Origin of the sequence: Rhizobium sp. ZX09 (genome assembly GCF_017357485.1) — a bacterium.
Classification (GTDB): domain Bacteria; phylum Pseudomonadota; class Alphaproteobacteria; order Rhizobiales; family Rhizobiaceae; genus Agrobacterium; species Agrobacterium pusense.
Genome location: NZ_CP031363.1, coordinates 1078098 through 1135768, shown reverse-complemented (window position 1 = coordinate 1135768; position 57671 = coordinate 1078098). Strand labels below are relative to the sequence as shown.

Sequence of the window (57671 nt, the reverse complement as noted above, 5' to 3'; positions counted from 1 at the left end):
TCGCAGGACATGTCAGGACGTTTCGAGCCGATTTATACCAGACTTATAGAAGGTGAGCCGACGCCCCTGAAGCACGGACTGCTGCTCCATCGGCTGCGCGCTGATTCCGGTTATGGCAAGGAAGTCATATTGACCGGCCGACGCGACGGCGAAAGCGTCTATGTGGTGCGCTGCCTGCTGCCGCAGACGCCTCAGGAAACAACGGGTAGCGATTGTCAGAGAGATATCCACGTCGGGCAGGACCTGAGCCTGTTCTACCGATTCTCGGCCAACCTGCTGCCGCAATGGCAGGCGCTAGACGCGGCCGTGACACGCTATGTCGAGAAACGCCTCGTAAAAGACGAAAACCCGTGACACGGCACGAGACAGATCGCGTGTGAAAAGTCGCATTTTATGGAAGGCGGATACCTTTCATAAACCACTTGGTAACGCCATCCCGATAAAGTTTCTACCCGGAGCATTCGGGCGGGGCGTGTCCGAGCGGAACATAAATATGCGATTGAAGAGTTCAGCAGTGTTGAAAAGTCTATCTTGGGCACATTCGCGCAAAGCGGGTACAGGGTCTTTTGTAAGGTTTGTGGCGTTGACACTTGCGGCGGCGTTCATAACCGCAACATCCGTCCAGACCGCAAAGGCCGATCCGAAATATGCGGGCATCGTCATCGATGCGAAGACCGGCAAGGTGCTTTACGGCGAGGATCCCGACGGGCTGCGTTACCCGGCTTCGCTCACAAAGATGATGACGCTTTATCTGACGTTCGAAGCCCTCAGTGCCGGACGTATCTCTCTTGATTCCAAGGTGCCGGTTTCGGCGAATGCAGCCAAGGAGCCGCCGTCCAAACTCGGTGTGCGCGCTGGCGGCAGCATTACGGTCGAGCAGGCGATCCTTGCTCTCGTTACCCGGTCGGCCAACGACATGGCGACGGCGCTCGGTGAATATCTCGGCGGCTCAGAAGACCGTTTCGCCAGAATGATGACCGCAAAGGCCCGTGCCCTCGGCATGACGCGCACGACCTACCGCAATGCCAACGGGTTGCCCAATACAGCCCAGATGACCACGGCGCGCGACCAAGCCCGCCTCGGCATCGCGCTTCGCCAGCATTTTCCGCAATATTACGGTTACTTCTCCACCCGCACTTTTAATTTCGGCAAGCAGGTAATCGGCAATCACAATCGCCTCGTCGGAACCGTGAAGGGCGTCGACGGTATCAAAACGGGTTACACGCGTGCAGCCGGCAGCAATCTTGCCACCTCCGCGCAGCTCGACGGGCGCTCCATTGTCGCCGTCGTTCTCGGCGGTCGCTCCAGCGCTGCCCGTGACGCCACCATGCGCAAACTGGTTGCAACCTATCTGCCGCAGGCGTCGCGTGGCGGCAACAGCAACCTGATTGCACAGACGCGTTCCGCCCCGGTCGAAGAGCCGGTCGCTGTGGCCGCCGCCGTTCCCTCTGTCGCCGTCGCCGCGACGGATGCCGGCCTGCCCAATGCCGGACCCGTTCCGCAGACGCGTTACGAGGAAGCGCCGGTTACCGCCTTTGCTGGCTCCTCTTCCAATGCAGCCGTCAAGGCAATGGAAGCGGCTACCTGGCAGAAGGGTAAAGACCCCATCCGTCAGGCGCCCTCCGCGCCCGATCGCAAGCTGATAACCAATTCCACCAAGGTCGATAATATCGTCACGGCTTCCACCTCGGCTTCCGCAGCCTCCGCACCTTCCGTTGCGGCAAGGTCTGACGCGCCGCAGGGCGGCTGGGTCATCCAGATTGGCGCATCGCCGGACGAAAATTCCGCGCGCGGCCTGCTGCAGAGCGCCCAGGAAAAAGGCGGTGCGGCACTGCGTTCCGCCAAGCCCTTCACGGTGGCCTACAGCAAGGACGGCTCCCAGATATACCGCGCCCGTTTCGGCGGCTTCGATGGCCAGAACGCCGCGGTGAATGCATGCAATGCATTGAAAAAGAAAGGCGTCAGCTGCTGGGCATCCCTTCAGTGAAGACGTTCCCGCAGGCGGTGCTCTCTGTTTCGAACATCGCCTGTCTCCTCGAATTGTGTAATGAGTAGCGAGGCTTTCCAAGATGGCAGTCAACGAGAATTATTCGGACATTGCGTCTGGCAACGGGCATGGCAGCCTGTCGGTTCTGCATCCCATTCATGAGGCGGCGATGCGTATCGCCGATCTCGGTCTCAACCGTTCCAAGGCAAAAACGCGTGATCTCGTGGCGTTGCTGCTCTCGCATGGCGCCCGTGCCTGGCGCGCCAACCAGCCGGAAGCCAGCATTCACCTGCACGTCGCCCGTCGGTCGGGGCGCTCACCGGTTCATATACGTATTCGCTGACAGACCGCACCAGACGGAAACCCAAAGAAAAACCCCGCGGCGCACAGGCACCGCGGGGTTTTTGTTGATCCTGATGTGAAAAACGAGGCGGCTTACGCCTCGCTTTCCGGTGCCTCCGGCGTGGTCGGCAGATTGTCATCTGCCTCCTCGCCATTGCCATTTTCAGCCTCGTCGTCGCCTTCAGGCTCGTTGATGCGCTCCACGGAAACCACCTTCTCATCCTTCGCGGTCGAGAAGATTGTCACACCCTTGGTCGCGCGGCTGGCGATGCGGATGCCGTTGACAGGCACGCGGATGAGCTGTCCGCCATCGGATACCAGCATGATCTGGTCGCCTTCTTCCACCGGGAAGGCAGCGACAAGTTCACCGATCTCCGACGTCTTCGCGGTATCGGTGGCGCGGATGCCCTTGCCGCCGCGGCCTGAAGTGCGGAAATCGTAAGACGATGAACGCTTGCCGAAGCCCTTCACGGAAACCGTCAGCACGAATTCTTCGCGCGCCTTCAGTTCCTGGTAGCGCTCCTCACTGAGTTCGCCCTCTTCCGTTACTTCCTCACCGACGAGCGCGATATCGTCCTCATCCACGCCTGCGGCACGCCGTTCGGCAGCCGAGCGCTTGAGGTAAGCCGCACGCTCCCACGGCTCCGCTTCCACATGGCCCACAATGGTCATGGAGATGATGCGGTCGCCTTCGGCCAGGTTGATGCCGCGTACGCCGACGGAATTGCGGCCGGCAAAGACGCGTACATCGTCCACGGGGAAGCGGATGCACTGGCCGAGCGCGGTCGTCAGCAGCACATCGTCGCGGTCCGTACAGGTTTCGACGGAGAGGATTTCATCGCCCTCCTCGTCCAGCTTCATGGCGATCTTGCCGTTGCGGTTGACCTGTACGAAATCGCCGAGCTTGTTGCGGCGAACCGTGCCGCGCGTCGTCGAGAACATCACGTCAAGCGTTTCCCAGGTCGTTTCGTCCTCGGGCAACGGCATGATGGTGGTGATGCGCTCGCCGGGTTCCAGCGGCAACATGTTGATAAGGGCCTTGCCCTTGGACTGCGGCGTGCCGATCGGCAGACGCCAGACCTTTTCCTTGTAGACGATGCCACGCGAGGAGAAGAACAGGACTGGCGTGTGGGTGTTGGCGACGAACAGACGGTTGACGAAATCTTCATCGCGCGTTGCCATGCCGGAGCGACCCTTGCCGCCGCGACGCTGTGCACGATACGTCGTCAGCGGCACGCGCTTGATGTAACCGAGATGCGAAACGGTCACGACCATGTCTTCGCGGGCGATGAGGTCTTCATCGTCCATATCGGGACCGCCCTCGACGATCTCGGATCGGCGTGGCGTGCCGAATTCGTCGCGGACGGCGGAAAGCTCGTCCTTGACGATCTGCATGATGCGCAGGCGCGATGACAGGATTTCCAGATACTCGCTGATCTCAGCGCCGATCTTGTTCAGCTCGTCGCCAATTTCATCGCGGCCGAGCGCTGTAAGACGTGCGAGGCGCAATTCGAGAATGGCGCGGGCCTGTTCCTCGGAAAGGTTGTAAGTCCCGTCTTCGTTGATGCGGTGGCGCGGATCATCGATGAGGCGGATCAGGCTTTCCACATCCTGTGCAGGCCAGCGACGCGTCATCAATTCTTCTCGGGCCGAAGCCGGATCGGGAGCATGCCGGATGACGCGGATGACCTCATCGATATTGGCGACGGAAATCGCCAGACCGACCAACACATGCGCCCGCTCGCGCGCCTTGCGCAGCAGGTATTTCGTGCGACGGCTGACGACATCTTCGCGGAAGGACACGAAAGCACGCAACATGTCGAGCAGCGTCATCTGCTCGGGCTTGCCGCCGTTCAGCGCCACCATGTTGCAGCCAAACGAGGTCTGCAACGGTGTGTAGCGGTAAAGCTGGTTCAGGATGACGTCTGCATTGGCGTCGCGCTTCAATTCGATGACGACGCGATAACCCTGGCGGTCGGATTCGTCGCGCAGGTCGGAAATGCCCTCGATGCGCTTTTCCTTGACCAGCTCAGCCATTTTTTCGATCATAGACGCCTTGTTCACCTGATAGGGAACTTCGGTGATGATGATCTGCTCGCGGTCGCCACGCATCGGCTCGATAGTGGCGCGGCCACGCATGATGACCGATCCGCGGCCCGTTTCGTAAGCCGAGCGGATGCCGGAACGGCCCATGATCAGCGCACCGGTCGGGAAATCAGGGCCCGGAATGATCTGCATCAGTTCCGGCAGCTCGATCGCCGGATTGTCGATCAGGGCGATACAGCCATCGATAACCTCTGACAGGTTATGCGGCGGGATGTTCGTGGCCATGCCGACCGCGATGCCGCCTGCCCCGTTGACCAGCAGGTTCGGGAACTTGGCCGGAATGACGACCGGCTCCTGCAAGGTGCCGTCATAGTTGTCACGGAAATCGACCGTTTCCTTGTCGAGATCGTCAAGCAGCGAATGCGCGGCCTTATCCAGACGGCATTCGGTATAACGTTCAGCGGCCGGCGGATCACCGTCGATGGAGCCGAAGTTGCCCTGGCCGTCGATCAGCGGCAGGCGGAGCGACCAGTCCTGCGCCATACGCGCCAGCGCATCATAGATTGCCAAGTTGCCGTGCGGATGGAATTTACCCATCACGTCCCCGGTTACGCGGGCGCATTTAACGTATTTCTTGTTCCAGTCGATGCCGAGTTCGGACATGCCGTACAGAATACGGCGATGAACCGGCTTCAGGCCGTCTCGCACATCGGGAAGCGCGCGGGACACGATAACGCTCATGGCGTAATCGAGATACGACCGCTGCATTTCCTCCATGATGGAAATCGGTTCAATGCCTGGCGGAAGCTTTCCGCCGCCGGGGGGCTCTGGTCAGTCAAAACGGATCACATTCTCTGTTAAGAATCGGATGGATTTTTATAGCGGAAACAGCCACGTTAAGCCAATTTCCCGGCGAGTTTTGAACAGGCTTTTGCGTCATTTGCAAGACGAACGCCGCTTTTCACGATTTAGCCGCCCAAATGCGTGGCGCTCTCTTTCAAAGTGCCCGCGACTTGCGTAGGCTCCGGCCTAAAAACAAAACCAACGGGGAAAGAATGGCCAGCAGCGAAACGCTCATCAATGCGCTTACCACACTTCTGGTCACACTCGATCCGCCTGGGCTTGCGCCCGTCTTTCTGGCGCTGACTGCCGGAATGACCCGTGACCAGCGCAGCCAGGTGGCGTTGCGCGGCTCCATCATCGCTTTCGGTATCCTTGCCGTCTTTGCCCTCTTCGGCCTCGCAATCCTCAATCTGCTCGGTATTTCGCTGGGCGCCTTCCGCATCGCCGGCGGCCTTCTGCTGTTCTGGATCGCCTTTGAAATGATTTTCGAAAAGCGCCAGGAGCGCAAGGAAAAGACCTCGGAAATCGCCATTACCAAGGACCATCTCCACAATCTCGCGGTCTTCCCGCTGGCCCTGCCGTTGATTGCCGGGCCGGGTGCTATTTCCGCCACCGTTCTGCTTGCCGGCTCAATGAAGACCACGGTCGAGATGGTGGTGCTCATCCTTATCCTCGCTTTCGCGATGGCCCTCGTTTACGCGGCCTTGATCGTCTCGGAACGGATGGATCGCTTTCTCGGCAATACCGGCCGCGCCATCCTTACCCGGCTTCTCGGCGTCCTGCTGGCCGCGCTTTCCGTGCAGTTCGTGGTCGACGGGATCAAATCCGCATTCGCGTTCTGAGTTGTTGCTGCCTGGGATGGGCGCACCATAATTCCCATCGATATCAGGGACGGGAAAAATCCTGTCTTTAAATCCGGCCGTCGCTTCGTTTAAAGACAGGCATCGTTCCCGGATTCGAAAGTTCTTCTCATGCGTTCAATGCTGCGCCGCCTCATCCCGGATGCCGCACCTGTCAGCAACAGGGAAAGGCTGCGCTCTGCAATCGGCGCCCTTGTCGGCATTCTGCTAACCGGCCTTCTGGGCAGTCTGGCTCTGCGTTTCGATCCCACCCTGCCCGCCATGATTGCACCGATGGGTGCTTCGGCCGTGCTCCTGTTCGCCGTACCTTCCAGCCCTCTGGCGCAACCCTGGTCGATCCTGTGCGGCAATCTGGTCTCGGCTTTCGTCGGCGTAACCGTGGCGCTGCTGGTGCCTGATCCATTCTTCGCCAGCGCGCTCGCCATCGGCCTTGCGATTGCGGCGATGATGGCGCTGCGCTGCCTGCATCCACCTAGCGGTGCTGTCGCGTTGACGGCTGTACTCGGTGGCCCCGCCGTCCACAGCCTCGGCTATGGATTCCTGCTCTGGCCGGTTGCTGGAAACTCGCTGATCCTCCTCGCCATGGCACTCGTCTACAACAATGCCACCAGCCGTGCCTATCCGCACGGTCTCAAGCTTGGAAAGGCCGCGCACAGCACCACGGACCCCGCTCCCGTCCAGAAGATCGGCTTTTCCTCGACCGATCTCGATGAGGTCCTGAAGGAATATGACGAGTTCATCGATATCGACCGCGATGCGCTGGAAACCATCCTGCGGAAGACAGAGTTGCGCTCCTACCGGCGTCGCGCGCTGCATCTCGATTGCGAAAGTGTCATGTCGCGGGACGTGGTCGGTGTCGCCCCTGATGACAGCCTGCGCCACGCGCATGCCCTGATGCAAAGCCATCATTTCAAGGCGTTGCCCGTCACCAATGACAGCGCCGAAATCGTCGGCATCGTCACCCAGACGGACTTTCTGGAAAAGGCGAGCTGGAGAAACGGTCGTCCCTCGATCGGTTTCCTGCAGCGGCTTCGCCTCATCCTGTCAGGCGCAAGTGCCCCCAACGATACGGTCAAGGACATCATGACATCGCCCGTTAAAATCGTGCAGCCGGAAACCCCAATCGAGGAAGCAATCATCCGCTTTGCGGAGGAAGGATTGCATTATCTGCCTGTCATCGACGCAAGGGGTAAGATGGTCGGCATCGTGTCGCAATCCGATGTCATGGTGGCGATGCTGGCCGACAAGGTCGCGGCATAGACTGCCCCGGGCGTCGAAGTGTTCTTCTCTTAAAAAAAACGGCAAAGCCCGATGTCAGCGTCTCGCCTTCAAAAGGCGCTGCCACAGTGTGCCACCGAAGAACCGCCCGAGCACGACAAAATAGGCAATGATCAGCGCAAAGGCGATAAAGGCGGGCGCACCGTTGAGGGCAAAACCTTCGGGCGTTCGCCCTCCCGCTACCGTCGCGACCAGAAATCCGGCGGCGAAAAACGCCGTCCAGAAGTCGAGAAAAAAAGCGAGGATGATGCGCCAGGTGGCGGGCTGTTTTGGCTGCAGGGTTTCGTCAGTCAAGCTCACCTCCTGTCACACGTTTCTTCGTCCCCGGTCCGATCAGAACGGGATATCGTCATCCATGTCGTTGGAGAATCCGCCCGAAGGCTGGTTGCCGCCACGGGAAGAACCGCCGCGCGAGGAGGACTGCTGGTCGTAACCGCCGCCATAGCTGGAGCCGCCGCTGCCATAATCATTACCGCCGCCGAAGTCGCCGCCGCCGCTACGGCCGCCGCCCTCACCGCGACCATCGAGCATGGTCAGCGTGGAGTTGAAGCCCTGCAGCACGATTTCGGTGGAGTAACGGTCGTTACCGGTCTGGTCCTGCCATTTGCGGGTCTGCAACTGGCCTTCGATATAGAGCTTGGCGCCCTTCTTCACATATTGCTCGACGACCTTGCACAGGCCTTCGTTAAACACGACGACCGTGTGCCACTCGGTCTTTTCCTTGCGCTCGCCGCTGTTGCGGTCCCGCCAGGTCTCCGAGGTGGCGATGCGCAGGTTGGCAATGGGTCGGCCATCCTGCGTCCGGCGGATTTCGGGATCAGCGCCCACGTTTCCGATCAGAATTACCTTGTTTACGCTACCAGCCATCTCGTCATCCTGTCCGCCGGCCATCATGACCGGCAATTGCATTTCAAAAAATTCGGCACACAATAGCTGCCGCCGCCCGCAAAGGGCACCGCAAGCATGGAACTATCCACAAAGAATAATCTTAAGCTGTGGGGGCAGACATTCGCGCTTGCAATTCGTTCCTTTTTTGTTCTATTGAACTGCAGATTTCGAGTCAAGCATCGTGAAAAGCTGCGACCGATAGGGAATAGACCTCGACACGTCCGGCTGCGTCACTACATAAGGACGCGCCGCCATCCAGCCTGTTATTTTTGTCCGAGCCTTGTCATGAGTGAACTGAAGACGATTTCCATCCGTGGTGCCCGTGAACACAATCTCAAGGGTATCGATCTCGATCTGCCACGCAACAAGCTGATCGTCATGACCGGGCTTTCCGGCTCAGGCAAGTCGTCGCTCGCCTTCGATACGATCTACGCCGAAGGCCAGCGCCGTTATGTCGAAAGCCTCTCGGCCTATGCGCGCCAGTTCCTGGAAATGATGCAGAAGCCGGATGTCGACCAGATCGAGGGCCTGTCGCCGGCAATCTCTATCGAACAGAAGACCACCTCGCGCAACCCGCGCTCCACGGTCGGCACGGTCACCGAGATCTACGACTATATGCGCCTTCTCTTCGCGCGTGTCGGTGTCCCCTATTCGCCGGCCACGGGCCTGCCGATTGAAAGCCAGACGGTCAGCCAGATGGTCGACCGCATCCTCGCTTTCGAGGAGGGCACGCGTCTTTACATCCTCGCGCCGATCGTGCGTGGCCGCAAAGGCGAGTACAAGAAAGAACTTGCCGAGCTGATGAAGAAGGGCTTCCAGCGTGTAAAAGTGGACGGCCAGTTCTACGAGATCGCCGACGTTCCTGCTCTCGACAAGAAGTACAAACACGACATTGACGTGGTGGTTGACCGCGCCGTCGTGCGCCCGGATATGGCCGCGCGTCTTGCCGACAGTCTTGAGACCTGCCTCAAGCTTGCCGACGGGCTGGCAATTGCCGAATTTGCCGACAGGCCCCTGCCGCCCGAAGAGACAGCCGCCGGTGGTTCCGCCAACAAGTCTCTCAACGAGACCCATGAGCGGGTGCTGTTTTCGGAAAAATTCGCCTGCCCCGTTTCCGGTTTCACCATTCCGGAAATCGAACCGCGTCTCTTCTCCTTCAACAACCCCTTCGGCGCCTGCCCCAGCTGCGATGGCCTTGGCTCGCAGCAGAAGGTGGATGAGAACCTGATCGTACCGGAGCCGGCCCGCACCCTGCGTGACGGGGCCATTGCTCCCTGGGCAAAATCATCGTCGCCCTATTACAACCAGACGCTCGAAGCGCTCGGCAAAGCCTTCGGATTCAAGCTTTCGAGCAAGTGGTCCGATCTTTCGAAGGAGGCGCAGCACGCCATTCTTCAGGGCACTGACGACAAGATCGAGTTCAACTACCAGGACGGTGCCCGCTCCTACAAGACGGTCAAGAACTTCGAAGGCATCGTGCCCAATCTGGAGCGGCGCTGGAAAGAGACAGACAGCGCCTGGGCGCGCGAGGAAATCGAGCGCTATATGTCGGCAGCCCCCTGCCCGGCCTGCGCCGGTTACCGCCTGAAGCCGGAGGCGCTGGCGGTCAAGATCAACAAGCTGCATATCGGTGAAGTCACCGAAATGTCGATCCGCACGGCGCGCGACTGGTTCGAGGTGCTGCCGGAAAGCCTGAACACGAAGCAGAATGAAATTGCCGTCCGTATTCTCAAGGAAATCCGCGAACGCCTGCGATTCCTCAACGACGTAGGGCTGGATTATCTCAGCCTGTCGCGCAATTCGGGCACGCTGTCGGGCGGGGAGAGCCAGCGTATCCGTCTGGCCTCGCAGATCGGCTCTGGCCTCACCGGCGTTCTCTACGTTCTCGATGAGCCCTCGATCGGCCTGCACCAGCGCGACAATGCGCGCCTGCTGGATACGCTCAAACATCTGCGCGATATCGGCAACACCGTCATCGTGGTCGAACATGATGAGGACGCCATTCTGACGGCGGATTATGTGGTCGATATCGGCCCGGCGGCCGGTATTCACGGCGGCCAGGTGATTGCCGAAGGATCCCCGCAGGAAGTGATGGCCAATCCGAAATCGCTGACCGGCAAATATCTCTCCGGTGAACTCGGTGTTGCCGTGCCGGCTGAGCGCCGCAAACCCAAGAAGGGCCGCGAGATCAAGGTTTTTGGCGCACGCGGCAACAACCTGAAGAATGTCACGGCCGCTGTGCCGCTCGGTGTTTTCACGGCCGTAACCGGGGTTTCGGGTGGCGGCAAATCCACCTTCCTGATCGAGACGCTCTATAAATCGGCGGCGCGCAGGGTCATGGGCGCGCGTGAAATCCCGGCCGAACACGACCGCATCGATGGTTTCGAATTCATCGACAAGGTGATCGATATCGACCAGTCGCCGATCGGACGCACGCCGCGTTCCAACCCGGCCACCTATACCGGCGCCTTTACGCCGATCCGTGACTGGTTCGCCGGCCTGCCGGAAGCCAAGGCTCGTGGTTACGCGCCCGGCCGCTTCTCCTTCAACGTCAAGGGTGGCCGCTGCGAGGCCTGCCAGGGCGACGGGGTGATCAAGATCGAGATGCACTTCCTGCCTGACGTCTACGTCACCTGCGACGTCTGCCACGGCAAGCGTTATAACCGCGAGACGCTGGACGTCACCTTTAAGGGCAAATCCATCGCCGACGTGCTGGATATGACGGTTGAGGAAGGCGTCGAATTTTTCGCCGCCGTTCCCGCCGTGCGCGACAAGCTGCAATCGCTCTTCGATGTCGGCCTCGGTTACATCAAGGTCGGACAGCAGGCCAATACGCTTTCAGGCGGCGAGGCGCAGCGCGTCAAGCTCGCCAAGGAACTGTCGAAGCGCTCGACGGGCCGCACGCTCTATATTCTCGACGAGCCGACGACGGGCCTGCATTTCCACGACGTCAACAAGCTGCTCGAAATGCTGCATGCGCTGGTGGAACAGGGCAATTCCGTGGTGGTGATCGAGCATAATCTCGAAGTCATCAAGACGGCGGACTGGATCATCGATATCGGGCCTGAAGGCGGCACGGGCGGCGGCGAAGTGGTGGCCACGGGCACGCCGGAAGACATCGTCAAGGTGGAGCGTTCCTATACCGGCCACTTCCTGAAGGAGCTTCTGGAGCGCCGGCCGGCCGGAAAACGGGAGGCTGCGGAGTAAGCCGCAGTTTTCGTCGCAAAGGTTCGAAAGGCCGAAGGCCGGAGGAGGAACTAGATATGTCGACATCAGGCACGATCCGCACCGGTATCGGCGGCTGGACCTTCGAGCCCTGGGAAGGCACTTTTTATCCCGAAAAACTGCCGAAAAAACGCCAGCTGGAACACGCCAGCCGGCAGCTCACGGCAATCGAGGTGAACGGCACCTATTACAGCAGCCAGAAACCGGAGACCTTTGCGAAATGGGCATCCGAAGTGCCCGAGGATTTCGTGTTTTCGCTAAAGGCAAGCCGCTTTGTCACCAACCGCAGGGTTCTGGCCGAGGCAGGTGAGTCGATGACGAAGTTCCTGACGCAGGGGTTGACGGAACTCGGGTCCCATCTCGGTCCCATCCTTTGGCAGTTTGCGCCCACGAAAAAATTCGACGCGGAGGATTTCGGTGCATTTCTGGCGCTGCTGCCCGAAAAGCAGGACGGGCTCACTCTTCGCCATGTCGTGGAGGTGCGCAACCCGACATTTCAGGTTCCGGAATTCATCGAACTTCTTGCCAGGCACAAGGTCGCCGTCGTCTGCGCTGACCATCACGATTATCCGATGCTGCCTGACGTAACGGCCGATTTCGTTTATTGCCGCCTGCAGAAGGGCGAGGACGACATCGAGACCTGTTACCCGAAAAAAGAGATCGCGCACTGGGCTGAGCGGGTAAAGACCTATGCTAGGGGTGGTGTTCCGGACGATCTGCCGCTGATCGCGCCGGATCGGAAGGTTGAGAAGACCCCGCGCGATGTTTTCGCTTTCTTCATTACCGGCGGCAAGGTCAATGCGCCTAATGGTGCACAGGAACTGCAAAAGGCGGTCTGAGCGCTGTCAGCCCGCCATGTCTTTCGTGGTGCTAAAATCAATGCTGGCGAAAGCGGCCTCGATGACCTCCGGCCCTGCCCCGGGCCTCGTGGCATCGCTGGAGAGGATTTGCCGGAAACGGCGCGCGCCGGGCATGCCCTGAAACAGTCCGACCATATGGCGGGTGACGTGATTGAGACGTCCGCCCGCGGCGATGTAATCGGCGGCATAGGCCATCATCGCGTCACGCAGCGCCATCCAGTCCGGGTGGCGGGCCTCCTCGCCATAGATGCGATGGTCGACGTCGGCAAGGATGGAGGTGTTGTGATAGGCGGCGCGGCCGAGCATCACGCCATCCATATGCTGGAGATGTCCGCTCGCCTGATCGAGATCGGCGATGCCGCCGTTGATGCCGATAAAGACGTCAGGATTTTCCCGCTTCATGCGATAGACGAGGTCATAATCGAGCGGCGGCACTTCGCGGTTTTCCTTTGGCGAAAGCCCCTGCAGCCAGGCTTTGCGCGCGTGAACCCAGACCGCGTCCGCACCCGCCGCAACAACCCTCTTCAGAAAATCAGGAAGAACCGCTTCCGGCTCCTGCTCGTCCACCCCGATCCGGCATTTCACGGTAACCGGCCCACTGGCGGCAGCCTTCATTGCGGCCACACATTGCGCCACCACATCAGGCTCGCGCATCAGGCAAGCGCCGAAGGTGCCGGATTGCACCCGATCCGAGGGACAGCCAACATTCAGATTGATCTCATCATAACCGTAGTCCCCGGCGATCCGCACCGCTTCGGCAAGCTTGGCCGGATCAGACCCGCCGAGCTGCAACGCGACGGGATGTTCCTGAGGGTGATAACCGAGCAGCCTGTCACGCTGGCCGTGGATGATGGCGTCGGCAACGATCATTTCGGTGTAAAGCAGCGCACGCTTCGACAATTGCCGGTGCAGAAACCTGCACCTCGTATCGGTCCAGTCGATCATGGGGGCCACGGCGAAGATTTTTTCGCCGCTTGCAAGCGCTTGTCTGTACATGGATTAACCTCTTTGCGCCGGCTTCTACAGCAAAGGACCGTAAAAAGCCAGTTTTGCAGGCGAGGCAATTTTGAACTGGAAATCGCGCCGGAATCGCGGGACAAGAATTGCACCCTAAAAGACGACAGGAAATCCACATGGCCGCTACCGTCATCCCTGCCCCGAAGCCCGTTCTCCTGCCCGTCGAAGGCACGAGCGATCTGTTCCCTGTACGGCGGGTCTATTGTGTCGGCCGCAATTATGCCGATCACGCCATTGAGATGGGCCACGACCCCTCGCGCGAGCCGCCCTTCTATTTTCAGAAGAACCCGGACAACCTGCTGCCCGCAGGACAGGATTTTCCCTATCCGTCGCTCTCATCGAATGTGCATTACGAAGTTGAGTGCGTCGTGGTGCTGAAAAGCGGCGGAGCGGATATTCCGGCGTCGGAAGCGCTGAACCATGTCTGGGGTTACGCCGTCGGTATCGACATGACACGCCGCGACCTGCAGGACGGGCTGAAGAAGATGGGACGTTCCTGGGAGGGCGCGAAGGCCTTCGAATATTCCGCGCCGGTGTCCCCCATCGTCCCAGCGGACAGGATCGGGCATCCCGCAACCGGCGCGATCTGGCTCGACGTCAATGGCGAACGCAAGCAGACGGGCGATCTCGCCCAGATGATCTGGAAGGTGCCGGAAGTGATTGCCGAGCTTTCCAAGCTGTTCACCCTTGCCGCTGGCGACGTCATCATGACCGGCACGCCGGCTGGCGTTGGTCCAATCGTTCGCGGTGACCGCATAGAATGCGGCGTCGAGGGTGTCGGCACACTGTCGGTGACGGTCGTCTGACGCACGAACATAAGGGAGGACATCGACATGCCGCTTTACCGCCTTGCCGACCGTGTGCCGCAAACGCCTGCAGCGGATCGCTACTGGATCGCTCCCGACGCCAATGTCATTGGCTCAGTCACGCTCGGCGAAGACGTCGGCATTTGGTTCGGTGCAACGCTGCGTGGAGACAATGAGCCGATCACCGTCGGGCGCGGCACCAATATCCAGGAAGGCGTGATGGTTCACAGCGATCCCGGCTTTGCCGCAACGATCGGCGAAATGTGCACCATTGGCCACCACGCTATCGTGCATGGCTGTACCATCGGCGATAATTCGTTGATCGGCATGGGCGCGACGATCCTGAACGGCGCAAAGATCGGCCGAAACTGCCTCGTCGGCGCCAATGCTCTGGTGACGGAGGGGAAGGAATTTCCGGATAATTCCCTGATCGTCGGCTCGCCCGCGCGCGCTATCCGCACGCTTGATGACGACGCCGTCGCGGGGATTCTCCGCTCAGCGGAAAAATACGTCGAAAACTGGAAGCGTTTCTCAAAGGATCTGGCGATCATCGAAAGGTGATCGGGAGCGGGCAACAATACCCGTTCCATCTATCGTCCGTCAGGCCGAGCAGGCGGCGCAAAGACCGCGGATTTCGATGGTGGTCTTTTCCGCTTTGAACTTGCTGTCCTTCACCCAGCGCTCCAGCCGGTGATCGATCTCGTGATCGTGGAATTCCGTGACCTGCCCGCAGGACTCGCAGATGGCGAAGGCGACGGTGCCATGGTGACTGGAGCAGCACTCCGCCTGGGTATGGGTGCAGGCGACGAAGGCGTTAAGGCTCTCCAGCCGGTGCACAAGGCCATATTCCACCAGTTTTTCCAGCGCCCGATAGACCTGCAGCGGCGCGCGGAAACCATCATCGCGCAACTTGTCGAGGATCATATAGGCGCTGAGCGGCTGATGCGCGTTTGAAAGGGCGTTCATGACCAGCGACTGGTTCTTGGTGAGGTTCTGCTGGGTCTGCGCATTCATGACTTGCCTCCTTCATCCGCGGAGCGGGACAAACCCGGCGCCGGCAACAGGCTTATAACGAAGAGGATCACCGCGGCAACCACGATGGATGGACCGGACGGTGTATCATAGGTGAGCGATCCGAAGAGGCCGCCAACAACGGCAACCGCACCGATCAGCGAAGCCACCACCGCCATTACCTCCGGTGTAGCGGAGAAACGTCTGGCGGTCGCAGCCGGTATGATGAGCAGCGATGTGATGAGCATGATACCGACCACCTTCATCGCGATGGCGATCACCAGCGCCATCAGCAACGTGAAGATCAATTTCGCCCGTTCCGGTTTCAGCCCCTCGGCTTCGGCCAGCTCCGTATTGACGGTGGAGGCAAGCAGCGATCGCCACAGGAACACCATGGAGACGATGACAACCAGTCCGCCGCCCCAGATCAGTGCAATATCGCTGCGGGTGACGGCGAGAATGTCGCCGAACAGGAACGAGACGAGATCGATGCGGACCCAGCTCATGAAGGCAACGATGACAAGGCCGATCGCCAATGCGGAGTGGGACAGGATGCCCAGCAGCGCATCGGCGGACAGCGCCTGCCGCCGTTGCAGGAAAATCAAGAGGAGCGACACGGCCGACGCGACCAGAAACACGCTGACAATGAGGTTCAGCTGCAGCAGCAGAGACAGGGCAACACCCAGAAGCGCCGAATGGGCCATGGTATCGCCAAAATAGGCCATGCGCCGCCAGACGACAAAGCAGCCAAGCGGACCGGCGGTCAATGCAACACCAATGCCGGCGACCATGGCGCGGACGAAGAAATCGTCAAACATGGCGTTCTCCCTGCCGCTGGTTAAGGTGGGCGTCGTCGTCATGTTCATGGCCGCAGCCGCATTCTCCATGATCATCGTGGCGGTGGCCGTGGTCATGATGGTCATGCCCGTGGTCATGATGAAGATCATGCCCGTGATGGTGACCATCCTCGGGGTGGCAATGGTCCGTCACCGTGCCATCCGCATGTTGCACCCGGCCGTCGGGCAAATGGGTGTGATCATGATGGTGACTGTAGACGGCCAGCCCCTTCGCCGCCGCGCCGCCGAACAGGCGCATATATTCTGGACTCTGGCTCACCGCCTGCGGTGTGCCGCGGCAGCAGACATGGCCGTTGAGGCATATCACCGTATCGGTTTCCGCCATCACTACATGCAGATCATGCGAGATTAACAAAATTCCGCAATTATTTGAATTCCTGATATTTTTTATCAGATCATAAAGCGCGATCTCGCCGGAGAAGTCCACCCCCTGCACGGGTTCGTCAAGAACCAGAAGGTCGGGCTTGCGGGCAATGGCGCGGGCAAGAAGCGCGCGTTGGAACTCGCCACCGGACAGATGCTGCACCTCGGCATTGGCAAGATGCGCGATACCGGTCGCATTCAGCGCGGCGTCTATTTCGCGGGCGGCGAGCGGTCCTGTCAGTGTCATCAGTCGGCGCACCGAAAGCGGCATTGTCCAGTCGACCGAAAGCTTCTGCGGCACATAACCCACTTTCAGACCAGCCTTGCGGGTAACCACCCCCTCGGTTGGTTTGACGACACCAATCGCCATTTTCGCGCTCGTGGACTTGCCTGATCCGTTCGGCCCGATCAGTGTGACGATCTCGCCCTTGCTGACGGAAAACTCCACGCCGCGCACCAGCCAGCGGCCGTTGCGCTGGACGCCGGCATTGGCAAGGGAGACCAGTATCTCGTTACCCGGATGGGCGGAATGAAGCATGGGATTGTCCGTTTGGCGATGTTGCTTACCGCTATCGCATACGTTATAGAGTTACGCAATAAATGTAATAACATAACTAACGTTCTTCAAGTGGAGTGCATTTCATGAAATCGATCCTGATCCCGCTCGCGGCCTCCATGGCAATCGCGGTCGCCGCTTCGGACGCCACCGCTGCACCCGAGGTCGTGGTGTCGATCAAGCCCGTGCACTCCCTCGTTGCAGCCATCATGCAAGGTGTCGGGGAACCGCAGCTCATCGTCGACGGCGCGGCCTCGCCGCATACCTATAATCTCCGTCCGTCGAATGCACGCAAGCTCGAAACGGTGGATGTGGTTTTCTGGGTGGGTCCCGGACTGGAAGCATTTCTGGAGAAGCCGCTGGAAGCGCTGGCCGCCAAGGCGACTGTTGTGGAACTGGAAGATGCCAAGGGGCTGGAAAAGCTGCCCTTCCGTGAAGGGGGGCCCTTTGAAGCGCATGATCATGGCGAAGAAGGCCATGAGGCGAATGACGGTCATGCCGAAAAGCCGGACGCGCACGAGCATGGTCACGAGCATGACGGAGGCGGTCACGCCGGTCACGACGGTGAGAGCCACGATGACCATGAGCATGGCACCTATGACACACATCTCTGGCTTGACCCCGCCAATGCCAAGGCCATGGCCCAGGCAATCGAAACCGCGCTGATCGCGGCCGATCCCGGCAATGCCGCGATCTATCAGTCCAACACAAAGAAACTGATCGATGATCTTGATACACTTGACGCCGAACTGGCCGAAACGGTTCAGCCGGTGAAGGACAAGCCGTTCATTGTCTTCCACGACGCCTACCAATATTTCGAACATCGCTATGGCGTGAAGACGGCGGGGTCGATCACCGTAAGCCCCGAAACCCTGCCGGGCGCGGATCGCGTCAAACAGATGCAAGAAAAGGTTCGCCAGCTCGGCGCGACCTGCGTTTTTGCCGAACCGCAATTCGAGCCTAAGCTGGTCTCGGTCATCACCGAAGGCACGGCAGCGAAATCGGCTACGCTTGATCCGGAAGCGGCAACGCTGGAGCCGGGCCCGGAGCTTTACTTCAAGCTGATGCGCGGTATCGCCGGGTCGCTGAAGAATTGTTTGTCCTGATGGGCACCTCATCAAGCCCGGCATGGCCAATGCGCCATGCCGGCTCGGTCTTGCGTGTGCCTTAAGGCTTCGGCGCCATGGAGGACCAGACCGGGCGGCTGATACTCTGCAGAGTTTCCGCGGGCGCGCCGTTGATGCGGGCCAAAAGGGCTTTCGCAAGCTCCCTGCCCGCCAGTTTGATATCTTCATTGACGGTATGGATCTGCGGCTTGATCCAGTTCAGGAATTCGGCGGACTGTTTCGAGACGATGTCGATGTCCTTTCCGATTTTCACGCCCGCGGCCTCGAACCCGGCCACCAGCGCTATGGTGCTGCTGCCACTGATCGAAACGATGCCATCGGGACGATCATCGGACTGCATGAGCCTCTGACCGAAATCGCGGATTTTTTCCAGCGGCGTTTCGATTGTAACGGTGTCCAACGGAAATTCGGTAAGGCCGAAATCCCTGATTGCCCGATTAAACCCCTTGCGAGCGTGGTCGTGAAACGAAAAACGTGACGGCGGCACGATGACGGCGATCTTCCTGCGTCCGCATTGAGCCAATCGCTCGACCGCTTCGTAGGCGTAGGCTTCATTGTCAAAATCATGAAAGGCATGGTCGATGCCCATGTCCGAACGTCCATGGGTGACGAAGGGCATCTTGCGCTCCGTCATGAAACGGACTCGCGTATCGTTGGGTTCGATCTTAGAAATGATGACGCCATCCGCCGACCCCGTTTCGAGAATGTAGCGGATCGGCACCATGGAATCCTTGGCGTGGATATGGGGCGTTACGACCAGATGATATTGGGTCGAGGACAGAACCTCGGTGATGCCGAACACCATCTGGCTGGTAAAACCCATCAGCTCTTCATCGACGCTGAGAACGAGGGCAATCACATTGGTCTTGCCGGTGCGAAGGCGCACGCCGGCGCGGTTTGGCTGATAGCCGATCTGGCGGGCAATCAGCCGCACGCGCTCCTTGGTCTCCGCGCCGATATCAGGCGCATCCTTGAGAGCGCGCGAAACGGTGGTGATGCCGAGGCCCGTCATGTAAGCGATGGTCTTCAGGGTCGGGCGCTCGCCCGTCGTCACGGGCGCTTCGCTCCCGCCGGATTTACCAGTATCGTTCATGTCATTTCGCCATGCTTGACCGAACGGTGATCATAGATAGCTTTTACGTCGTTGCAAAGGCAAAGGTCCTCAACAGGGGTCCGCTTTCCGCGCGGGGGCCCTCGTTCGGGCTATAACGATGTAGCTCGAAAAAATGTCCGGTTCTTACTGCGCTTTTCTCTGGCCCGCCCGTGATGGCGGCGTAGCCAATATATGATTTGATCAAAAACATTGAAAAATCATAATAACTTATTGATATAAAATAGAAATATAAAATATTGTCTAGACCGATCCATCCGGCCGCGATTGATGAGCCGTTCCGGAGATTTTTCCTGACATATGTTGTACCTGAAAGACATGACGGAATGGAGGTTTTACGGTAACGTTGCCGAAGGGAGGGTGTCATGAGACCGAGCAAGCGGGCTTTAGCCACTTGCGGCGTCCATCCTCCCCAGATTCTGACACAAGCCTGCATCACAATGCCGGCTTCCTTATTTGAATTCATAAATGCAGGGTCCCGTCATGATTTCTTCCTCCACGCCCGAAACCGTCATCGATCTGGCAGGGCTCTGGCGCCTGACATCAGTGGACAGAGATCATACGACCGAGCTTACCGTCCCTGGGGATATCCATACGGCACTCAAAGATGCGGGCATCATTCCAGATCCCTACCACGGAGCCAATGAAAAGGCTGTGCAATGGGTGGCCCAACAGGACTGGGTTCTTGAGCGAACGTTCATCCTCGATGAGGCGGACGCAAGCTGGTATCTCGACATCGACTATCTCGACACCGTCGCGATTGTCTTCGTGAACGACGTTCCGGTGCTCAGCGCGGACAATTGCTTCCGTCGCTACCGCCCTGACATTTCCCGTGCAGTGCGCCCCGGTGAAAACACCATTCGCATCCATTTTCACTCCAATATAACCGCCGGGGCGGAGCGGCAGGCGCGCCAGCCGTTTTATATACCTTATCACCCGGGGAATTCGCCTATCGCCAATGGCAATATGCTTCGCAAGCCGCAATGCCATTTCGGCTGGGACTGGAACATCGCGATTGCGCCGCTCGGGCTTTACGGCAAAATCCTGCTGAAACGGCTCGATACGGCCCGGATCGAGCATGTCGTTACCTCACAGCGCCATATCGACGGCGGCGTCGAGCTGCATGTGGCCGTCACCCTCTTTGCCGAGGGACCGGCAAGCCTGCCGGTTTATCTGTCTCTCAACGATGAAGGGCTGAGGCTCGATTGCGGCGTCGGCGCAGGCGAAACCGTAGTGCGTCACGTCTTCTTCGTGGAAAATCCGGAGCTCTGGTGGCCGGCCGGCAGTGGCGGGCAGACGCTCTACACGCTGATGGTGGAGCTGCCCGATGAGACTGTGACCCGGCAGATCGGCTTCAGGACCATCGAGCTTCTGACCGATAAGGATGATGCCGGCAGCCGCTTCGCGTTCCGCATCAACGGCCGGGAAATCTTCTGCCGCGGTGCCAACTGGATTCCCGCAGATGCGCTCTATTCGCTCACCAGCCGGGAAAAGACCGAAGACCTCCTCTGCTCCGCGGTCGAGGCTAACATGAACATGATCCGGGTCTGGGGCGGCGGATTTTACGAGGAAGACTGGTTCTACGATCTCTGCGACCGTCTTGGCCTGCTGGTGTGGCAGGACTTCATGTTCGCCTGCAATCTTTATCCCTGCAGCGAGGATTTTCTCGATAATGTCGAACATGAGGTTGATTATCAGGTGAAACGCCTCTCCTCGCATCCTTCCATCGTGCTCTGGTGCGGCGATAACGAGCTGGTGGGTGCACTGACCTGGTTCGATGAGTCCCGCAACAATCGCGACCGATATCTTGTGGCTTATGACCGACTGAACCGCACCATTGAAAAGGCCCTGAAAAAGGCCGCTCCCGAAGCGCTGTGGTGGCCATCAAGCCCCGCCTCCGGTTATCTCGATTATGGCGATGCCTGGCACGCGGATGGTTCCGGCGACATGCATTACTGGTCCGTGTGGCACGAGAACAAGTCATTCGACAATTACCGTTCGGTGAAGCCGCGTTTCTGCTCGGAATTCGGTTTCCAGTCCTACACCTCCATGCCGGTCATCCGCACCTATGCGGAAGACAGGGATATGAACATCGCCTCCCCCGTCATCGAACTGCACCAGAAAAATGCTGGCGGCAACGAGCGGATCGCCGGTACGATGTTCCGCTACTTCCGCTTCCCAAAGGACTTCGAGAATTTCGTTTATCTGAGCCAGGTCCAGCAGGCATTGGCTATCCGCACGGCCGTCGATTACTGGCGCTCGCTGAAGCCGCATTGCATGGGAACGCTATACTGGCAGCTGAACGACACCTGGCCGGTCGCCTCGTGGTCAAGCCTCGATTATGGCGGCGGCTGGAAGGCGCTGCATTATGCCGCCCGCCGCTTCTTCCAGCCTGTCGCGGTTTCGGCTATTCCCGCGGAAGATGGACGCCGAATAAACTTCTCCATGGTGAACGACACGGCGGAAGACGTCGAGATCGACATGAATATCGTTGCCCTGACCATGGACGGCAACCGAGTGCCGTTGAAATCCGCCAACGGCACCTGCACGACCGACAAGGCCGCTACGCTGACCGACATCGACATGAGCAGCCTGCCTGACGGCACCATCCTTGCCTGGAGCTTCATCGCCTCCAACGGCATGACCGGGGAAGGCCACCATGTGCGCGACACCTATAAAGCGCTGGAACTTCTGCCCGCCGGTCTGACATTCACCACCAGCTCACTGAAAAACGGGCAGTTCGAAATAGATGTCACCGCAAGCGGGCTTGCGCTCTTCGTCATGCTGGAGGCAGATCAGCCCGGGCGTTATTCCGACAACCTTTTCGATCTCGCCGCCGGCGAAACGCGGCGTATCATCTTCACCCCGAAAGCGGGCGGCGGACAGCCGCACTTCCGTGTCTTCGATCTTCATGGCTGCCAGTCCCCGCATTGAAACGACGCGGAGAAAGGCATAACCATCCTGTTCGGGAAGACAGGCGTCGCGGCCTGCCCTCATCAGTTCAAATGGTTGCCGGGTTCTTCGGCAGCCGATCATCAGCAAGTGGAGGAAGACCCATGGTTTGGCAACCGGCCGAAAACCGTTACACGTCCATGAAATACAATTATTGCGGAAAGACCGGACTGAAACTGCCGGCGATCTCGCTGGGACTCTGGCATAATTTCGGCAACGATACGCCGCATCAGACGAAACAGGCCATCTGCCGCCGTGCCTTCGATCTCGGCATTACCCATTTCGACCTCGCCAACAATTATGGCCCGCCGCCCGGCAGCGCCGAGACCGCCTTCGGCGAAATCCTGAGGACGGATTTCCGGGGTTATCGTGACGAGATGATCATCTCCTCCAAGGCGGGTTACAACATGTGGCCAGGCCCTTACGGCGAATGGGGCAGCCGCAAATATCTTATCGCCTCCTGCGACCAGAGCCTGAAACGCATGGGGCTGGATTACGTCGATATCTTCTATTCTCACCGTTTCGATCCCAACACGCCGCTTGAGGAAACCTGTGGTGCGCTCGATCAGATCGTGCGTTCGGGCAAGGCGCTTTATGTCGGCATCTCTTCCTACAATTCGAAGCGCACCCGCGAGGCAGCTGCCATCCTGAAGGACCTCGGCACGCCCTGCATCATCCACCAGCCGAGCTATTCGATGATCAATCGCTGGATTGAAGAAGATGGTCTCGTTGATACGCTGGAGGAACTAGGCATCGGCTCCATCGTCTTCTCGCCGCTGGCGCAGGGCATGCTGACGACGAAATATCTCGGCGGCGTGCCGGATGGCAGCCGCGCATCGCAGAGCAAGTCGCTGAACCCGGCCTTCCTCAACGAGCGCAATGTTGAAAACATTCGCGCGCTCAACGGCATCGCCGAACGCCGTGGTCAGACACTGGCGCAGATGGCCATCGCCTGGGTGCTGCGCGGCGGTCGCATCACCTCGGCGCTGATCGGCGCCAGCCGCGTCGAGCAGCTTGAAGACTGTGTGAAAGCGCTGGACAAACCGGATTTCACGACCGAGGAACTCGCTGAAATCGACCGCTACGCCAAGGACGCTGATATCAACCTCTGGGCAAAATCTGCCGAACGCGTCTGACCGAGGAGAGACCGCCCGGTTATTCCGGGCGGTCCCACCGTGTCAAGAAACTTCAAAACAAAAGATTAACTTCCGCCACTAAGCCTTAACAACCATTACATAATTGTAATTTTAAATTCAGTTTCCGTTCATTCGTTTATTCGTAAGTTCTTCTCATTGAAACACGAGAGGAAACTTCCATGAAAAAGTTCGTCACCATTCTTCTGGCTGCAACCGTTCTCGCGGCCCCGATGGCTCAGGCGCAGGGCCGTCACGATGATCGCCACCGCGGCGTCACCGTTGAGCGTCATGTCACGAAAAAGGTCATCGTCAAGAAGCACCGCTGGGATCGTGGTCAGCGCCTTTCGCCAGCAGAGCGTCGTCATTTCGTCGATCGTCGCGATTATCGCCGTTACCGCCTGGCCGAACCGCGCCGCGACCAGCGCTGGGTGCGCGTTGACAACCAGTTCCTGCTCATCAACGCCGTCAGCGGCCTGATCGTTGGCCTTGCCGCCGCTCGCTAATTCCAAGCACCGGTGAAATGAAAAAGGCCCGCTTGCGCGGGCCTTTATCTTTATCCAATGGCCGATCAGAAAATATCGGCGCCGCTGCCCCACGGGCCATGCGGCTTGTCCACGCCGTCGGTGCGTTCGAAACCATGCGCGCCGAAGAAGTCGCGCTGCGCCTGGATGAGATTGGCGCTGCCGCGGCCGCGACGATAGGCGTCGAAATAGCCGAGGGCGGAAGCCAGCGCCGAAACCGGCAGGCCCGACAGGGCAGCGTAAGAAACGACGCGGCGCAGCGGCGCATCGGTTTCCTTGACGATGGCGGAGAAAGCCGGCGTCACGATGAGGTTGGCCACATGCGGATCCTTGGTAAAGGCCGAGGTGATCTCATCGAGGAACTCCGAGCGGATGATGCAGCCGGCGCGCCAGATGCGGGCAATCGTCGGCATCGGCAGGTTCCAGTTGAACTCCTTCGAAGCGGCCGACATGATGGCGAAGCCCTGCGCATAGGCACCGACCTTGGCGGCCAGAAGCGCGCTTTCCAGATCGGCGATGAAGGCCTTCCTGTCGGCCGGTGCGGCTGCAAGGGCCGGAAGGCCGAAGATCTTCTCGGCAGCTTCGCGCTCATCCTTCTGCGAGGAGAGAATACGGGCAGCCACGGCCGCTTCGATGGCGGTTGCAGCGACGCCCATGTTCTGCGCCTCGATGACGGACCATTTGCCGGTGCCCTTCTGGCCGGCCTTGTCGAGGATCAGATCGACCATCGGTTTGCCGGTGATCGGATCGGCGGCGCGCAGAACCTTTTCGGTGATTTCGATCAGGTAGGAATTAAGACGGCCCTTGTTCCATTCACCGAACACATCGGCGATTTCGGCAGCGCTCATCTTCAGACCGTCACGCAGGATGCCGTAGATTTCCGCGATCATCTGCATGTCGGCATATTCGATACCGTTATGGATGGTCTTGACGAAGTGGCCAGCACCATCATTGCCGAGCCATGCCACGCACGGATCGTCATTATATTTGGCCGAGATGGAGGTGAGCACTTTCTCGACGCGCTTCCAGCTGTCCTCGGTGCCGCCAACCATGATGGACGGTCCATGACGCGCGCCCTCTTCGCCACCCGAAACGCCCATGCCGATAAAGGTGAGGCCGCTGTCCTTCAGATTGTCGAAACGGCGGATCGTGTCGCGGAAATTCGCATTGCCCGCGTCGATCATGATGTCGCCGTTCGAAAGGTGCGGCTTCAGGATTTCCATCTGCTGGTCGACCGGATCGCCAGCCTTGATCATGATGATGATCGGGCGCGGAGGACGAATGGCGGCAACGAATTCCTCGATGGTTTCGCAAGGGATCAATTGTCCCTGCAACTCGCCGGCTTCAGCGTAGAATTTTCTCGTCGCTTCAGGGGTTCGGTTGAATACGGCGATCTTGTTGCCCTTTTCGGCGATGTTGAGCGCCAGGTTAGAGCCCATGACGCCGAGACCGATCAAACCGATTTCTGCCTGTTCCACGGATGTGCCTCCATCTTGCTTTTTGGTGGTCGTGTTGTGGCACTGTAATCACCAAACGGCAAGGCTGGGCGTGACTGAAACGATTAAATTTTGATGACGCAAATCAGCTTTGCATATTTGCGGCAGGTCATGGCCCATTCGAAATCGAGGATCGCGGCCGGTTATCACCATCGTCCAGCGCCCGCCAGGCGGCCCCATCCATGTCCTCATACTGGCCCGAACACACCGACCAGAGGAAGGCAAAAAGTCCAAGTGCGCCTAATAGCAGCGCAACGGGAATGAGATAGATCAGCATGTTCATGCCAGTTGCGCCCCCTCGCCCGCAAACCCGGTCTCTGGTTCATTCCGACGACCGACGGATTCAACCGATCCGGCGAGGCGCAATGCGTTGGCGACGACGATCAGCGACGATGTCGACATGGCGATGGCCGCGATCATCGGCGTCGCATAACCAGCAATCGCGATCGGCACGGCAATGATATTATAGCCGATGGCAAGCGCGAAGTTCTGCCGGATGAGCTTTCCGGCCTGCTGCGATGTCTCGATCGCGAAAGGCACGGCATCGAGGTCCTCCTGCATAAGAACAAAATCGGCGGCCTGCCGGCCGATATCGGCCGCGGTGGCGGGCGCCATCGAAACATGTGCGGCGGCGAGCGCCGGCGCATCGTTGATACCGTCTCCCACCATCAGGACTTTGTGCCCTACCCCGGCAAGCGAGGCGCAACGCGCCGCCTTGTCCTTCGGCGACAGGTCCGCGCTCCAGTTGGCGATCCCCAGCCGGTCGGCCATGGCGCTGACGGCCACTGCCCGGTCACCCGAAACGATTTCCTGAGCCAAACCCCGCACCGACAGGCTACGCAATGCCGCAGCCGCACCTGCGCGCGGATTGTCATCGAAACCGAAGCTCGCCAGAAGGCGGCCATCGAGTGACAACACCACCTCCGACCGCGCATTGCCATTGTCGACGCCCTCATCATCCGGGCACGCGAAACGGCGGTTGCCGAGCCGATAGGTTCCCACATCAGTCTTCGCCTCGACGCCCGAACCCGGGATTTCATGCACCGTCTCATACGCCGACAAAGGGCCGCTGTAGGCGGCATGCAGAGCTTTTGAGAGGGGATGGCGGGAATGGGCAGCAAGTCCTGCCGCAATTGCCATGGTGGCGGGCTTCACCTCGCCCGTCTCGACCAGTCGCGGCCTGCCGATGGTCAATGTGCCGGTCTTGTCGAACAGTATGGTATCGATCTCCGCCAGTCGCTCCATGGCCGACCCCTCCTTGACCATGATCCCATGCCGGAAAAGCCTTCCCGCGGCCACCACCTGCACGACGGGAACGGCAAGGCCGAGCGCGCAGGGGCAGGTTATGATGAGAACCGCGATGGCGATCAGCATCGCCTGCTTCCAGTCGCCACCGAAGAAACCCCATCCGAGAAACGACACCAGCGCCAGAAGATGGACGACGGGCGAATAATAGCTTGCGGCCCGGTCGGCAATACGGCGGTAACGCGCTCGCCCACCTTCGGCCGCCTCCATCAGACCGATGACCTCCGACAGGAATGAATCCCTGGCCGAGGCGGTCACCCGGGCCACCAGCGAACCGGTAAGGTTCAGCGTACCCGCCTGCAGGCTGTCACCCGCCGCAACACGCCGTGGCGCGCTTTCACCATTGACGATCGACATGTCGAGATCGCTGCTGCCACTCTCGACCACCGCGTCCACCGCCACACGGTCTCCTGGCGCTATCGCAATCGACATTCCAGGCTCGATATCGGCAAGCGGGCGGTATTCGCGTGTTCCGCTCTCACCGAGGACGGTCGCGCCCCGTGGCGAAAGCCGGGCGAGCCCGGCAATCGCCGAACGAGCCTTGTCGCGCATGATATGATCGAGCGTGCGGCCGATCAGCAGGAAGAACAGCAGCGACACCGTCGCATCGAACCAGGCATGTTCACCGTGGTGGATCGTCTCCCACAGCGAAACGGCATAGGACAGCGTGATGGCCAGTGCGATCGGCACGTCCATGTTGGTGCGGCCGTGTTTCAGCGCGCTCCAGGCCGACTGATAAAAGAAACGCCCACCGTAGATCAGCGCCGGGGCGGCGATCATCGCCGAAATCCAGTGAAACATGTCGCGCGTCGCCGCATCCGCGCCGGACCAGACGGAAACGGACAGAAGCATGATATTGGCCGAGGCAAAGCCGCATAGCGCAACCGCCCTGATCAGCTGCGAACGCAACGCGTCGGAAGCGTCCTGACCACTGGCGAAAAGATGCGTGCGGTATCCCGTCGCCAGAATGGCGCGGGCAAGGTCGGCGGGATCGGTCCTGACACCCTCGACCTCTTCCCTCCAGACAATCGCAACACGCTTGGACGAAAGGTTCAACCGCGCCCGCTCCACCTGCGGCAAGCGGCCGAGCGCGCTCTCCACGGTGGTGATGCAGGCGCCGCAATAAACATCCGGCACGCTGAGATCGGTCTGACGTAGCCCCTGCCCCAGATCACGGCTTGCCAGCATCAGCTCCTCTGACGACGGTGGATTGACCGGATCGGCAAGCTGCAGCGAACCTTCTGTTCCCGGTGCACAACAGCTCATTGGCGCCCCCTGACAACGGCGATCCGCGTGCCCTCGTGCACGATGATCCGGCCGTCCTTGACGGCTGTAATTTCTACGATCCACTGGCCTGGCAGCATGTCATGCGGGCCGGTAAAGACCCCTTTGGCAACCGGGGTCAGCTCCATGTCGAAATTCTGGCGTTCCCCGACGGGCCGACGAAAATGCGCGATCACCTGATCGGTATCGACCGGGCCGGTATCGGGATGAAAGACCTCGTAGCGGACCGTCCTTTCGTCCACCGCAAGTTTACCCTTGATGCCGGTCGCCGCCCTCGCCTTGGCTGCTTCCGCCTTCGCGTTGAACTGCTGGCTGGCCACATAGGTATTCGGCACGACAAGCCCGCTCCAGCTGTTGACCGCGTTCCAGGCCATCACCATGTTGACGGTGATGACGGTGCCGAAAAACAGCAGCATGACGCCCAGCATATGCCAGCCGGTGAAAGTGAAACCGGACGTGTGACGATTGTTCACGGTCATTTTGTAGCTCCCGGAGCGTTGAAAACAGCGTCATAGCGGGCCGTCTCATGGCCGCCCGTATCGCTGACGATGAACTCGAAATTTTCCGCGGCCCGAGCGACGCGCCCGCCCGGCCGGGTGACGAAGACTTTCAGCGTCGTCGCTTCATCCGGCTCCACCGTCACCTCAAAGGCACGCGCGGCCGCATCGGGCATACCGTTTATCTTCATCACGGCATCAGGAAGGCCGTCGATGGTCAGGCTCATCGTGCGCGGCTGCGGCACCATGTTGAGGATGCGCACGGTGTAGCCGTTGCGGATGGATCCGTTCGATTCCAGCACATATTGCGGATTGCGGTCGTGCAGAACATTGAGCGCCAGCCGCTCGCGCGTCACCAGCGCAAACAGCATGCCGATGCCGACAGCCGCCCATATCGCCGTATAAAGCAGCGTGCGCGGACGGAAGATGATGCGCCAGTTGAAGTGGCGCACGCGCTTGCTGAACTTGCCGTCTTCCTCACGCACGTTGGCCGGGTGGATTGCGTGCTGACCGTTGCCGGTCGCGAGCGCCATGTTGGATTGATACTCGGCAAGCGTGGCATAGGCAATCAGGCCACGCGGCTTGCCGATCTTGTCCATCACCCCGTCGCAGGCATCGATGCAGAGTGCGCAGGTGATGCATTCCAGCTGCTGCCCGTCCCTGATGTCGATGCCCATGGGACAGACCGCGACGCAAGCGTTGCAATCGACGCAATCGCCGACGCTCTCCCCCGCTGCGGCGGCCTTTTTGGCGTGCCGCGAGCGTGGCTCGCCGCGCCAGTCGTTATAGGTGACGACAAGCGAATTCTCATCCAGCATCGCCGCCTGAATGCGTGGCCATGGGCACATGTAGGTGCAGACCTGTTCCCGCATCAACCCGCCAAAGACATAGGTCGTGGCGGTGAGGATGGCGACGGTCGAATAGGCAATCATGGGCGCCTGGCCGGTGACGAATTCCCGCGCCAGCGTCGGCGCATCGGCGAAGTAGAAAATCCAGGCGCCGCCGGTCAGGGCGCCAATCACCAACCAGATCGCGTGCTTCACCACTCGCTTGCGGAATTTGCCGACTGTAAGTGGCGCGGCGTCCAGCTTCATGCGTGCATTTCGGTCACCCTCGATCGCCCGTTCGACGACGAGAAACAGGTCCACCCACACTGTCTGGGGGCAGGTATAACCGCACCATGCACGTCCCACGGCGGAGGTGACGAGAAACAGCCCCAACCCCGCCATGACCAGCAATCCCGCGACGAAGAAAAATTCCTGCGGCCAGATCTCGATGAAAAAGAAATAAAAGCGTCGATTGGCGATATCGATCAATACCGCCTGATCGGGCGCATAGGGGCCACGGCCCCAACGCAGGAACGGCGTGAGATAATAAATGCCGAGCGTGACGAGCATGACGAGCCATTTGAACCGCCGGAACCGACCTTCCGCGCGCTTGGGAAAAATCTTCCTGCGTGCTTCGTAAAGCGGTTTGCGCGTTTTTGCGGAATTGACGGCCTCCGCGTCCAGCCTTTCAACGGGCTGCTGCGGGCGTTCCTGTCCGGCGCGATAGATGTTCATGATAGGAGTCCGGTTTTTATCTCCTTGCTTTCTCCCATCTCTGCGGTGAAACATCCTTGACTTGCATCAAGTGACGACAAAGTGGCGCAGCAAGAGGAGCTTGCCGCAAGAGGAGGATCAGATGTCTGTCATGCAGTCGAGAATCATTCATCTGTCTATCGAGAAGCCGTGGAGTCACGTCTATGACTTCGTTTCCGATCCGAACAACATGGGTCGCTGGGCTGCTGGACTGGCAGGTGGCCTCAGGCCCGATGGCGAAGACTGGATCGCCGAAGGCGGACCACTCGGCGAGGTCAGGGTGAATTTTGCGCCAGCAAACGAATTCGGGGTCGTGGATCACGTCGTCACCTTGCCCGATGGCCTGAAGGTCTATAACGCGCTCAGGGTGACCCCGAACGGCAGTGGCGCCGAGGTCAGTTTCACGCTGCTTCGTCTTGAGGGGATGACGGACGAGGATTTCAACGGGGATGCGAGGGCTGTCACAGCCGATCTAGAAGCCTTGAAGGCGCTGCTCGAAGAGACGTGATGGAGTAAATAATGACGGAAAATGGCAACGACCGGCGAATCGACTATGTCGAGTTCAACGTGAGCGATATTGAGCGCAGCAAAGCCTTTTACGGCGGCGCTTTCGGCTGGTGTTTCAAGGATTACGGTCCGCAATATTGCGAATTTTCCGACGGCCGCCTGACCGGCGGTTTTACCACCACGGCGCCGGTTTCCGCGAAGGGTGGACCGCTGGTTATTCTCTATGCGGCTGATATCGACGATGCCCAGCGGCAGGTGGTGGCGGCGGGTGGCGAGATAACCGTCGCAATCTTCGCCTTTCCCGGCGGACGCCGGTTCCATTTTACCGATCCCGATGGATATGAACTGGCGGTCTGGTCTGCGGCGTAAGACGTTTCGGCAAACGTCAACTCTCGGCTTTGCGCGGAAGAATGACTTGGAATAAGGGGCGGCCGGGAGCGCTCAGCGTTCCCAGTCCTCCCGCTCGCGTGTGGTCGTCTTCCCGAGCTTGCGTTCCAGCTCTGCGGCCTGCGCTTCGGACAGGCGAACATCGAGGGCAACCGAGCCGTCTTCGTGATCTTCCCGCCCGTCAACGATGGAATTGCTGTAGACCCAGGAAATCAGCGGCAATTGTTCAACGGACAGGACCACGGTGGTCTCCGTCAGGACACCGGAGAGGCGTTTCGAAATCTCGTCCATCAGGGCATCGACGCCCTCGCCGGTGATCGCAGAGACAGCACGAATATTGGCGCTGCCTTCGGCTCTTTGCATGATTGCGTCGTGGGCTTCCGGATCGAGGCGGTCAACCTTGTTCCAGACCTCGATGATACGGTGTTCGGCTTCCTTTTCGTCAATGCCGAGATCGCCGAGGATGCGCAGTACATCCGCCGACTGCGCGGCATTGTCCGGATCGGACATATCGCGGACATGCAGGATGAGATCGGCTTCCAGCACTTCTTCCAGCGTCGCACGGAAAGCCGCGACCAGATGTGTCGGCAGATCGGAAATGAAGCCGACCGTATCGGACAGGATCACCGTGCGGCCGTGCGGCAGTTTCATGCGCCGCAATGTCGGGTCGAGCGTGGCGAACAGCATGTCCTCGGCCAGAACGCCCGCGCCGGTGATGCGGTTGAACAGCGTCGACTTGCCGGCATTGGTATACCCGACCAGCGCCACGATCGGATGCGGCACCTTGCGGCGCTTGGCGCGATGAAGCTGGCGGGTTCGCACCACCTGCTCCAGTTCCCGCTCGAGCTTGACGATGCGTTCCTGAAGCAGGCGCCGGTCAGCCTCGATCTGCGTTTCACCGGGGCCGCCCATGAAGCCCGCGCCACCGCGCTGGCGTTCAAGGTGGGTCCAGCTTCGAACGAGGCGACCCTTCTGATAGTTCAGATGCGCAAGATCGACCTGCAGCGTACCCTCCTTGGTGGAGGCTCGGCGCCCGAAGATTTCCAGGATCAGGCCCGTTCGATCGATGACCTTGGCGTTCCAATGCTTTTCGAGATTGCGCTGCTGCACCGGTGTCAGCGGATGGTCGACAATGACCAGGCCGGAATTGGTTTCATCCAGAAGATGACCGATTTCCTCGATCTTGCCGGTGCCGAACAATGTCGCCGGACGTGGCTGGTTGACCGCGACGATAAGCCCCTGGGTCACCTCGAGATCGATGGCGAGCGCCAGCCCCTTCGCTTCCTCAAGCTTCGCCTCCACCGAGCGGCCAGCAGCGGCAGGTGATGCAGCGGCGTCGCGGGTGTCGCGTTGCTTCAGGACCGGCACAAGAACCACGGCGCGCATGTCGTCGCGGTGTTTTTCCTGCTCGGGAATGATCGATTCGTTCGAGGTGTCGCGGGTCGAAATGGCAGTCCTCATCGGGAAAGGTGGTTGGGCATTCGTCCGCGCTGGCGCGGACGTCAATAGGAAGCAACCGCCCAGCGGCAAATAAGTTCCCGGTACGGTTGGTTCCAATAAGGCGAGAAGGTCAGGACGCCTCGCGTGCAGCGCCTTCTTCGTTTTCGAACATCTGCATCGGCTGACCCGGCATGATGGTCGAAATAGCGTGCTTGTAGACAAGCTGTGCGTGATCGTCGCGACGCAGAAGCTCGCAGAAATTGTCGAAAGCCGTGACCACGCCCGTGAGCTTGACACCGTTGATCAGGAAGATCGTCAGCGCAATGTTCTTCTTGCGAACCGTGCTGAGGAACAGGTCCTGAAGGTTCTGCGAGCGGTCCGGACCTTCTTCGATTTCGAGTTCCAGCGGCTGTCCAGGCATGATGGTCGAGATCGCATGCTTGTAAACCAGCTGCGAATGACCGTCCCGGCGCAGCAGAACGCAGAAATTATCGAAGGACGTTATCACGCCCGTCAGCTTGACACCGTTGATCAGGAAGATCGTCAGTGAAATCTTTTTCTTGCGTACGGTGTTGAGGAAAAGATCTTGAAGGTTTTGAGAACGTTCCGCCATGGCGCCGCTTCTTTCTTTTTTGCCGGCAGGGATACCGGAAAATAATCAATCAATAATAAGCCGGCCAAATCTCGTCCCCCGTTTGGCCGACCTCAAACTCTGGTATCAAATCGTGTCTTGTTCGGCAACGGCGAAAACAGCCGAATGGGTACGAGTATTGACCCGTTTTCTCCCGTCGAAACAGTCAGAAATATTGTATCGAAACGCGGAAAAGCTGTTCCACGTCCCGCACCGCGTCGGCGGAGGCGAACAGTACGACACGGTCTTTTGCCTTGATCTTGGTGCTGCCATCCGGCCGGATGACCACGCCATCGCGATAGATCGCGCCGATACGGACGCCTTCGGGCATTTCAACGTCACGAAAGGACTGACCGACGAGCGGTGACGTTTCCAGCGCCTCCGCCTCGATCACCTCTGCCGAACCGCGCTGCACGGCATAGACGGAACGAATACGACCCTTGCGCACATGCTGGAGAACGCGGGAAATGGTGACCGCCCTCGGATTGATATAGGCGTCAAGTCCGAGCGAGTCGGCAACCTCGTGAAAGGAGGAACTGTTCAAAAGCGCGAGGTTCGACTTGCAGCCGAGCTGCTTGGCCATGACCGCAGCCAGGATATTGGTCTGGTCGTTATTGGTCAGGGTGACGATCAGGTCCGCGTCCTGAATGTCGGCCTGCATGAGAATTTTCTGGTCCAGCGCTGAACCATGCATGACGATGGTGTGGCTGAGCTGTTCCGATGCGGCAACTGCCCTGTCGCGATCCGCTTCGATTATCTTCACCCGCGTCTTTGGCTGCAACTCCTCGATCTTGCTTGCAACGAAGTGGCCGATATTGCCCGCGCCCGCAATAACGATGCGCTGCGCCTCCTGCTCTTCGTGACCGAACAGGCTGAGCGTGCGGCGGGCGTGTTGCCGCTGGCAGATGACGTAGGCAAGGTCGCCGACCCGCAATTGTTCGGAAGAATGCGCCACCTTGAGGAAACCATCCCGGTAGACACCCACAACCGTCGCGATGAGGTCTGGAAAGAGGCTGGAGAGTTGCTGCAACGGCGTATTGATGACCGGGCAATCCTCCATACATTCGATGGCCAGCATGTAGACCGTGTCGTCCGCGAAACGCACCACGTCGGTCGCGCCCGGAAAGGCGATGCGCCGCAGCACCATCTTGCCGACTTCAACTTCCGGCGAGATCGTCACGTCGATAGACATGTTTTCGCGGCTGAAGAGATCGGCATATTCAGGCTTAAGATAGCTCTGGTCGCGGATGCGGGCGATCTTGGTCGGCACGCTGAACAAGGCATGCGCAACCTCGCAGGCGACGATGTTGATTTCGTCATGCAGCGTCACGGCGATGATCATGTCCGCCTGGTCCGCTCCGGCCTTGGCCAGCATGTCTGGATGCGCGCCATGGCCGACGTAACCGCGGACATCAAGCGTCTCAGTGATGGCGGTTATCAAAGACGCGGCGGTATCGATGACGGATACTTCGTTGTCCTCGCGCGACAATTGTTCGGCGATGCCGTAACCCACCTGCCCTGCGCCGCAAATGATGACTCTCATGCTGTCTCTCTGACGGATAATCGGTTACGGCGACCTGGCCCTGGCCCCTTATACGCCGAGAGATTTCAGTTTGCGATGCAGTGCAGAGCGTTCCATGCCGACAAATTCCGCCGTTCGCGAAATATTGCCCCCGAATCGGTTGATCTGCGCCACCAGATAGTCTCGCTCGAACATTTCGCGAGCTTCGCGCAACGGCAGCGTCATGATGTGCTGATCGCCCTGAGCCGATATCTTCGGCAACATGTCGCCGATATCGGACGGCAGCATGTCAGCAGAGATCGGGGCTTCACCGCCTTCGGGACGCGCCAGTATCATCAACCGCTCGATATTGTTGCGAAGCTGTCGGATGTTGCCCGGCCAGTCATGGGTCTGAAGAACGGCCATTGCGTCGTCGCCGATCTTGCGCGGACGGATGCCAGCCTGTTCGGAAATCTGCCGCATGAACATGTCGACGAGGAAGGGAATATCCTCGCGTCGCTCGGACAGCGCCGGTACCTTCACCGGCACGACGGCGAGCCGGTGGTAGAGATCCTCACGGAACTGGCCCTCGGCGATCAGGCTTTCGAGGTGATGAGCCGTCGACGAAATGATGCGCACATCCACCTTCACCCGCTTGCCGCCGCCCACACGCTCGAATTGCTGGTCGACAAGCACGCGGAGGATCTTGTTCTGGGTCTCGCGGGGCATCTCGCCCACTTCGTCGAGATAAAGAACGCCACGATGGGCTTCTTCCAGTGCGCCCACCTTCCGGGGCTGTCCAGGCAGGCCTTCGGTGCCGAAGAGTGCAATCTCCATGCGATCCGGCGTGATCGTCGCGGCGTTAAGGGCAACAAAGGGACCTGTCGCCCGAGACGACTTTTTGTGGATCATCCGCGCCACCAGTTCCTTGCCGGAACCTGACGGGCCGAGAATCATGATTCGGCTGTTGGTGGGCGCGACCCGGTCTATGGTCTGGCGCAGCTGCGATACCGCAAGTGACGCACCGACAAGTTCAACCGCATCTCCCGTGCGCTTCTTGAGCTCCTGAACCTCGCGCTTCAGCTTGGAGTTTTCCAGCGCGCGTTCGGCAATGAGAATCAGACGGTCCGCCTTGAACGGCTTTTCGATGAAGTCGAAGGCGCCGCGCTTGATGGCGTTGACGGCGGTTTCGATATTACCGTGACCCGAGATCATCACGACCGGAATTTCGGGATGGCGGCTCTTGATCTCATCGAGCAGCGCCAGACCATCGAGCTTCGAACCCTGCATCCAGATGTCGAGGAAGATCAGGCGCGGCACACGCTCCGAAATGGCGGCCAGCGCGCTGTCGCTGTCGAACGCCATACGCGTTTCATGCCCCTCATCGGAGAGAATGCCCGCCACGATTTCGCGAATGTCCGCCTCGTCATCCACGACCAGAATATCAGACGCCATATGCTGCTTCCTTGTTATTTTCGCCGCCGACCGCCTCGATATAGGGCAGCAGCACTCTGATCATGGCGCCGTGGCCATGATCGAACTCCGGCGGGGCATCATGGAGTTCCAGATACCCGCCATGCTCTTCGATGATCTTCTTGACGATGGCGAGGCCAAGGCCTGTGCCCTTGTCCCGCATCGTCATATAGGGTTCGAGAATGCGGTGGCGATTTTCCACCGGCAGACCGCGGCCATTGTCGATGATGTCGGCCACAAAACGCGAGTTGGCCTCGTCGAAGGACGCGCGAACGAGGATTTTGCCCGGCCGCTTTTCGCCTTCCACTGCTTCGATGGCTTCCGTCGCATTCTTGATGAGGTTGCCAAAGGCCTGCCCCAGCATGCGGGCATCGAACATGCCCTCCAGCGGGGTGTCACCCAGCTCCGTCGTGAACTTGGTGTCAGCGGCGCTGATTTCCCGGAGAAACGCTGCGTCCTTCAGGATCGCCCTCAGGTCCGACTTTTCCTTCGTTGGCTTCGGCATACGCGCAAAAGCGGAGAATTCATCTACCATGCGGCCTATATCGCCGACCTGCCGGACGATGGTGTCCGTACACTGGTCGAAGACGGCGCGGTCGCTTTCGTCGATCTGCTTGCCGAAACGGCGCTTGATGCGCTCGGCGGAAAGCTGGATCGGCGTCAGCGGGTTCTTGATTTCGTGTGCGATACGCCGCGCGACATCCGACCACGCCGTCGAGCGTTGCGCGATGACGAGATCGGTGATGTCGTCGAGCGTGATGACGTAGCTGTCACGGCTGTCGCGGGCGTCTTCGCGCGTCACCTGCACATTCAGCGTTCGTTCCTTGCCACGCCGCATAATGTTGATCTGCTTGCGGAAGTTGCCGCGCGACCAGCTGTTGGCCTCGTTGACGACCTGTTCGATCTCAGGCGCGATCTCGGAGAGTTGTGCGCCAATGAGCTGTTCCGACGTTTGTGCGAGGAACTCTTCGCCCGACGGATTGACGATGGTGATCCTGCGGTTTTCGTCAACGCCGATAACCGCGGCGGTCACGCCTGACAGCACGGCCTCGATGAAACGGCGGCGATCATCGATGTCGTCCTTGGCCTCGATGATCTGCTCCTGCTGGCTGCGCAGTTCCGACACCATCTTGTTGAAGGTGCGGGACAGGCGCCCGACGTCGCCATCGACAGCGCGAACGGGAACGAGGACATGCATGTTGCCGGTGGCAACGCTGTCTGCGGCGCTGATGAGAAGGCGGATCGGCCGCACGATACGGTCGGCCACCGCAATGGCCGTCCAGATTGCCGCGAGCAGCACGATCAGCGCAAAACCGAGATAGAGAATTGCGAAGGCGATCTGCAGCGGGGCGCGGCCTGCCTCCATGGCCTTGTATTCGGCGCGGTTCTCTTCCATCAGCCGCATCGCGCCCATCACCTTGGGATCGACCGCACGCACCGTATAAAGGAATGTGCCGCTGATGCCTTCGAGCTTGATGATGGCGCCTACGAGGTTGGTAATACCGGGCGGGATCAGCGTCGGCTGGCCGGCGGCCGCCTTTTCGAGCGCGTCATGCGGTATCGCGGGAAGCGGCTTTTCCGTCTTGATGTCGGCCTGGGCGACGGCGTCGCCATCCTCCTGCACGAGAAACGCACCAAGAAGGCCGCGCCCCTTCGCCTGGCGGGTCATAAGATCAACGAATCCGGTGCGGTCGAGATAAAAGAGAGCGCGGTTGCGGTCGAGGTCGGTCGCCATCGACAGGGTCTGCCCCTGGAGGTAACCGGCATTCTCCATCATGTATGCCTGGGCGATATTACTTGATGAATCGACGATCGACTGGGTGCGCAGCGAAAACCAGCGATCGAGACCGACATTCAGCGTCAGGCTGGCGAAGATGGCGACGAGCACTGCGGGCGTGATCGCCACGATGGAGAAAAGGACGACAATGCGCACGTGCAGACGCGCCGCCGCCCTGCCCTTTTTGCGCGCTTTCAGCAGCCGGTTGATTTCGCGACCGATCAGGAAGATCAGGCCGATCACGAAGATCGAGTTGATGACGACGGAAGCGATGACCACATTCGATGTCGGCGCGATTGGCGTGACGCCCAGCAGCACGAAAAGCGTGATGATGGCGCACACGAGGGCCACGCCGGCGAGCACCAGCCCCGGCAGAGCGAAAGACATCCTGCGATCGGCGACCACCATGCCCGCTGCTTCGTCGGCAACGGCGTTTTCGGCGGCGGGTTTCCGCATGCACTACTCCCAATCGCTGGCCAGCCAGCGCCACAGTCATGAAGTCAGGCGAGGTTCGCACATGTGGGGCGAATCTCTGTCCTTCCTAGTGTTTTCCAAGCAACACAATGTGGCGAAAATGCAACGACAAATGCGGCCTTGTCAACATTCTCAGCTGGGGCGGGAGCTGCGATAGACGGAAACACCCAGCTCGCGGATTTTCTTGCGCAGGGTATTTCGGTTCAGACCGAGAAGATCGGCAGCCTTGATCTGGTTGCCGCGCGTGGCAGTCAACGCAGCCAGAATCAGCGGATACTCCAGTTCGCGCAGCACGCGGTCATAAAGGCCGGGCGGCGGAAGGCCATCGCCGAAGCTGGCGAAATAGTCCCGCATGTTCTCCTCGACCGCCTGCGAGATGGTGAGTGAACCGGTGCGGACCGCCATCTTGTCAAGCGGGCTGTCGGGAACATCCGATTGCAGTTCCTGCTCGATGATCTCGCGGGTGATGACTTCCTGCGGATAAAGCGCCATCAGGCGGCGGATCAGGTTTTCCAGCTCGCGCACGTTGCCCGGCCAGGCATAGGCCTTCATGACTTCAAGAGCTTCGGTCTCGAAACGCTTGCCTTCCAGGCCTTCCTTCTCGCCCGTCTGGATGAAATGGCGAACCAGATCGGGAATATCCTCGGCGCGGTCCCGCAGAGGTGGCAGGCGCAACGGCACCACGTTCAGGCGATAATAGAGGTCCTCGCGGAACAGGCCCTGATTGATCGACTGCTTCAGATCCTTGTTGGTTGCCGCGACGATACGGACATCGGTACGGATCGGCGTGCGTCCGCCGACCGTCGTATATTCACCCTGCTGCAATACGCGCAGCAGGCGCGTCTGGGCGTCCATCGGCATGTCGCCGATTTCATCGAGGAAGAGCGTGCCGCCCTCGGCCTGTTCGAAACGCCCCGTGGAGCGGTTCTGAGCGCCGGTAAAGGCGCCCTTTTCATGGCCGAAGAGTTCGGATTCAATGAGGTCGCGCGGGATTGCCGCCATGTTGATGGCGACGAACGGACCGTTGCGGCGTTTGCCGTAATCATGCAGCGCGCGGGCCACCAGTTCCTTACCCGTGCCGGATTCGCCCGTTATCATCAGCGTCAGGTCGGTCTGCATCAGGCGGGCGAGAACCCGGTAGATTTCCTGCATTGCGGCGGAGCGACCGACGAGCGGCATGCCGTCCTGCATGTCGTCGTCCAGCTTCGCCGGCTTGCGCTTGGGCTCCGATAAAGCCCGGCCAATGATGGCGATCAGTTCTGTCAGGTCGAAGGGCTTGGGCAGGTAATCGTAGGCACCCTTTTCCGAGGCCTTGATGGCGGTCATGAAGGTGTTCTGAGCGCTCATGACGAGAACGGGAAGGTCCGGACGGGCTTTCTTGATGCGCGGCAGAAGGTCGAAGGCGTTTTCATCGGGCATGACGACATCGGTGACGACAAGATCGCCCTCACCTGCCGAAACCCAGCGCCAGAGCGTTGCAGCATTGGAGGTGATGCGCACGTCGTAACCGGCGCGGCTCAGCGCCTGGTTGAGCACCGTGCGGATTGCGGCATCATCATCGGCGACGAGGATCGTAGCTGTCATTGGTCATTCCCTGTCGTGTTCGGCAAAGTGCTGTCGTCGAGCGCCACTTCCGGCGAGACGGGCATCAATACGCGGAAAGTCGTGCGGTGGTTCTGGCTGTCGCATTCGACAATGCCGCCATGGGCGCCGATCAGCTTGGCGACAAGCGCCAGACCGAGGCCCGAACCATTCGTCTTGGTGGTGATGAACGGATCGAAAAGATGCGGCAAGAGATCGGCGGGTACGCCCGGGCCATTGTCATGCACGCAGAATTCCAGCGGAAGCGAGATGCGCTCCCGGCTGCCGGCAACCGATAGTCGGATCCCGGGACGATAGGCGGTCGTCAGCACGATCTCGCCATCCGACTGATTGGCCACCGCTTCGGCCGCATTCTTGACCAGGTTGAGGAAGACCTGCACCAGCTGGTCGCGGTTGGCGTAGACCGGCGGCAGCGACGGGTCGTAATTCTCCGATATCTTGATGTTGCGGGCGAAACCGGCCTTGGCGATCGCCTTTACATGATCGAGAACCGAATGGATGTTGACCGGCACGCGATCCACCGGCCGCTCGTCGGAAAACACCTCCATGCGGTCGACCAGCGAAACGATGCGATCCGTCTCGTCACAGATCAGCCGGGTCAGCGCCCGGTCCTCATCCGCAACCGAGGTCTCCAGAAGCTGGGCCGCGCCGCGAATGCCCGAGAGAGGGTTCTTGATCTCATGCGCGAGCATGGAGGCAAGACCGGTGACGGAGCGGGCAGCAGCGCGATGGGTCAGCTGCCGGTCGATCTTGTCGGCCATAGACCGTTCCTGAAAGACGACGACGACCGATCCAGGCTCGCTGACGACGGGCGCGACATAAAGATCGACCAGCTTGTCCTGGCCGAGACGCGGCGAGCTCAGATCAACGCGATATTCATTGACCGGCGCGCGGCGCTCCCGCACCTGATCGATCAGGGCAAGCAGCGGGCTGCCGAAGGGGATGAAAGTGGAAACCCTATAGCGCGCGAGGTGGGAGGCGCTGGCCCCGAAAAAGGCTTCGGCTTCCCAGTTGGCGAAGGCGATAAAACCTTCGGCATCCACCAGAATTACGGGATTCTGCACCGCGTTCAGAACCGCCATGGCGAGCGGGTTCGCATCTGCAGGGCTGTGTTTATCAGCGCTCATGCGGCCTTCCTTGCGGCATCTTCGCCCGCATTTTCGCAAAGGGCGGAACGCAGCAGGTCTGCCACCTCCCCCGTCTCGCGCGATGTCATGATTTTTGCCTTGTCGGTCGTGGCGATACCTGGCGCGAAACGGTCGAGATACCAGCCGAGATGTTTGCGGGCATGCCGGAGGCCGGCTTCCCTTCCGTAAAATTCCAGCATCATCTCATAATGTTCGACGGCGATGGCGGGGATATCCTCTCGATGCGGCGCTGCATGCCCCGCGAGCACCGCCGGCAACCACGGCTGCCCCTGCGCGCCGCGACCGACCATGACGGCGTCCGCACCCGACCGCCGCAGGATTTCGCGAGCATCTTCCGCCGTCTCGATGTCACCATTGGCGATCAGCGGCACGGAAATCACCTCACGCACGGCGCGGATGGCATCCCAATCCGCCCGCCCCTCGTAAAACTGCATGCGGGTGCGACCGTGAATGGTAATAAGGCGAACGCCTGCTGCTTCGGCGCGCCGAGCTATATCAGGTGCGTTAATGCTGTTTTCATCCCAGCCGAGCCGCATCTTCAAGGTCACCGGCACATCGACCGCTTTGACAGTCGCCTCGATCAGCGAAAGCGCGTGATCGGGATCGCGCATCAGCGCCGAGCCTGAATAACCGCCCGTCACCTTCTTGGCAGGACAGCCCATATTGATATCGATGATACCGGCGCCATTGCCAGCAGCGATCTTCGCCGCCTCGGCCATGAAATGCGCCTCGCGCCCCGCAAGCTGCACCATGTGCGGAACCATGCCTGCATTTTTCAGCCGCGCCCAGGATTCCCCGCGATTGGCAACAAGCTCCCGGCTTGCCACCATTTCCGTCACCACGAGGCCCGCTCCGTAACGCCAGGCGAGCTGTCGGAACGGCAGATCCGTCACGCCCGACATGGGCGCCAGCACAGCCCGATTACGGATCGTGACTGAGCCGATGCTGAACGGTTCTGACAACTCCGGAAGGGCCAAATGATGATCTTTCATGCAGAAGGGTTATTTGCATTATTTTTAGACAGTGTTTGCGCAGTTGCCAAGCACTTTTAGAAGGTTGCACCTTTATTTGCTGAGCGGCTGCCTGCCTGTTTTGCTGTCGGCGGCAAATTGTGCAGCTTCGAAAGCGCAGCAACGTCATCTCCTGCGCTTTGCGGGGTTGATGCCCGCCTTATCGGGCTGGCCATCCGGGTTTTGAAACGCTAGAGCATGACTGTCAACCACGAAGGGTTGCACGCAAAGCATACGACCAATGCAGGAACGTACTATGAAACTCGGCATCGTCATCGTGGCCGCGGGACGCGGGGAAAGAGCCGGCTCTCCCGAGGAGGGTCCGAAACAATATCGTCCGATCGGCGGCAAGGCTGTGATCGAGCACACTCTGTCGACGTTCCTCCAGTGGAAGAACGCGTCCCATATCGTCGTCGTGAACCATGCGGACGATACGGCGCTGCTCACTCCGGTTCTCCAGCGACTTGATGCCGGGGAGCGCGTCACCACGGTTATTGGCGGCGTGACACGGCAGCAGTCTGTTCTGGCAGGGCTGGAGGCGCTTTCCCGCCATGGCCTGAGCCACGTAATGATCCACGACGCGGTGCGGCCTTTCGTTTCCGTCGATATGCTTGAACGTATTGTCGCCCTGCACCGGGAGGGTGCGGGCGGTGTTCTACCCGCCCTGCCCGTCACTGACACGCTGAAACGCGGCGCGGGCAATCGTGTCACCGACACGGTTTCGAGACAGGGCCTTTATGCCGCACAGACCCCACAGAGTTTCGACTATGACGACATCCTCGCCGCGCATCGCGCTGCTGCCGCCTCGGGAAAATCGGATTTTACCGATGACGCGTCGATTGCCGAATGGGCGGGTCTGGCAGTAACATTGACCGAAGGTTCGGTCGATAATGTGAAACTCACTCTCAAGCGGGATATCGCCATGGCCGATGAAAAGCTCTCTCATGCAATGCCGGACGTGCGCACCGGGAACGGCTACGACGTACACCAGCTGGAGCCCGGCGAAGGCGTGACGCTGTGCGGCATATTCATCGAGCATGATCAGAAGCTCAAGGGTCATTCGGATGCGGATGTTGCGCTGCATGCGCTGACGGATGCCTTGCTGGCGACCTGCGGCGCCGGCGACATCGGTGACCATTTCCCTCCTTCCGATCCGCAATGGAAAGGAGCTCCTTCCCGCATATTTCTGGAGCACGCGGCGAAAGTGGTGCGCGACAATGGCGGCACGATCATGAATGCCGATGTCTCGCTGATCGCCGAAGCGCCGCGCATCGGGCCGCATCGGCAGGCCATGCGGGAAGCGCTCTCCGACATGCTCGGCCTCTCGCTGGAGCGTTGCTCGGTGAAGGCGACGACCAATGAAACCATCGGCTTCGTTGGTCGCAGGGAGGGGATCGCAGCAATCGCCACCGCCACGGTCGTTTACAAGGGCAGACCGCTATGAGCCTGTTTCCAGCGGATATTGAAGGGCTCGCACGGCAGATCATTGCTGATTTTGCAGCAGACGGTCTCATGGTCTCGACCGCGGAAAGCTGCACGGGCGGCCTGATCGCGGGTGCGTTGACGGAGATTTCGGGCTCCTCGGCGGTGGTCGACCGCGGTTTTGTCACCTATACGAACGAGGCCAAGATGGACATGCTTGGCGTTGGCGCTGAAACGCTGACGGGCTTTGGCGCGGTCTCGCGGCAAACCGCACTGCAGATGGCGCACGGCGCCCTGTTCCGGTCACGCGCCGATTTCGCGGTTGCCGTTACCGGCATTGCCGGTCCGGGGGGCGGATCCGCCGAAAAGCCGGTAGGTCTCGTTCATCTGGCCGCCAAGGCCCGTCACGGCCGGAGCCTGCATCAGAAAATGCATTATGGCGAGATCGGCCGTACGGACATCCGTCTTGCAACGGTCAGGACGGCGCTCGAGATGCTGATTGCCCTCCGTCAGGCGGGATTGGTGTAGATCTTATCGGCGCGGGTCTCGAAAGCTTCTGCGAACATGCGGAAGGCACGGTCGAACATGGACCCCATGACTGCGCCCAAGAGGCGGTTCTTGAACTCGTATTCGATGAAGAAATGCACGTTGGAGCCGCCCTCGGCAGCATCGAAACGCCAGCGATTGTCGAGATATTTGAATGGCCCGTCGATATATTTGACGTCGATGGCCCGTTCCGCGGGATTGAGCAGAACCTGCGTGGTGAAGGTCTCGCGAATGGCCTTGTAACCCACGGTCATATCCGCCACCAGCAGCGTCTTGCCATCGCGCTCCTTGCGGGAGCGCACGGTAAGTGCTTCGCATAAGGGCAGGAACTGCGGATACTTCTCCACATCGGCGACGAGGTCGTACATGCGGTCCGGCGAGTGTTTTACAAAACGATGCGTTTCGAACTTGGGCATGAGCGGCAGTTAATCCTCGATGTGCAGAAGATCAAGAAGGCGGCGGAGTTGTTTTCGGCTTTTCAGCTGCCATACCGGCACATCCGGCCCATAGAGGTCGAAATTCTGCTCGAAAAGTGGTGCGTGTCGCCGCTCGAAATTCCAGATGTAGCGCAGGAATTCGCGGTCCAGTCGCTCAGGGCAGCCCTGCGCCATTTCCGGTCGCGCCTTGCCGTAGCCTTTCACGATTCGGCTGGTGGCACCCCAGAGACAGAGCCAGCGCGGCATGCGAACCCAGATCACGATATCGGTTCTCGGCAGACGCAGATCAAACGACGAGGGATTGCTGCCATCCATCAACCACCGCTCGCCGGCAACGAAGTCCGCGATCCTTTCACGCTGTTCCGCACGCGGGCGCAGTTGCCAGCCCGGCAGCCAGAAGATCTCCCGGTCCATCGAGATATATTCCAGTCCAAAGCGCCGCACGAGCTTGCGCGAGAGCGTGGACTTGCCACCGCCGGAACAGCCGACGATCATGATGCGGCGCGCGCCAGCGATGATGGCGGCCGCATCATCCGCCTTTTCGAGGTAGTTCGGCATATTCTGAGCCCCATTCGACCGCTGCGCGCCCCTCTCCCATCTGGCGATTGCTTTCAATCGATATCCGGGTGGCGCATGGCAGTTACGGAAAATTGACTATTGCAACCCCTTGCGGGGGATTGCTATTTATTTGCGACTAATATTACACCCATTGGATGCAACGGCGCTGGAAGCTCCCTATTTCGCCCAGCCTATTCATCCTTGGGTTCAGACCCGATACATAACCGCTTTGAGCCACTGAGTGAGCCGATGGACGATTTTTCCAACATCATCAACCTTCTCGAATCCGCCAAACAGCTTGCATCGATGAACGGCATGCCTGTGCTCGCCTATCTGATCGACGTCGCCAAATGCGAGGCGAGAGAAAACAAGCCGGTTCTGCGCAAGCGCAAGCGCGGCGAATCGACCGCCAAGGAAGACTGTTAATTGCCGGCGCCTGGCCGACCGATAAAGCCGGCTGGCCCAATCTTCAAGACAATGTCATAATCACCCAATGAAACCGGCCGCTTTTCCAGGCGGCCGTTTCTTTGCCCAATGGAAACGACAGCGTCATGACAGCCGCATCAGCCGACATCAGAACCTACAGACAGGAAAGACCGAAGGAGCGACACGCATTCGTTCAGATCGTTCTGCCGGTCTCCGGCTGCCTGCGTATCGATGTGGCAGGACGGCAAGATGAGTTGTCCATCGGGCGCGGCGTCTTTATCCACCGCGATCTTCCGCATACCCAGGAAGCCACGGCCATCAATCATTCGCTGGTGGTGGATATCGATGAATGCGTGATTCCCGAACAGACGCTTGAAAAATTCGCTCACGCGCCCTTTCTCGATATTGCGCCTGAGACACGTCAATTGATCGCCTATATGCGCAGCCTGGTTGGAACGGATGGACGCCGTGACGATATTGCAGCCATTTGGGCGCCGCTGCTGGTTGACAGCCTTGCCAACAACAAGCGCGATATGCGCCAGCGCATGCGAAAGCTGAGCGAAGTCGTGAGGGCCGAGCCCTTCTTTCCGTGGACGATCGAGATGCTGGCCTCTTGCATGACGCTCAGCGACAGCCGCCTGCATGCGCTGTTTCTCGAAGAATTCGGTCTTCCCCCGCATCGGTGGCTTTCCGGGTTGCGCATGGAGAAGGTGTGCGCCCTGCTCAGCAACTCCGTCATGCCGATTTCCGAATTCGCGCTCAGGGCCGGTTTTTCCGACCAGACAGCACTGACACGGGCCATGCGCCTTGCGGTGGGAGAGACCCCCGCCGCGTATCGCCGCCGCCACGGCATTCATTAGAACCGCTCACATTCGTCAGGAGTTTTTGTCAAGACAGCCGCAACCGCCTGTGGCACATCGCTGACAAATGTGAATGCGGATGTGATGGACATGAACAGGACTGGTCTCGGTGTTTTTTACGGCATAATGGCGGGTGCGCTCTGGGGCGGGATATTTCTCGCTCCGAAACTCGTGCCGGATTTTTCCGCCCTGCAGCTTTCCACCGCGCGCTACCTGACCTATGGGCTGATTTCGCTGGTCATCATCGGGCCACGCCTCAAACAAGTGTCGGCGCGGTTTGGCGCGCGCGAATGGTTGGCGCTCGGCTGGCTGAGCATGATCGGCAACATCGCCTACTATGTTTTCATCTCGACCGCGGTGAAATTGAGCGGCGTCGCCTTCACCTCAATCATCATCGGCTTCCTGCCTGTTGCCGTTACCATCATCGGCAGTCGCGACCACGGTGCCGTATCGCTGAAGCGGCTGTGGCCGTCGCTTGCCTTCGGCGCGATAGGCATTCTCGGCATCTCATGGCAATCGCTGACGGAAAACGATGCGGGTCTGGATATTTCTCGTGTCATCGGCCTTGCCTGCGCGCTCGGGGCGCTGGCTTCATGGACGGCTTTTGCCGTAGGCAATGCCCGCTGGCTGTCGCGCCTTCACGATGTGAGCGCCGATGACTGGAACATGATGACGGGTGTAGTGACCGGCGGGCTTGCGCTGGCGCTCGCCATCCCCGCCTTCGCACTGGGTGGAGAAAGCCACAGCACAGGCGACTGGCTGTATTTCGCCGCCATCGCCGCCGGGCTCGGCTTCACCGCGTCCATCCTCGGCAATGCCTTCTGGAACCGTATGAGCCGCATGCTGCCGCTTACCATGGTTGGGCAGATGATCCTGTTTGAAACGCTGTTTGCGCTGCTTTACGGTTTTCTCTGGGAAGGGCGTGGCCCGACGCTGGTCGAGGTCCTGGCGATCTGCTCGGTCGTGCTGAGCGTCGTGCTCTGCATGCGGGCGCACAGGCCTGAAAAGGTTGCGGCGTGATCGGCCTGAGGGTCAAGACTATTGTATTGATCCACAGGCGCCGCGTCTCACGCACCGTCATCCTCGGGAATATCCCAAGGATCTAATCACCCATTGTCATTTCCATAGGTTGCAGATGCTCGGGGCAGGCCCGAGCATGACGATGGTGAGAACATGAAGACTTCAAATCTCAATGCCGTATTGGCGAACCTTTGCGTCGCTTACTCCGCAGCCGCCAGCAACTTCTTTTCGCGTGCCGCACGCAGGCGTTCGAAATCGTCACCGGCATGGTGGGAAGAACGGGTCAGCGGGCTCGACGAAACCATCAGGAAGCCCTTGGTGTAAGCCACCGTCTCGTAGGACTTGAATTCCTCCGGCGTCACGAAAGCCTCGACCTTGTGGTGCTTGCGGGTGGGCTGCAGGTACTGGCCGATGGTCAGGAAGTCGACGTCAGCGCTGCGCAGATCGTCCATCAGCTGCAGCACTTCATTGCGCTCTTCACCGAGGCCAACCATGATGCCCGACTTGGTGAACATGGTCGGATCGAGTTCCTTCACCCGTTGCAGAAGGCGCACCGAGTGGAAATAGCGCGCACCCGGGCGGACCGTGAGGTAGTTGCCCGGAACCGTTTCCAGATTATGGTTGAAGACGTCTGGCTTTGCGGCAACGACACGTTCCAGCGCGCCGGGCTTCTTCAGGAAGTCGGGCGTGAGGATTTCGATTGTGGTCGTCGGAGAGGCTGCGCGGATTGCCCAGATCACCTTTTCGAAATGTTCAGCACCGCCATCGGCGAGATCGTCACGGTCGACGGAGGTAATGACGACGTGGGAAAGTCCCATCTGCTTGACGGCCTTGGCGACATTTTCCGGCTCATTCATGTCGAGCGGATTGGGCTTGCCGGTCGCGACGTTGCAGAAGGCGCAGGCACGGGTGCATATTTCACCCATGATCATGAAGGTCGCGTGCTTCTTGTCCCAGCATTCGCCGATATTTGGACAGCCGGCTTCCTCGCACACGGTCACCAGCTTGTGGCTGCGCACCAGTTCGCGCGTCTCGTGGTAACCCTTGGAGGTCGGCGCCTTGACGCGGATCCATTCGGGCTTGCGCATCACCTCGGTATCAGGCTTGTGCGCCTTTTCCGGGTGGCGGATACGCTTTTCGTCAGACGACGTCCTGTCGAGAATAGTGACCATAAAAACCTGCTTCCATCGCCCTTGGCGATCCAGACATCTTTGGTGCGATGCTTTAGAACAATTCCAGAAAAAGCGTAAGCCCCTTCCGGTCACGACGCCTTGTCAGCGCCGCACGAGCTTAGCCACGAACAGCAACAGGCTTGCGCCGATGAAGGCGGTAACGAAATAACCGAGCCTGCTATCCTGCACGAAAACATCGAAGGTTCGCAGCACCGCAACAGCAACCACCGACCCGACAATGCCAAGGACAATATTCATGAAAATGCCGAAACGCATGTCCATGAGCTTGCCCGCAAGCCAGCCGGCGAGACCTCCGATGATGATTGCTGCAATCCAGCCTACACTTTCCATTCCCACGCTCCCTGAAATAACAGCCCGCCTTATGGCTGTATCGAGACATATGGGACACCCGGCATGGTTAGACAATGCCGGGCATCTCGCGGCACTTATGCGTTCAGCACACGTCCATAGGCATCGAGCACGCTTTCCTTCATCGATTCCGAAATGGTCGGATGCGGGAAGATCGTGTGCATCAAATCTTCTTCTGTCGTCTCCAGATTCATGGCGACGACAAAGCCCTGGATGAGTTCGGTCACTTCCGCCCCGACCATATGCGCGCCAAGCAGCTCGCCGGTCTTCTTGTCGAAGATGGTCTTGACCATGCCCTGATCTTCACCCAGCGCGACCGCCTTGCCGTTCGCGGCGAAGGAGAAGCGGCCGACGCGGATATCGCGGCCCTGTTCCTTGGCCTTGGCTTCGGTGAGACCGACAGAAGCGACCTGCGGGTTGCAATAGGTGCAGCCGGGAATCTTCAGCTTGTCCATCGGGTGAACATTCGGCAGACCGGCGATCTTTTCGACGCAGATGACAGCCTCGTGCTCAGCCTTGTGGGCAAGCAGCGGCGGACCTGCGACATCGCCGATGGCGTAGATGCCGGGAACGTTGGTCTTGCCGTAACCGTCGATGACGATGAAGCCGCGATCGGTCTTCACGCCGGCAGCTTCGAGGCCGATGCCTTCTATGTTGGCAACAACGCCGACGGCGGAGATCATGCGATCAGCCGTGATCTTTTCGGAAGAACCGTCCTTCTTCTCCAGCGTCGCGGTGATGGAGTTAGCGCCCTTCTCCACCTTCGAAACCTTGGTTTCCAGATGGATCTTCATGCCCTGCTTTTCGAGTTGCTTCTTGGCGAAGGTGGAGATTTCCGCGTCTTCGACAGGCATGACCTGGCTCATGATTTCGACAACGGTCACGTCCACACCCATGGTGCGGTAGAAGCTGGCGAATTCGATGCCGATGGCACCCGAACCCATGACGAGCAGCGACTTCGGCATTTCTTCCGGCTTCATCGCTTCGAAATAGGTCCAGATCAGCTTGCCATCCGGCTCGATGCCAGGCAGCGCGCGCGGGCGGGCGCCTGTGGCGACGATGATGTGCTTGGCGGTGTACGTGCCCTCACCCAGCGTGTTCTTCGGAACCGGACCCTGCGGCTGCACCACCGGCTTGGTGGACTTGCCGACCACGATTTCGCCCGGCTTGGTGATCTTGGCTTCACCCCAGATGATATCGACCTTGTTCTTCTTGAACAGGAAACCGACGCCATTGTTCATGCGGGCTGCAATGCCGCGCGAGCGCGCCACGATTGCCTTGACGTCAGGCTTGATCGAGCCTTCCAGCGTCAGGCCGTACTCCTTGGCGTGGGTGGCGGTGTGCATGACATCGGCTGTGCGCAGCAGCGCCTTGGTGGGAATGCAGCCCCAGTTGGAGCAGATGCCGGCCAGATGCTCACGCTCCACGACGGCAACCTTCATGCCGAGCTGGGCTGCGCGGATCGCGGCAATGTAACCGCCCGGTCCCGAACCGATGATGATGACGTCATATGATTGAGCCATTGGAAATCCTGCCTTGTCCTATCGGGTCGCGAGCAGCGCCACGACCGGGAATTGTTCTTAAAGTCCGAGCATCATGCGGACGACGGGCTCCAGCCCCCGCCCGATGGCCCGCGTATTTTCAGCATCGAGATGAACGCCATCCACCGGCGTCGTTCGGGCAACGGAACCCGCATCGAAAAAGCCGCAATCAAGCTCGTCAGCAAGGTCCCGGTAAACGGACGCCAGCATCGCCGATTCATCGATCGCATCACGAAAGATCGCGCCCATGAACGGATTGGCCGTTTCACACAGCTGCGGCGGTGCGACGATCAGCACGTCAGGCGCTTCCCAGTCTGGCACCTGCCAGATGTGGTTGCGCGTGAGCTTCACCAGCCGTTCGACACCCTTCATGGCAACGATCGCCGATCCATGGATTGACGGTTTCAGGTCGTTGGTGCCGAGCATTATAATCACCAGATCCAGCGGCGCATGGCTGTGCAACAACGTCGGAAGAACCCGCGCGCCGTTGCGATCGCAATCGGCGGTGTTGTCGTCATAGGCGGTGGTGCGACCACCCAGACCTTCGTGAATCACATGCACGTCAGGACCGAGCGCCTTCTGCAAGACGCTCGGCCAAAGATCGTCATGGCTGTGCCGGCCACCCGTTTCCGCATTTGATCCCCAGGTTAGGGAATCGCCAAAGCAGAGGACCGACTTCACCATCTTACTCTCCGATCAAACCAGCATGCCCATCGGGTTTTCGATGTAGCGCTTGAAGGCGCCGATCAGTTCGGCTCCGAGCGCGCCATCGACGCAACGATGGTCGGTGGAGAGCGTGACCGTCATGACGTTAGCGATCTTGATCTCGCCGTTCTTGACGACCGCGCGTTCTTCACCCGCGCCGACTGCCAGAATGGTGGCATGCGGCGGGTTGATGACGGCGGAGAAGCTCTTGACGCCCATCATGCCCATGTTGGACACGGCAGTCGTGCCGCCCTGATACTCCTCAGGCTTCAGCTTGCGCTCTTTCGCGCGTTTACCGTAGTCCTTCATCTCGTTGGAGATTGTGGAGAGCGACTTCTGCTCGGCCTTGCGGATGATCGGCGTGATCAGGCCACCCGGAATGGAAACGGCAACGCCGACATCCGAATGCTTGTGCTTGACCATAGCGCTTTCCGTCCAGGAGACGTTGGCATCCGGTACATCGCGCAGAGCAAGGGCGAGCGCCTTGATGACCATATCGTTGACCGACAGCTTGTAGGCTGGCTTGCCGTCCTTTTCAGGGGCAGCGGCGTTGAGCTGGGCGCGCAGCGCCAGAAGCGTATCCAGCTCGCAATCGACCGAAACGTAGAAATGCGGAACGGTCTGCTTGGATTCGACCAGACGCTTGGCGATGACCTTGCGCATGCCATCATGCGGCACGAGCTCGTAGGAGCCTTCTTCGAACAGCTTGAGAACCGCTTCGTCCGACTGACCCTTGGCGAGTGCGGGGGTCGGTGCCCCTGCGGATGCGGCAGCCGCGCTCGGCGCAGCCTTTGCACCGCCGGAAGCGGCAGCCTTTTCGACGTCTGTCTTCACGATACGGCCATGCGGGCCGGAACCGGAAACGGCCGAGAGGTCGAGACCAGCTTCCTTGGCGAGACGACGTGCCAATGGCGAAGCGAAGATGCGCTCGCCGGACTTTGCAACCGGGGCCGGTGTGGAGGAAGCAGGTGTCTGATCGGCGGCGGGCTTTTCAGCCTTGGCAGGAGCAGCTTCGGATTTTTCTTCCTTCGGCGCTTCAGCCTTTGCGGCTTCCTGCTTCGGGGCTTCCGTCTTGGCAGGAGCGGCATCGCCGCCCTTTGCCGCTTCGGCCACATCCTCGCCATCGGCGGCGAGGATTGCGATGAGGGCATTGACCTTGACGGCTTCGGAACCTGCCGGAACGACCAGCTTGGCAACGGTGCCTTCGTCGACGGCTTCCACTTCCATGGTCGCCTTGTCGGTCTCGATCTCGGCGATCACGTCACCGGGTGCGACCTTGTCGCCTTCCTTGACCAGCCACTTGGCCAGATTGCCCTCTTCCATCGTGGGAGAAAGGGCAGGCATGGTGATGTTTATCGGCATCGAAACGCCTCCCCTTACTTGTAGCAGACGGTTTTGACGGCCTGGACGACTTCATCGACATTCGGAAGCGCCAGCTTCTCCAGATTGGCCGCATAAGGCATCGGAACGTCCTTGCCGGCAATCGTCAGGATCGGCGCGTCGAGATAATCGAAAGCAGCGCGCTGGACCTGGTTGGAGATGAAGTCACCGACCGATGACTGCGGGAAGCCTTCTTCGACAGTGACGAGACGACCTGTCTTTTTCACCGATTCGATAACGGTCGGCAGGTCCATCGGGCGGATGGTGCGCAGGTCGATCAGTTCAACGTCGATGCCGAGCTTTTCGAGTTCCGCAACTGCCTTCACCGCATAGGTCATGCCGATGCCGAAGGAAACGATGGTTGCGTCCTTGCCCTTGCGATGAATGCGCGCCTTGCCGATCGGCAGCACGAAATCATCGAGCTTCGGCACTTCGAAGCTCTGGCCGTAGAGAATTTCGTTCTCGAGGAAGATGACCGGGTTCGGATCACGGATGGCGGCCTTCAAAAGACCCTTCGCATCGGCAGCCGTATAGGGCATGACGACCTTGAGGCCCGGAATATGGCTGTACCATGCGGCGTAACATTGCGAGTGCTGGGCCGCAACGCGGGCAGCAGCACCCGAAGGACCACGGAACACCATCGGCGCGCCCATCTGGCCGCCCGACATGTACAGGGTCTTCGCTGCCGAGTTGACGATCTGGTCGATCGCCTGCATGGCGAAGTTGAAGGTCATGAATTCGACGATCGGCTTCAGGCCGGTCATGGCTGCGCCGACGCCGATGCCGGCAAAGCCGTGTTCGGTGATCGGGGTGTCGATGACGCGGCGCTCGCCGAATTCCTGCAGCAGGCCCTGGGTAATCTTGTAGGCGCCCTGATATTCGGCGACTTCTTCACCCATGATGAAGACTTTTTCATCGGCGCGCATTTCTTCGGCCATGGCGTCACGCAGCGCTTCACGCACCGTCGTCATCACCATTTCGGTGCCTTCCGGAATGTCCGGGTCAGCGGCGACGTCGATCTTGGGCGCTGCCGGAACCTTCGCGGCTTCCTTGGAAGCGCTCGGCTCTTCGGTCGCTTCGCGGGTCTTGCCGCCAGCGGCATCAGAACCGGAATTGGCAGCTTCGGCCTTCGGCTCTTCCTTCTTGGCAGAGGAAGAGATGTCGTCGGCGCTTTCGCCTTCCTGGATGAGCACGGCGATCGGGGTGTTGACCTTGACGCCTTCGGTGCCTGCATCGATCAGCAGCTTGCCGATGACGCCTTCATCCACGGCTTCCACTTCCATGGTCGCCTTGTCGGTTTCGATTTCCGCGATCACGTCGCCGGAGGTGACCTTGTCGCCTTCCTTTTTAAGCCATTTGGAAAGCGTGCCTTCCTCCATGGTCGGGGAAAGGGCGGGCATAAGAATTTCTACAGGCATGGGTTTCCCTTTCCCGATCAGAGCAGAATGTCGGTGTAGAGCTCGGACGCATCCGGCTCGGGGTCGTTCTGGGCGAAGTCGGCGCTGTCGGCAACGATATCACGGACATCCTTGTCGATGGCCTTGAGTTCGTCTTCGCTGGCCCAGCCCTGTTCCAGAAGGCGTGCTTTCACCTGCTCGATCGGATCGTGTTCCGAACGCATCTTCTGCACTTCGTCCTTGGAACGGTATTTCGCCGGATCGGACATGGAGTGACCGCGGTAACGGTAGGTCAGCATTTCCAGAATGATCGGACCCTTGCCGGAACGGCAATGTTCCAGCGCCTGATCAGCTGCGGCCTTGACGGCGCGCACATCCATGCCATCCACCTGAATGCCGGGAATGCCGAAGGACTGGCCACGCAGCGAATAGTTCGACTGGGCGGTGGCGCGGGCGGTCGAGGTGCCCATGGCATAACGGTTGTTTTCGACGATATAGATGATCGGCAACTTCCAGAGAGCGGCCATGTTGAAGCTCTCATAGACCTGGCCCTGGTTCGCCGCGCCGTCACCGAAGTAGGTCACGGAGACGTTGTCGTTACCGCGATAGCGGTTGGCGAATGCGAGGCCGGTGCCGAGCGACACCTGGGCGCCGACGATGCCGTGACCGCCATAAAAATGCTTCTCTTTCGAGAACATGTGCATGGAGCCGCCCTTGCCTTTCGACAGACCGCCCTTGCGTCCGGTCAGTTCGGCCATGACCCCACGGGCGCTCATGCCGCAGGCGAGCATGTGACCATGGTCGCGATAGGCGGTGATGACCTGGTCGCCCTCTTTCTGGGCCATCTGCATGCCAACGACGACAGCTTCCTGGCCGATGTAGAGGTGACAGAAACCACCGATGAAGCCCATGCCATAGAGCTGGCCGGCCTTTTCTTCAAAACGGCGGATCAGAAGCATCTCACGATAGGCGTGAAGCTCTTCTTCCTTCGAGAAGTCGGGGCTGTTCTTGCCGGTGAATTCGGTTGCGGACTTTGCCGTTGTCTTGCGGCCGGATACGGTCGCTGATTTTCGCGGCGCCATTCATCCCTCCCTGAGTTGCCGTTTGAATGGATAGAGTGGCGCGTACCATATGCAAGAAAGCGCCATGCAGCAATGCTTTAAACGCATGGCACATATTCACGCTAAGATGCTGTGAATAAATCAAAAATGTTGAATTAACCTAATCTCGGTTAATCAGAAATATGTGTTCATGATGACGATTTCGTCCGTTCGGGACATATTCAGCTGGTACCGGGAAATCTCGTCGATCATGTCCCGTTCAAGCGAACCGTCACTCAACAGTTCCACCTGACGCTCCAGCGCCACGCGCGCCTGTGTCAGCTTTGCAAGCTCCGCCGTCCGAGTAATACGCTGCCGCTCCAGCCGCTCCGTTGCCTGAAGACCGAAATCGCCATGGATCGAATGATAACCGAAGTAGGAAAGAAAAGCGATGGTTATAGCTGGAACGATCAGCCGACCGAATCGTCTCTTTTTATGATGCCTGGTCCACATGCCGGAGAGATGCCTCAAAACGCGTAACGTGAGTCTGAGACTAGAGTGGATTGTTTAACTATCCGTTGACCTTAACAGGCGATTGGCAAATGGGCATGAAAAAGCCCGCCGGAGGGCGGGCTGGATTGGCAAAGACGCTAAAAGAACACTCGTCATGCCGGACCTGATCCGGCATCCAGCCACAGCGCGTCTGCGCTGTGAGAAGAGTCTTTCGCGATCAAGGACTTGATCGCGCTGGACCCCGGATCAGGTCCGGGGTGACGGAGTGCGGACCATACCACTCGCAGCTTAAACGAGCCCGCAAGACAGCGGGCTCGGAAACCCGAACGCAAATCAACCGCGCAGGATTGAACGGCCGGCGTAAGCAGCCTGAGGGCCGAGCATTTCCTCGATACGGATCAGCTGGTTGTACTTTGCGAGCCGGTCGGAACGGGCAAGCGAGCCGGTCTTGATCTGACCGCAGTTCGTGGCAACTGCGAGATCGGCGATGGTCGAATCTTCGGTCTCGCCAGAACGGTGCGACATGACGGCGGTGTAGCCAGCCTTGTGGGCGGTTTCCACTGCATCCAGCGTCTCGGAGAGCGAACCGATCTGGTTGACCTTGACGAGGATGGAGTTTGCAACGCCCATCTTGATACCGTCACGAAGACGCGCGGAGTTGGTAACGAAGAGATCGTCGCCAACCAACTGGCACTTGTTGCCGATGAGATCAGTCAATGTCTTCCAGCCGTCCCAGTCGTCTTCAGCCATGCCGTCTTCGATGGAAATGATCGGATACTTGGCAACGAGGTCAGCGAGGTATTCAGCCATCGCACCCGATTCCAGCGTGCGGCCTTCGCCCTCGAGAACGTATTTGCCGTTCTTGAAGAATTCGGTCGATGCACAGTCGAGGCCGACATACATGTCTTCGCCCGGACGGTAGCCGGCTTTCTCGATCGACTTCATGATGAAATCAAGCGCAGCAGGCGCGCTTTCGAGGCCAGGGGCGAAACCGCCTTCATCGCCGACATTGGTGTTGTGGCCCTGCGCAGACAGTTCTTTTTTCAGCGTGTGGAACACTTCCGAGCCCATGCGCACGGCTTCGCGGATGTTTTCCGCGCCAACTGGCAGGATCATGAATTCCTGGAAGTCGATCGGGTTGTCGGCATGTGCGCCGCCATTGATGATGTTCATCATCGGAACCGGCAGGAGATGCGCGTTCGGGCCGCCGACATAACGGTAGAGCGGCAGGCCGGAGGCTTCGGCAGCGGCCTTGGCGATGGCGAGCGACACGCCGAGAATGGCGTTGGCGCCAATGCGCGACTTGTTCGGGGTGCCGTCCAGCGCGATCATCATCTGGTCGATCTGGATCTGGTTTTCAGCATCGAAACCGCCAATGGCGTCGAAGATTTCCGTGTTGACGGCTTCAACGGCCTTTTCCACGCCCTTGCCGAGATAACGCTTGCCGCCATCACGCAGCTCAACCGCTTCATGCGCGCCGGTGGAGGCGCCCGACGGAACGGCTGCACGGCCCATGGAGCCGTCTTCGAGGTACACATCGACTTCAACGGTCGGGTTGCCGCGGCTGTCGAGGATTTCGCGCGCGATGATATCGGTAATGGCAGTCATGGTCTCTCCCTTGGGAATGGAACAGATATTTTCCGTCGCCTGTCTTAGACGATGGCGAAGAAATTACAATGACGGCAGGCCGTAGAAAGGGAACCACCGCCATTTAAAATCGATTGGCACGGCGCCGCGCCCGCCGCTCAAGCTTTCGCGATGGCGTCGAAGGCCAGCAGCTTTTCGAGCAGTTTCGGCATATCCTTCAGGTGAACCATGTTCGGGCCGTCAGAAGGTGCATTGTCCGGGTCCTCATGCGTCTCGATGAAGAGGCCTGCGACACCAACGGCGACAGCTGCGCGAGACAGCGTTTCTACAAATTCCCGCTGACCGCCGGTGGAACCGCCCTGCCCGCCCGGCTGCTGCACGGAATGGGTGGCGTCGAAGACAACAGGTGCGCCGAGCGATGCCATGATTGGCAGAGAACGCATGTCGGAGACCAGCGTATTGTAGCCGAAGGACGCGCCGCGTTCGCACAGCAGCACATTGGGGTTGCCGCTTTCATTCAGTTTGGCGAGCACGTTCTTCATGTCCCATGGCGCCAGGAACTGGCCTTTCTTGACATTGATGACACGGCCGGTTTTTGCGGCGGCAACGAGAAGATCGGTCTGACGGCTGAGGAAGGCCGGGATCTGCAACACATCCACCACTTCGGAAACGATGGCGCACTGTTCTTCGGTGTGAATGTCGGTCAGGACCGGAAAGCCGAATTCCTTCTTGAGATCGGCAAAGACCTGCATGGCACTGTCCAGACCGATGCCACGCTTGCCGGAAAGCGAGGTGCGGTT

At 59.6% G+C, this 57671-nt stretch carries 53 protein-coding genes and 1 pseudogene (2 of these 54 cut by a window edge); 20 read left to right on the top strand and 34 right to left on the bottom strand.

Annotated features, from left to right (window positions below):
- The 3 genes from BTN45_RS05510 to BTN45_RS05500 form a co-directional block, all read left to right on the top strand.
- Window positions 1–354, top strand: partial view of a hypothetical protein gene (locus BTN45_RS05510; protein ID WP_035208826.1) — the 3' portion only. The gene continues 363 nt to the left of window position 1, outside the view; 354 of the gene's 717 nt are visible here — the last part of the coding sequence; the start codon falls outside the window, past its left edge; the stop codon is at window positions 352–354.
- Between the two features lie 139 nt (window positions 355–493).
- Entirely contained in the window at window positions 494–1987 is a 1494-nt protein-coding gene (locus tag BTN45_RS05505) for a D-alanyl-D-alanine carboxypeptidase (protein WP_081093392.1), read from the top strand.
- A gap of 82 nt (window positions 1988–2069) precedes the next feature.
- Window positions 2070–2330 carry a hypothetical protein gene (locus BTN45_RS05500; RefSeq protein ID WP_004441743.1) on the top strand — a complete coding sequence of 87 codons (261 nt, stop codon included), beginning with the start codon at window positions 2070–2072 and terminating at the stop codon, window positions 2328–2330.
- 92 nt (window positions 2331–2422) lie between these two features.
- Here the strand turns inward: BTN45_RS05500 and gyrA are convergent, their stop codons facing one another.
- Window positions 2423–5170 (bottom strand): DNA gyrase subunit A, encoded by a 2748-nt coding sequence (gyrA, locus tag BTN45_RS05495; RefSeq protein ID WP_207589645.1) that lies wholly within the window; start codon window positions 5168–5170, stop codon window positions 2423–2425.
- Window positions 5171–5430: 260 nt separating this feature from the next.
- Between gyrA and BTN45_RS05490 the strand changes: the two genes are divergently transcribed.
- Entirely contained in the window at window positions 5431–6060 is a 630-nt protein-coding gene (locus BTN45_RS05490; protein WP_035208833.1) for a MarC family protein, read from the top strand.
- A 129-nt stretch (window positions 6061–6189) separates the two neighbouring features.
- On the top strand, window positions 6190–7338 hold the full coding sequence (locus BTN45_RS05485) for an HPP family protein (RefSeq protein WP_207589195.1): 1149 nt from the start codon (window positions 6190–6192) through the stop codon (window positions 7336–7338).
- 54 nt (window positions 7339–7392) lie between these two features.
- On the opposite strand, the gene BTN45_RS05480 is transcribed toward BTN45_RS05485, so the two are convergent.
- Window positions 7393–7656, bottom strand: coding sequence for a hypothetical protein (locus tag BTN45_RS05480; RefSeq protein WP_234704074.1), 264 nt, complete (start codon window positions 7654–7656; stop codon window positions 7393–7395).
- Between the two features lie 33 nt (window positions 7657–7689).
- Entirely contained in the window at window positions 7690–8265 is a 576-nt protein-coding gene (locus BTN45_RS05475) for a single-stranded DNA-binding protein (protein ID WP_162699318.1), read from the bottom strand.
- A gap of 264 nt (window positions 8266–8529) precedes the next feature.
- On the opposite strand from BTN45_RS05475, the gene uvrA reads away from it, so the two are divergent.
- Both uvrA and BTN45_RS05465 read left to right on the top strand, forming a co-directional pair.
- Window positions 8530–11451 (top strand): excinuclease ABC subunit UvrA, encoded by a 2922-nt coding sequence (gene uvrA, locus BTN45_RS05470; protein WP_022556122.1) that lies wholly within the window; start codon window positions 8530–8532, stop codon window positions 11449–11451.
- Between the two features lie 56 nt (window positions 11452–11507).
- A complete protein-coding gene (locus tag BTN45_RS05465; RefSeq protein ID WP_037089194.1) occupies window positions 11508–12308 on the top strand; it encodes a DUF72 domain-containing protein in 801 nt (266 codons plus the stop codon).
- A 6-nt stretch (window positions 12309–12314) separates the two neighbouring features.
- Here the strand turns inward: BTN45_RS05465 and dusA are convergent, their stop codons facing one another.
- The gene (dusA, locus tag BTN45_RS05460) at window positions 12315–13325 is read right to left on the bottom strand and encodes a tRNA dihydrouridine(20/20a) synthase DusA (RefSeq protein ID WP_184285472.1); all 1011 of its coding nucleotides are present in this window, start codon (window positions 13323–13325) and stop codon (window positions 12315–12317) included.
- Between the two features lie 137 nt (window positions 13326–13462).
- Between dusA and BTN45_RS05455 the strand changes: the two genes are divergently transcribed.
- The gene (locus BTN45_RS05455; protein ID WP_072494366.1) at window positions 13463–14152 is read left to right on the top strand and encodes a fumarylacetoacetate hydrolase family protein; all 690 of its coding nucleotides are present in this window, start codon (window positions 13463–13465) and stop codon (window positions 14150–14152) included.
- A gap of 27 nt (window positions 14153–14179) precedes the next feature.
- On the top strand, window positions 14180–14713 hold the full coding sequence (locus tag BTN45_RS05450; RefSeq protein WP_207589193.1) for a gamma carbonic anhydrase family protein: 534 nt from the start codon (window positions 14180–14182) through the stop codon (window positions 14711–14713).
- Window positions 14714–14752: 39 nt separating this feature from the next.
- Here BTN45_RS05450 and zur read toward each other — a convergent pair whose 3' ends face one another.
- Genes zur through znuC form a run of 3 tightly spaced genes read right to left on the bottom strand, consistent with a single transcriptional unit; the run spans window position 14753 to window position 16921 of the window.
- On the bottom strand, window positions 14753–15166 hold the full coding sequence (zur, locus tag BTN45_RS05445; RefSeq protein WP_004441705.1) for a zinc uptake transcriptional repressor Zur: 414 nt from the start codon (window positions 15164–15166) through the stop codon (window positions 14753–14755).
- Window positions 15163–15981 carry a zinc ABC transporter permease subunit ZnuB gene (gene znuB / locus BTN45_RS05440; protein WP_004441703.1) on the bottom strand — a complete coding sequence of 273 codons (819 nt, stop codon included), beginning with the start codon at window positions 15979–15981 and terminating at the stop codon, window positions 15163–15165. The genes zur and znuB overlap by 4 nt, the downstream gene beginning before the upstream one ends.
- Window positions 15974–16921 carry a zinc ABC transporter ATP-binding protein ZnuC gene (gene znuC, locus BTN45_RS05435; RefSeq protein WP_153775517.1) on the bottom strand — a complete coding sequence of 316 codons (948 nt, stop codon included), beginning with the start codon at window positions 16919–16921 and terminating at the stop codon, window positions 15974–15976. The genes znuB and znuC overlap by 8 nt, the downstream gene beginning before the upstream one ends.
- A 104-nt stretch (window positions 16922–17025) precedes the next feature.
- On the opposite strand from znuC, the gene znuA reads away from it, so the two are divergent.
- Window positions 17026–18045 carry a zinc ABC transporter substrate-binding protein gene (znuA, locus tag BTN45_RS05430; protein WP_207589191.1) on the top strand — a complete coding sequence of 340 codons (1020 nt, stop codon included), beginning with the start codon at window positions 17026–17028 and terminating at the stop codon, window positions 18043–18045.
- Window positions 18046–18106: 61 nt separating this feature from the next.
- Here znuA and BTN45_RS05425 read toward each other — a convergent pair whose 3' ends face one another.
- Window positions 18107–19159: a LacI family transcriptional regulator gene (locus BTN45_RS05425; protein ID WP_207589187.1), complete on the bottom strand. Its 1053-nt coding sequence runs from the start codon at window positions 19157–19159 to the stop codon at window positions 18107–18109.
- A 486-nt stretch (window positions 19160–19645) separates the two neighbouring features.
- Between BTN45_RS05425 and BTN45_RS05420 the strand changes: the two genes are divergently transcribed.
- The 3 genes from BTN45_RS05420 (at window position 19646) to BTN45_RS05410 (ending at window position 23768) form a co-directional block, all read left to right on the top strand.
- Complete coding sequence (locus tag BTN45_RS05420) at window positions 19646–22111, top strand: glycoside hydrolase family 2 protein (protein WP_207589184.1); 2466 nt, start codon at window positions 19646–19648, stop codon at window positions 22109–22111.
- Between the two features lie 122 nt (window positions 22112–22233).
- Entirely contained in the window at window positions 22234–23265 is a 1032-nt protein-coding gene (gene mgrA, locus BTN45_RS05415) for an L-glyceraldehyde 3-phosphate reductase (RefSeq protein ID WP_207589183.1), read from the top strand.
- A gap of 179 nt (window positions 23266–23444) precedes the next feature.
- Window positions 23445–23768 (top strand): RcnB family protein, encoded by a 324-nt coding sequence (locus tag BTN45_RS05410; RefSeq protein WP_004441687.1) that lies wholly within the window; start codon window positions 23445–23447, stop codon window positions 23766–23768.
- Window positions 23769–23833: 65 nt separating this feature from the next.
- Here the strand turns inward: BTN45_RS05410 and gndA are convergent, their stop codons facing one another.
- The 5 genes from gndA to ccoG all read right to left on the bottom strand — a co-directional run bounded on the left by gndA (window position 23834) and on the right by ccoG (window position 29930).
- Complete coding sequence (gene gndA, locus BTN45_RS05405; protein ID WP_006697538.1) at window positions 23834–25264, bottom strand: NADP-dependent phosphogluconate dehydrogenase; 1431 nt, start codon at window positions 25262–25264, stop codon at window positions 23834–23836.
- A 127-nt stretch (window positions 25265–25391) separates the two neighbouring features.
- Entirely contained in the window at window positions 25392–25565 is a 174-nt protein-coding gene (gene ccoS / locus BTN45_RS05400) for a cbb3-type cytochrome oxidase assembly protein CcoS (protein ID WP_207589181.1), read from the bottom strand.
- On the bottom strand, window positions 25562–27853 hold the full coding sequence (locus BTN45_RS05395; protein WP_207589179.1) for a copper-translocating P-type ATPase: 2292 nt from the start codon (window positions 27851–27853) through the stop codon (window positions 25562–25564). Before BTN45_RS05395 ends, ccoS begins: the two co-directional genes overlap by 4 nt.
- On the bottom strand, window positions 27850–28350 hold the full coding sequence (locus BTN45_RS05390) for a FixH family protein (RefSeq protein ID WP_207589178.1): 501 nt from the start codon (window positions 28348–28350) through the stop codon (window positions 27850–27852). The genes BTN45_RS05395 and BTN45_RS05390 overlap by 4 nt, the downstream gene beginning before the upstream one ends.
- Complete coding sequence (ccoG, locus tag BTN45_RS05385; RefSeq protein WP_207589176.1) at window positions 28347–29930, bottom strand: cytochrome c oxidase accessory protein CcoG; 1584 nt, start codon at window positions 29928–29930, stop codon at window positions 28347–28349. Before ccoG ends, BTN45_RS05390 begins: the two co-directional genes overlap by 4 nt.
- Before the next feature lie 121 nt (window positions 29931–30051).
- Here ccoG and BTN45_RS05380 point away from each other — a divergent pair, with 121 nt between their 5' ends.
- A complete protein-coding gene (locus tag BTN45_RS05380) occupies window positions 30052–30456 on the top strand; it encodes an SRPBCC family protein (protein WP_207589171.1) in 405 nt (134 codons plus the stop codon).
- Between the two features lie 11 nt (window positions 30457–30467).
- Entirely contained in the window at window positions 30468–30824 is a 357-nt protein-coding gene (locus BTN45_RS05375; protein WP_207589170.1) for a VOC family protein, read from the top strand.
- 72 nt (window positions 30825–30896) lie between these two features.
- On the opposite strand, the gene hflX is transcribed toward BTN45_RS05375, so the two are convergent.
- The 9 genes and pseudogenes from hflX to dusB form a co-directional block, all read right to left on the bottom strand.
- On the bottom strand, window positions 30897–32303 hold the full coding sequence (gene hflX / locus BTN45_RS05370; RefSeq protein ID WP_175477704.1) for a GTPase HflX: 1407 nt from the start codon (window positions 32301–32303) through the stop codon (window positions 30897–30899).
- 109 nt (window positions 32304–32412) lie between these two features.
- Window positions 32413–32703 (bottom strand): RNA chaperone Hfq, encoded by a 291-nt coding sequence (gene hfq, locus BTN45_RS05365; RefSeq protein ID WP_197483846.1) that lies wholly within the window; start codon window positions 32701–32703, stop codon window positions 32413–32415.
- Window positions 32680–32895: pseudogene (hfq, locus tag BTN45_RS26330) on the bottom strand (RNA chaperone Hfq); the annotation flags it as partial. The pseudogene hfq (BTN45_RS26330) and the gene hfq (BTN45_RS05365), both read right to left, overlap by 24 nt.
- Before the next feature lie 184 nt (window positions 32896–33079).
- Window positions 33080–34456 (bottom strand): Trk system potassium transporter TrkA, encoded by a 1377-nt coding sequence (trkA, locus tag BTN45_RS05360; protein WP_004441664.1) that lies wholly within the window; start codon window positions 34454–34456, stop codon window positions 33080–33082.
- A gap of 48 nt (window positions 34457–34504) precedes the next feature.
- Window positions 34505–35869 carry a sigma-54 dependent transcriptional regulator gene (locus BTN45_RS05355; protein WP_004441661.1) on the bottom strand — a complete coding sequence of 455 codons (1365 nt, stop codon included), beginning with the start codon at window positions 35867–35869 and terminating at the stop codon, window positions 34505–34507.
- The gene (locus BTN45_RS05350) at window positions 35859–38120 is read right to left on the bottom strand and encodes a PAS domain-containing sensor histidine kinase (RefSeq protein ID WP_004441659.1); all 2262 of its coding nucleotides are present in this window, start codon (window positions 38118–38120) and stop codon (window positions 35859–35861) included. The genes BTN45_RS05355 and BTN45_RS05350 overlap by 11 nt, the downstream gene beginning before the upstream one ends.
- A 150-nt stretch (window positions 38121–38270) precedes the next feature.
- A complete protein-coding gene (gene ntrC, locus BTN45_RS05345; protein ID WP_004441656.1) occupies window positions 38271–39722 on the bottom strand; it encodes a nitrogen regulation protein NR(I) in 1452 nt (483 codons plus the stop codon).
- Complete coding sequence (locus BTN45_RS05340; RefSeq protein ID WP_004441645.1) at window positions 39719–40867, bottom strand: nitrogen regulation protein NR(II); 1149 nt, start codon at window positions 40865–40867, stop codon at window positions 39719–39721. Before BTN45_RS05340 ends, ntrC begins: the two co-directional genes overlap by 4 nt.
- Entirely contained in the window at window positions 40864–41880 is a 1017-nt protein-coding gene (dusB, locus tag BTN45_RS05335; RefSeq protein WP_207589169.1) for a tRNA dihydrouridine synthase DusB, read from the bottom strand. Before dusB ends, BTN45_RS05340 begins: the two co-directional genes overlap by 4 nt.
- 274 nt (window positions 41881–42154) lie before the next feature.
- Between dusB and BTN45_RS05330 the strand changes: the two genes are divergently transcribed.
- Entirely contained in the window at window positions 42155–43342 is a 1188-nt protein-coding gene (locus BTN45_RS05330; protein ID WP_207589644.1) for a bifunctional 2-C-methyl-D-erythritol 4-phosphate cytidylyltransferase/2-C-methyl-D-erythritol 2,4-cyclodiphosphate synthase, read from the top strand.
- Window positions 43339–43848, top strand: coding sequence for a CinA family protein (locus BTN45_RS05325; protein ID WP_037089162.1), 510 nt, complete (start codon window positions 43339–43341; stop codon window positions 43846–43848). Before BTN45_RS05330 ends, BTN45_RS05325 begins: the two co-directional genes overlap by 4 nt.
- Here BTN45_RS05325 and BTN45_RS05320 read toward each other — a convergent pair.
- Window positions 43830–44282, bottom strand: a complete 453-nt coding sequence (locus BTN45_RS05320) for a type II toxin-antitoxin system RatA family toxin (RefSeq protein ID WP_004441633.1) — start codon at window positions 44280–44282, stop codon at window positions 43830–43832. The two genes, BTN45_RS05325 and BTN45_RS05320, sit on opposite strands and share 19 nt — an antisense overlap.
- A gap of 9 nt (window positions 44283–44291) precedes the next feature.
- A complete protein-coding gene (locus tag BTN45_RS05315) occupies window positions 44292–44861 on the bottom strand; it encodes an ATPase AAA (RefSeq protein WP_006697547.1) in 570 nt (189 codons plus the stop codon).
- A gap of 249 nt (window positions 44862–45110) precedes the next feature.
- Between BTN45_RS05315 and BTN45_RS05310 the strand changes: the two genes are divergently transcribed.
- The 3 genes from BTN45_RS05310 to BTN45_RS05300 all read left to right on the top strand — a co-directional run bounded on the left by BTN45_RS05310 (window position 45111) and on the right by BTN45_RS05300 (window position 47167).
- Window positions 45111–45287: a hypothetical protein gene (locus BTN45_RS05310; protein WP_003496171.1), complete on the top strand. Its 177-nt coding sequence runs from the start codon at window positions 45111–45113 to the stop codon at window positions 45285–45287.
- A 125-nt stretch (window positions 45288–45412) separates the two neighbouring features.
- A complete protein-coding gene (locus BTN45_RS05305; RefSeq protein WP_207589168.1) occupies window positions 45413–46147 on the top strand; it encodes an AraC family transcriptional regulator in 735 nt (244 codons plus the stop codon).
- A gap of 90 nt (window positions 46148–46237) precedes the next feature.
- Window positions 46238–47167, top strand: a complete 930-nt coding sequence (locus BTN45_RS05300) for a DMT family transporter (protein WP_022556104.1) — start codon at window positions 46238–46240, stop codon at window positions 47165–47167.
- 200 nt (window positions 47168–47367) lie between these two features.
- Here BTN45_RS05300 and lipA read toward each other — a convergent pair whose 3' ends face one another.
- From lipA to kdsA, 10 genes are all read right to left on the bottom strand, one after another.
- A complete protein-coding gene (lipA, locus tag BTN45_RS05295) occupies window positions 47368–48339 on the bottom strand; it encodes a lipoyl synthase (RefSeq protein WP_004441621.1) in 972 nt (323 codons plus the stop codon).
- Window positions 48340–48441: 102 nt separating this feature from the next.
- Complete coding sequence (locus tag BTN45_RS05290) at window positions 48442–48690, bottom strand: GlsB/YeaQ/YmgE family stress response membrane protein (protein ID WP_004441618.1); 249 nt, start codon at window positions 48688–48690, stop codon at window positions 48442–48444.
- A 95-nt stretch (window positions 48691–48785) separates the two neighbouring features.
- On the bottom strand, window positions 48786–50231 hold the full coding sequence (lpdA, locus tag BTN45_RS05285) for a dihydrolipoyl dehydrogenase (protein WP_037089153.1): 1446 nt from the start codon (window positions 50229–50231) through the stop codon (window positions 48786–48788).
- Between the two features lie 57 nt (window positions 50232–50288).
- Complete coding sequence (locus BTN45_RS05280; RefSeq protein WP_006697549.1) at window positions 50289–50933, bottom strand: SGNH/GDSL hydrolase family protein; 645 nt, start codon at window positions 50931–50933, stop codon at window positions 50289–50291.
- A gap of 12 nt (window positions 50934–50945) precedes the next feature.
- A complete protein-coding gene (locus tag BTN45_RS05275) occupies window positions 50946–52316 on the bottom strand; it encodes a pyruvate dehydrogenase complex dihydrolipoamide acetyltransferase (RefSeq protein WP_207589167.1) in 1371 nt (456 codons plus the stop codon).
- A gap of 14 nt (window positions 52317–52330) precedes the next feature.
- Complete coding sequence (locus BTN45_RS05270) at window positions 52331–53752, bottom strand: pyruvate dehydrogenase complex E1 component subunit beta (protein ID WP_035208868.1); 1422 nt, start codon at window positions 53750–53752, stop codon at window positions 52331–52333.
- Between the two features lie 17 nt (window positions 53753–53769).
- Window positions 53770–54813, bottom strand: a complete 1044-nt coding sequence (pdhA, locus tag BTN45_RS05265; RefSeq protein ID WP_004441604.1) for a pyruvate dehydrogenase (acetyl-transferring) E1 component subunit alpha — start codon at window positions 54811–54813, stop codon at window positions 53770–53772.
- Window positions 54814–54966: 153 nt separating this feature from the next.
- Window positions 54967–55284 (bottom strand): septum formation initiator family protein, encoded by a 318-nt coding sequence (locus tag BTN45_RS05260; protein WP_004441601.1) that lies wholly within the window; start codon window positions 55282–55284, stop codon window positions 54967–54969.
- 333 nt (window positions 55285–55617) lie between these two features.
- Entirely contained in the window at window positions 55618–56892 is a 1275-nt protein-coding gene (eno, locus tag BTN45_RS05255) for a phosphopyruvate hydratase (RefSeq protein WP_022556098.1), read from the bottom strand.
- 137 nt (window positions 56893–57029) lie between these two features.
- Window positions 57030–57671, bottom strand: partial view of a 3-deoxy-8-phosphooctulonate synthase gene (gene kdsA, locus BTN45_RS05250; protein WP_153775503.1) — the 3' portion only. It continues 204 nt past the right edge of the window; the window shows 642 of its 846 coding nt (coding positions 205–846); the start codon falls outside the window, past its right edge — the gene reads right to left on this strand; its stop codon occupies window positions 57030–57032.

Coding starts and splice junctions, on each gene's coding strand:
- BTN45_RS05505 (WP_081093392.1), top strand. CDS start 494: ATGCGATTGAAGAGTTCAGCAGTGTTGAAAAGTCTATCTTGGGCACAT.
- BTN45_RS05500 (WP_004441743.1), top strand. CDS start 2,070: ATGGCAGTCAACGAGAATTATTCGGACATTGCGTCTGGCAACGGGCAT.
- BTN45_RS05490 (WP_035208833.1), top strand. CDS start 5,431: ATGGCCAGCAGCGAAACGCTCATCAATGCGCTTACCACACTTCTGGTC.
- BTN45_RS05485 (WP_207589195.1), top strand. CDS start 6,190: ATGCGTTCAATGCTGCGCCGCCTCATCCCGGATGCCGCACCTGTCAGC.
- BTN45_RS05475 (WP_162699318.1), bottom strand. CDS start 8,265: ATGCAATTGCCGGTCATGATGGCCGGCGGACAGGATGACGAGATGGCT.
- uvrA (WP_022556122.1), top strand. CDS start 8,530: ATGAGTGAACTGAAGACGATTTCCATCCGTGGTGCCCGTGAACACAAT.
- BTN45_RS05465 (WP_037089194.1), top strand. CDS start 11,508: ATGTCGACATCAGGCACGATCCGCACCGGTATCGGCGGCTGGACCTTC.
- dusA (WP_184285472.1), bottom strand. CDS start 13,325: ATGTACAGACAAGCGCTTGCAAGCGGCGAAAAAATCTTCGCCGTGGCC.
- BTN45_RS05455 (WP_072494366.1), top strand. CDS start 13,463: ATGGCCGCTACCGTCATCCCTGCCCCGAAGCCCGTTCTCCTGCCCGTC.
- BTN45_RS05450 (WP_207589193.1), top strand. CDS start 14,180: ATGCCGCTTTACCGCCTTGCCGACCGTGTGCCGCAAACGCCTGCAGCG.
- zur (WP_004441705.1), bottom strand. CDS start 15,166: ATGAATGCGCAGACCCAGCAGAACCTCACCAAGAACCAGTCGCTGGTC.
- znuB (WP_004441703.1), bottom strand. CDS start 15,981: ATGTTTGACGATTTCTTCGTCCGCGCCATGGTCGCCGGCATTGGTGTT.
- znuC (WP_153775517.1), bottom strand. CDS start 16,921: ATGCTTCATTCCGCCCATCCGGGTAACGAGATACTGGTCTCCCTTGCC.
- znuA (WP_207589191.1), top strand. CDS start 17,026: ATGAAATCGATCCTGATCCCGCTCGCGGCCTCCATGGCAATCGCGGTC.
- BTN45_RS05425 (WP_207589187.1), bottom strand. CDS start 19,159: ATGAACGATACTGGTAAATCCGGCGGGAGCGAAGCGCCCGTGACGACG.
- BTN45_RS05420 (WP_207589184.1), top strand. CDS start 19,646: ATGCAGGGTCCCGTCATGATTTCTTCCTCCACGCCCGAAACCGTCATC.
- mgrA (WP_207589183.1), top strand. CDS start 22,234: ATGGTTTGGCAACCGGCCGAAAACCGTTACACGTCCATGAAATACAAT.
- BTN45_RS05410 (WP_004441687.1), top strand. CDS start 23,445: ATGAAAAAGTTCGTCACCATTCTTCTGGCTGCAACCGTTCTCGCGGCC.
- ccoS (WP_207589181.1), bottom strand. CDS start 25,565: ATGAACATGCTGATCTATCTCATTCCCGTTGCGCTGCTATTAGGCGCA.
- BTN45_RS05395 (WP_207589179.1), bottom strand. CDS start 27,853: ATGAGCTGTTGTGCACCGGGAACAGAAGGTTCGCTGCAGCTTGCCGAT.
- BTN45_RS05390 (WP_207589178.1), bottom strand. CDS start 28,350: ATGACCGTGAACAATCGTCACACGTCCGGTTTCACTTTCACCGGCTGG.
- ccoG (WP_207589176.1), bottom strand. CDS start 29,930: ATGAACATCTATCGCGCCGGACAGGAACGCCCGCAGCAGCCCGTTGAA.
- BTN45_RS05380 (WP_207589171.1), top strand. CDS start 30,052: ATGTCTGTCATGCAGTCGAGAATCATTCATCTGTCTATCGAGAAGCCG.
- BTN45_RS05375 (WP_207589170.1), top strand. CDS start 30,468: ATGACGGAAAATGGCAACGACCGGCGAATCGACTATGTCGAGTTCAAC.
- hflX (WP_175477704.1), bottom strand. CDS start 32,303: ATGAGGACTGCCATTTCGACCCGCGACACCTCGAACGAATCGATCATT.
- hfq (WP_197483846.1), bottom strand. CDS start 32,703: ATGCCTGGACAGCCGCTGGAACTCGAAATCGAAGAAGGTCCGGACCGC.
- trkA (WP_004441664.1), bottom strand. CDS start 34,456: ATGAGAGTCATCATTTGCGGCGCAGGGCAGGTGGGTTACGGCATCGCC.
- BTN45_RS05355 (WP_004441661.1), bottom strand. CDS start 35,869: ATGGCGTCTGATATTCTGGTCGTGGATGACGAGGCGGACATTCGCGAA.
- BTN45_RS05350 (WP_004441659.1), bottom strand. CDS start 38,120: ATGCGGAAACCCGCCGCCGAAAACGCCGTTGCCGACGAAGCAGCGGGC.
- ntrC (WP_004441656.1), bottom strand. CDS start 39,722: ATGACAGCTACGATCCTCGTCGCCGATGATGATGCCGCAATCCGCACG.
- BTN45_RS05340 (WP_004441645.1), bottom strand. CDS start 40,867: ATGAGCGCTGATAAACACAGCCCTGCAGATGCGAACCCGCTCGCCATG.
- dusB (WP_207589169.1), bottom strand. CDS start 41,880: ATGAAAGATCATCATTTGGCCCTTCCGGAGTTGTCAGAACCGTTCAGC.
- BTN45_RS05330 (WP_207589644.1), top strand. CDS start 42,155: ATGAAACTCGGCATCGTCATCGTGGCCGCGGGACGCGGGGAAAGAGCC.
- BTN45_RS05325 (WP_037089162.1), top strand. CDS start 43,339: ATGAGCCTGTTTCCAGCGGATATTGAAGGGCTCGCACGGCAGATCATT.
- BTN45_RS05320 (WP_004441633.1), bottom strand. CDS start 44,282: ATGCCCAAGTTCGAAACGCATCGTTTTGTAAAACACTCGCCGGACCGC.
- BTN45_RS05315 (WP_006697547.1), bottom strand. CDS start 44,861: ATGCCGAACTACCTCGAAAAGGCGGATGATGCGGCCGCCATCATCGCT.
- BTN45_RS05310 (WP_003496171.1), top strand. CDS start 45,111: ATGGACGATTTTTCCAACATCATCAACCTTCTCGAATCCGCCAAACAG.
- BTN45_RS05305 (WP_207589168.1), top strand. CDS start 45,413: ATGACAGCCGCATCAGCCGACATCAGAACCTACAGACAGGAAAGACCG.
- BTN45_RS05300 (WP_022556104.1), top strand. CDS start 46,238: ATGAACAGGACTGGTCTCGGTGTTTTTTACGGCATAATGGCGGGTGCG.
- lipA (WP_004441621.1), bottom strand. CDS start 48,339: ATGGTCACTATTCTCGACAGGACGTCGTCTGACGAAAAGCGTATCCGC.
- BTN45_RS05290 (WP_004441618.1), bottom strand. CDS start 48,690: ATGGAAAGTGTAGGCTGGATTGCAGCAATCATCATCGGAGGTCTCGCC.
- lpdA (WP_037089153.1), bottom strand. CDS start 50,231: ATGGCTCAATCATATGACGTCATCATCATCGGTTCGGGACCGGGCGGT.
- BTN45_RS05280 (WP_006697549.1), bottom strand. CDS start 50,933: ATGGTGAAGTCGGTCCTCTGCTTTGGCGATTCCCTAACCTGGGGATCA.
- BTN45_RS05275 (WP_207589167.1), bottom strand. CDS start 52,316: ATGCCGATAAACATCACCATGCCTGCCCTTTCTCCCACGATGGAAGAG.
- BTN45_RS05270 (WP_035208868.1), bottom strand. CDS start 53,752: ATGCCTGTAGAAATTCTTATGCCCGCCCTTTCCCCGACCATGGAGGAA.
- pdhA (WP_004441604.1), bottom strand. CDS start 54,813: ATGGCGCCGCGAAAATCAGCGACCGTATCCGGCCGCAAGACAACGGCA.
- BTN45_RS05260 (WP_004441601.1), bottom strand. CDS start 55,284: ATGTGGACCAGGCATCATAAAAAGAGACGATTCGGTCGGCTGATCGTT.
- eno (WP_022556098.1), bottom strand. CDS start 56,892: ATGACTGCCATTACCGATATCATCGCGCGCGAAATCCTCGACAGCCGC.